This is a genomic window from Streptomyces acidiscabies, from assembly GCF_020010905.1.
Classification (GTDB): domain Bacteria; phylum Actinomycetota; class Actinomycetes; order Streptomycetales; family Streptomycetaceae; genus Streptomyces; species Streptomyces acidiscabies.
On record NZ_JAGJBY010000002.1, the window covers coordinates 1783865 to 1841535 of the forward strand.

The 57671-nt window shown below is 70.4% G+C and carries 47 protein-coding genes and 1 pseudogene (2 of these 48 running past the window's edge); 36 read left to right on the forward strand and 12 right to left on the reverse strand.

Features of this window, described 5'->3' with window-relative positions; genetic code table 11:
* Both J8M50_RS34975 and J8M50_RS34980 read left to right on the forward strand, forming a co-directional pair.
* A protein-coding gene (locus tag J8M50_RS34975; protein WP_010358650.1) for a GNAT family N-acetyltransferase crosses the window boundary here: on the forward strand, positions 1-471 show its 3' portion. Its footprint begins 72 nt before the window's first position; 471 of the gene's 543 nt are visible here — the last part of the coding sequence; the start codon falls outside the window, past its left edge; it ends in the stop codon at positions 469-471.
* An 81-nt stretch (positions 472-552) separates the two neighbouring features.
* Positions 553-1257, forward strand: a complete 705-nt coding sequence (locus J8M50_RS34980; RefSeq protein ID WP_010358652.1) for a hypothetical protein — start codon at positions 553-555, stop codon at positions 1255-1257.
* Here J8M50_RS34980 and J8M50_RS34985 read toward each other — a convergent pair.
* Complete coding sequence (locus tag J8M50_RS34985; protein ID WP_010358653.1) at positions 1225-4092, reverse strand: glycoside hydrolase family 3 C-terminal domain-containing protein; 2868 nt, start codon at positions 4090-4092, stop codon at positions 1225-1227. The two genes, J8M50_RS34980 and J8M50_RS34985, sit on opposite strands and share 33 nt — an antisense overlap.
* Positions 4093-4426: 334 nt before the next feature.
* Here J8M50_RS34985 and J8M50_RS34990 point away from each other — a divergent pair, with 334 nt between their 5' ends.
* The 7 genes from J8M50_RS34990 to J8M50_RS35020 all read left to right on the forward strand — a co-directional run bounded on the left by J8M50_RS34990 (position 4427) and on the right by J8M50_RS35020 (position 14340).
* Positions 4427-6121 carry an extracellular solute-binding protein gene (locus tag J8M50_RS34990; protein WP_010358655.1) on the forward strand — a complete coding sequence of 565 codons (1695 nt, stop codon included), beginning with the start codon at positions 4427-4429 and terminating at the stop codon, positions 6119-6121.
* A 24-nt stretch (positions 6122-6145) separates the two neighbouring features.
* On the forward strand, positions 6146-7201 hold the full coding sequence (locus J8M50_RS34995) for an ABC transporter permease (protein ID WP_010358656.1): 1056 nt from the start codon (positions 6146-6148) through the stop codon (positions 7199-7201).
* Entirely contained in the window at positions 7198-8133 is a 936-nt protein-coding gene (locus J8M50_RS35000) for a carbohydrate ABC transporter permease (protein WP_010358657.1), read from the forward strand. Before J8M50_RS34995 ends, J8M50_RS35000 begins: the two co-directional genes overlap by 4 nt.
* 376 nt (positions 8134-8509) lie before the next feature.
* Positions 8510-10693, forward strand: coding sequence for a WD40/YVTN/BNR-like repeat-containing protein (locus J8M50_RS35005; RefSeq protein ID WP_010358658.1), 2184 nt, complete (start codon positions 8510-8512; stop codon positions 10691-10693).
* Entirely contained in the window at positions 10690-12915 is a 2226-nt protein-coding gene (locus J8M50_RS35010) for a glycosyl hydrolase family 95 catalytic domain-containing protein (RefSeq protein WP_010358660.1), read from the forward strand. The genes J8M50_RS35005 and J8M50_RS35010 overlap by 4 nt, the downstream gene beginning before the upstream one ends.
* A gap of 47 nt (positions 12916-12962) precedes the next feature.
* Complete coding sequence (locus J8M50_RS35015) at positions 12963-13676, forward strand: glycoside hydrolase family 12 protein (RefSeq protein WP_010358662.1); 714 nt, start codon at positions 12963-12965, stop codon at positions 13674-13676.
* A 34-nt stretch (positions 13677-13710) separates the two neighbouring features.
* Positions 13711-14340, forward strand: a complete 630-nt coding sequence (locus J8M50_RS35020; RefSeq protein ID WP_010358664.1) for a chorismate mutase — start codon at positions 13711-13713, stop codon at positions 14338-14340.
* A gap of 65 nt (positions 14341-14405) precedes the next feature.
* Here J8M50_RS35020 and J8M50_RS35025 read toward each other — a convergent pair whose 3' ends face one another.
* Together J8M50_RS35025 and J8M50_RS35030 are read right to left on the reverse strand one after the other, a co-directional pair.
* The gene (locus tag J8M50_RS35025; RefSeq protein ID WP_010358666.1) at positions 14406-16466 is read right to left on the reverse strand and encodes a glycoside hydrolase family 31 protein; all 2061 of its coding nucleotides are present in this window, start codon (positions 16464-16466) and stop codon (positions 14406-14408) included.
* Between the two features lie 116 nt (positions 16467-16582).
* Complete coding sequence (locus J8M50_RS35030) at positions 16583-17590, reverse strand: LacI family DNA-binding transcriptional regulator (protein WP_010358667.1); 1008 nt, start codon at positions 17588-17590, stop codon at positions 16583-16585.
* Between the two features lie 252 nt (positions 17591-17842).
* Between J8M50_RS35030 and J8M50_RS35035 the strand changes: the two genes are divergently transcribed.
* Positions 17843-19813: an acyl-CoA dehydrogenase family protein gene (locus tag J8M50_RS35035; protein WP_010358668.1), complete on the forward strand. Its 1971-nt coding sequence runs from the start codon at positions 17843-17845 to the stop codon at positions 19811-19813.
* A 113-nt stretch (positions 19814-19926) separates the two neighbouring features.
* Here J8M50_RS35035 and J8M50_RS35040 read toward each other — a convergent pair whose 3' ends face one another.
* Entirely contained in the window at positions 19927-20379 is a 453-nt protein-coding gene (locus J8M50_RS35040) for a lamin tail domain-containing protein (RefSeq protein WP_010358670.1), read from the reverse strand.
* 162 nt (positions 20380-20541) lie between these two features.
* Between J8M50_RS35040 and dxr the strand changes: the two genes are divergently transcribed.
* From dxr to J8M50_RS35070, 6 genes are all read left to right on the forward strand, one after another.
* Positions 20542-21804, forward strand: coding sequence for a 1-deoxy-D-xylulose-5-phosphate reductoisomerase (gene dxr, locus J8M50_RS35045; protein ID WP_010358671.1), 1263 nt, complete (start codon positions 20542-20544; stop codon positions 21802-21804).
* Positions 21801-23105, forward strand: coding sequence for a M50 family metallopeptidase (locus tag J8M50_RS35050; protein ID WP_010358673.1), 1305 nt, complete (start codon positions 21801-21803; stop codon positions 23103-23105). Before dxr ends, J8M50_RS35050 begins: the two co-directional genes overlap by 4 nt.
* A gap of 170 nt (positions 23106-23275) precedes the next feature.
* A complete protein-coding gene (ispG, locus tag J8M50_RS35055; RefSeq protein WP_010358674.1) occupies positions 23276-24433 on the forward strand; it encodes a flavodoxin-dependent (E)-4-hydroxy-3-methylbut-2-enyl-diphosphate synthase in 1158 nt (385 codons plus the stop codon).
* Between the two features lie 487 nt (positions 24434-24920).
* Complete coding sequence (locus J8M50_RS35060) at positions 24921-25769, forward strand: GNAT family N-acetyltransferase (protein ID WP_010358675.1); 849 nt, start codon at positions 24921-24923, stop codon at positions 25767-25769.
* A gap of 88 nt (positions 25770-25857) precedes the next feature.
* Positions 25858-26421, forward strand: a complete 564-nt coding sequence (locus J8M50_RS35065) for a GNAT family N-acetyltransferase (RefSeq protein WP_010358676.1) — start codon at positions 25858-25860, stop codon at positions 26419-26421.
* 42 nt (positions 26422-26463) lie between these two features.
* Positions 26464-28164, forward strand: coding sequence for a proline--tRNA ligase (locus J8M50_RS35070; RefSeq protein WP_010358677.1), 1701 nt, complete (start codon positions 26464-26466; stop codon positions 28162-28164).
* Positions 28165-28233: 69 nt separating this feature from the next.
* Here J8M50_RS35070 and J8M50_RS35075 read toward each other — a convergent pair whose 3' ends face one another.
* Genes J8M50_RS35075 through J8M50_RS35085 form a run of 3 tightly spaced genes read right to left on the reverse strand, consistent with a single transcriptional unit; the run spans position 28234 to position 30104 of the window.
* Positions 28234-29130, reverse strand: a complete 897-nt coding sequence (locus J8M50_RS35075; protein WP_010358678.1) for an aminoglycoside phosphotransferase family protein — start codon at positions 29128-29130, stop codon at positions 28234-28236.
* Positions 29131-29184: 54 nt separating this feature from the next.
* Complete coding sequence (locus J8M50_RS35080; protein ID WP_010358679.1) at positions 29185-29682, reverse strand: ferritin-like domain-containing protein; 498 nt, start codon at positions 29680-29682, stop codon at positions 29185-29187.
* Positions 29679-30104 carry a hypothetical protein gene (locus J8M50_RS35085; protein WP_010358680.1) on the reverse strand — a complete coding sequence of 142 codons (426 nt, stop codon included), beginning with the start codon at positions 30102-30104 and terminating at the stop codon, positions 29679-29681. The genes J8M50_RS35080 and J8M50_RS35085 overlap by 4 nt, the downstream gene beginning before the upstream one ends.
* 217 nt (positions 30105-30321) lie before the next feature.
* Here J8M50_RS35085 and rimP point away from each other — a divergent pair, with 217 nt between their 5' ends.
* From rimP to J8M50_RS35130, 9 genes are all read left to right on the forward strand, one after another.
* Positions 30322-30846 carry a ribosome maturation factor RimP gene (gene rimP, locus J8M50_RS35090; RefSeq protein WP_010358681.1) on the forward strand — a complete coding sequence of 175 codons (525 nt, stop codon included), beginning with the start codon at positions 30322-30324 and terminating at the stop codon, positions 30844-30846.
* A gap of 2 nt (positions 30847-30848) precedes the next feature.
* Positions 30849-31847: a transcription termination factor NusA gene (gene nusA, locus J8M50_RS35095; protein WP_010358682.1), complete on the forward strand. Its 999-nt coding sequence runs from the start codon at positions 30849-30851 to the stop codon at positions 31845-31847.
* Positions 31848-31947: 100 nt separating this feature from the next.
* The gene (locus J8M50_RS35100; protein ID WP_075661089.1) at positions 31948-32244 is read left to right on the forward strand and encodes a YlxR family protein; all 297 of its coding nucleotides are present in this window, start codon (positions 31948-31950) and stop codon (positions 32242-32244) included.
* Between the two features lie 147 nt (positions 32245-32391).
* A complete protein-coding gene (infB, locus tag J8M50_RS49830) occupies positions 32392-35565 on the forward strand; it encodes a translation initiation factor IF-2 (protein ID WP_075825513.1) in 3174 nt (1057 codons plus the stop codon).
* A 131-nt stretch (positions 35566-35696) separates the two neighbouring features.
* Complete coding sequence (locus tag J8M50_RS35110) at positions 35697-35990, forward strand: DUF503 domain-containing protein (protein ID WP_010357496.1); 294 nt, start codon at positions 35697-35699, stop codon at positions 35988-35990.
* A 53-nt stretch (positions 35991-36043) separates the two neighbouring features.
* Complete coding sequence (gene rbfA, locus J8M50_RS35115; protein ID WP_010357497.1) at positions 36044-36490, forward strand: 30S ribosome-binding factor RbfA; 447 nt, start codon at positions 36044-36046, stop codon at positions 36488-36490.
* Positions 36487-37392 carry a tRNA pseudouridine(55) synthase TruB gene (truB, locus tag J8M50_RS35120; RefSeq protein WP_010357498.1) on the forward strand — a complete coding sequence of 302 codons (906 nt, stop codon included), beginning with the start codon at positions 36487-36489 and terminating at the stop codon, positions 37390-37392. The genes rbfA and truB overlap by 4 nt, the downstream gene beginning before the upstream one ends.
* Before the next feature lie 255 nt (positions 37393-37647).
* Complete coding sequence (locus J8M50_RS35125; protein ID WP_010357499.1) at positions 37648-41967, forward strand: hypothetical protein; 4320 nt, start codon at positions 37648-37650, stop codon at positions 41965-41967.
* A gap of 119 nt (positions 41968-42086) precedes the next feature.
* Positions 42087-43040, forward strand: a complete 954-nt coding sequence (locus J8M50_RS35130; protein ID WP_010357500.1) for a bifunctional riboflavin kinase/FAD synthetase — start codon at positions 42087-42089, stop codon at positions 43038-43040.
* A gap of 50 nt (positions 43041-43090) precedes the next feature.
* Here J8M50_RS35130 and J8M50_RS35135 read toward each other — a convergent pair whose 3' ends face one another.
* Entirely contained in the window at positions 43091-45640 is a 2550-nt protein-coding gene (locus tag J8M50_RS35135; RefSeq protein WP_223786375.1) for a MinD/ParA family ATP-binding protein, read from the reverse strand.
* Between the two features lie 120 nt (positions 45641-45760).
* On the opposite strand from J8M50_RS35135, the gene J8M50_RS50440 reads away from it, so the two are divergent.
* Complete coding sequence (locus tag J8M50_RS50440; protein ID WP_010358619.1) at positions 45761-46072, forward strand: hypothetical protein; 312 nt, start codon at positions 45761-45763, stop codon at positions 46070-46072.
* A 690-nt stretch (positions 46073-46762) separates the two neighbouring features.
* On the opposite strand, the pseudogene J8M50_RS50445 reads toward J8M50_RS50440, so the two are convergent.
* From J8M50_RS50445 to eccE, 3 genes and pseudogenes are all read right to left on the reverse strand, one after another.
* Positions 46763-47086, reverse strand: a pseudogene (locus J8M50_RS50445) (SCO5717 family growth-regulating ATPase); the annotation flags it as partial.
* Positions 47087-47322: 236 nt separating this feature from the next.
* A complete protein-coding gene (locus tag J8M50_RS35145; protein ID WP_010358616.1) occupies positions 47323-48057 on the reverse strand; it encodes a hypothetical protein in 735 nt (244 codons plus the stop codon).
* Positions 48054-49316: a type VII secretion protein EccE gene (gene eccE, locus J8M50_RS35150; RefSeq protein WP_010358615.1), complete on the reverse strand. Its 1263-nt coding sequence runs from the start codon at positions 49314-49316 to the stop codon at positions 48054-48056. The genes J8M50_RS35145 and eccE overlap by 4 nt, the downstream gene beginning before the upstream one ends.
* Before the next feature lie 215 nt (positions 49317-49531).
* On the opposite strand from eccE, the gene eccB reads away from it, so the two are divergent.
* The 10 genes from eccB (at position 49532) to J8M50_RS35200 (ending at position 56844) form a co-directional block, all read left to right on the forward strand.
* Positions 49532-51052 carry a type VII secretion protein EccB gene (gene eccB / locus J8M50_RS35155; protein WP_010358614.1) on the forward strand — a complete coding sequence of 507 codons (1521 nt, stop codon included), beginning with the start codon at positions 49532-49534 and terminating at the stop codon, positions 51050-51052.
* Between the two features lie 5 nt (positions 51053-51057).
* Positions 51058-52287, forward strand: coding sequence for a type VII secretion-associated serine protease mycosin (mycP, locus tag J8M50_RS35160; RefSeq protein WP_010358612.1), 1230 nt, complete (start codon positions 51058-51060; stop codon positions 52285-52287).
* 166 nt (positions 52288-52453) lie between these two features.
* Positions 52454-52873 (forward strand): SAV_915 family protein, encoded by a 420-nt coding sequence (locus tag J8M50_RS35165; protein ID WP_223786376.1) that lies wholly within the window; start codon positions 52454-52456, stop codon positions 52871-52873.
* Positions 52873-53169, forward strand: coding sequence for a DUF6317 family protein (locus tag J8M50_RS35170; RefSeq protein WP_010358610.1), 297 nt, complete (start codon positions 52873-52875; stop codon positions 53167-53169). Before J8M50_RS35165 ends, J8M50_RS35170 begins: the two co-directional genes overlap by 1 nt.
* Positions 53169-54464 (forward strand): WXG100 family type VII secretion target, encoded by a 1296-nt coding sequence (locus J8M50_RS35175; RefSeq protein WP_010358609.1) that lies wholly within the window; start codon positions 53169-53171, stop codon positions 54462-54464. The genes J8M50_RS35170 and J8M50_RS35175 overlap by 1 nt, the downstream gene beginning before the upstream one ends.
* Positions 54442-54972: a hypothetical protein gene (locus J8M50_RS35180; RefSeq protein ID WP_010358608.1), complete on the forward strand. Its 531-nt coding sequence runs from the start codon at positions 54442-54444 to the stop codon at positions 54970-54972. The genes J8M50_RS35175 and J8M50_RS35180 overlap by 23 nt, the downstream gene beginning before the upstream one ends.
* A gap of 9 nt (positions 54973-54981) precedes the next feature.
* Positions 54982-55500: a hypothetical protein gene (locus J8M50_RS35185; RefSeq protein ID WP_010358606.1), complete on the forward strand. Its 519-nt coding sequence runs from the start codon at positions 54982-54984 to the stop codon at positions 55498-55500.
* Positions 55501-55708: 208 nt separating this feature from the next.
* On the forward strand, positions 55709-56047 hold the full coding sequence (locus J8M50_RS35190; RefSeq protein WP_010358605.1) for a WXG100 family type VII secretion target: 339 nt from the start codon (positions 55709-55711) through the stop codon (positions 56045-56047).
* Between the two features lie 35 nt (positions 56048-56082).
* Positions 56083-56382, forward strand: a complete 300-nt coding sequence (locus tag J8M50_RS35195) for a WXG100 family type VII secretion target (protein WP_010358604.1) — start codon at positions 56083-56085, stop codon at positions 56380-56382.
* A 123-nt stretch (positions 56383-56505) separates the two neighbouring features.
* The gene (locus J8M50_RS35200; RefSeq protein ID WP_010358603.1) at positions 56506-56844 is read left to right on the forward strand and encodes a DUF4333 domain-containing protein; all 339 of its coding nucleotides are present in this window, start codon (positions 56506-56508) and stop codon (positions 56842-56844) included.
* Positions 56845-56871: 27 nt separating this feature from the next.
* On the opposite strand, the gene J8M50_RS35205 is transcribed toward J8M50_RS35200, so the two are convergent.
* A protein-coding gene (locus tag J8M50_RS35205) for a type VII secretion protein EccC (RefSeq protein WP_010358602.1) crosses the window boundary here: on the reverse strand, positions 56872-57671 show its 3' end. The gene runs 3172 nt beyond the window's last position; only the last 800 of its 3972 coding nucleotides appear in the window; its start codon lies beyond the right edge, outside the window; its stop codon occupies positions 56872-56874.

The following is a 57671-nucleotide window of genomic DNA, read 5'->3' on the forward strand; positions in this document are numbered from 1 at the left end:
ATCTACCGCGAACCCCCCTACCTCGAAGGCCCGGACGACGTAACGGAGTTCGCCGAGCACTACCACGTCCAGACCCGGCGCCCAGGCATGCGCCTGATCCTCGCCCGCGCCCAAGAGGAAGTCGTCGGTTTCACCTACGGCTACCACCTCTCCCCGGACACCCGATGGTGGACCAACCTCCAAGACGCCGGACTCTCCCCGGAGTTCACCAGGGAGGACGGTCAACGCACCTTCGTCATCATCGAGTTGGCCGTACGCACTCCATGGCGACGCCACGGCATCGCCACCGAGTTGCACAACCGCTTGCTGCAAGGACTGGACGCCGAGAGAGTCACCCTCACGGTCCGCCCGGAACCCGAGGCCGCTCCCGCGAGGTCCGCGTACGAGGCATGGGGGTATCGGAAGTTGGGGGTGTCCCGGCCGTTCGAGGGGGCTCCGCTGTACGACTGCATGCTTCGCGAAAGGACGTGAATTCGTCGGGCGCCGAAGCCGGTCCCGTTGATAGCCTGCAATCTTCGCCGGTCGCCCGGACGGAGTCACTCAGGGGTTGCCATGTCCCCCCAGCAGGAACTCAGGTCGGCGCTGGACGCGTTGGAGCGGGTGTTCGCGGGTGAAGAGGCGTTCAGGGTTGCGGGGTGTACGTACTGCTACGCCGAGCGGGATTTCGTGGAGCTCTCGGGGGCGGTGGAGCTGATACCGGAGGATCTCGTGTCGGCGGTCGCGTCGGAGGTGGCGGAGCACTGGGACGAGTTTCCCCGGCTTTATCGGCGGCTGACTCCGAGGATTCTCAGGCGAGTTGTCACCGGGCGGCTGCACATCGACGAGGAACTGATCGCGACCCGGCTGCTGGAGGCGTCGTGGACCGCGTGGGACCCGCCGCTGGTGGCGGCGTTGCGGGAGGTGTGGGCGGCCTGGTGGCGGGCCACCCTGGCGACCCACCCCAGTGTCGCCAAGCCCAGGAAAGTCCTCGCGCTCGTCACGGCCGTCACCGGCGAACTGCGGCCCTGGCTGGACGCCTGGACCGCCACCCGCACCCCGGCCGCCGACGCCCACCTCGCCGACTTCGTCGACGACGTCCTCTTCGAGTACGAGGTCACCGACCTGCACATGGGCTTCCACGACGAATACCACGCGACCCCGGAACTCCTCGACTGGCTCCTGAACGACGTCCGGGAGCGCGCCGGCGACACCCGGCTCGACGACCTCGCCTGGTACATCGAGTACTCAGCTAGAGAACCCCAGATGCGCCACCCGTAGCGGCCCGCGCAGCCTGACGTGGACGTCGTGGACGCCGGTCAGGGCGAGGGGGGCGTCCAACAGGGTGTAGATGTACGGGGATTCGGTGGGGGAGGAGAGGTGGAGGACGGTCTGGATGCCGCCCGCCTCCAGGATCAGCTCCCCCTCGCCCGCCACCTCCGCCGTGACCTGCGTCGTCCCCGAGCCGAAGTCGCAGGCCCGGTACACCAGTTGGGCCACCCCCGAGGCCCCCGGCGTCACCGCGTCCCCCGCCCGCTTCGTCCGGTCCACGATCTCCGCGCCGCTCTGCTCGTCGAAGTCGGCGGCGGACAGGCCGAGTCGGAGGACGGGGCGAGGAGTGGCGGGCTCGCCGGTGAGCATCAGGGTCGTACGGAGGCGGATGTCCTCGCTGGACGTGCCGACGAGGATGTCGTACTCGCCAGGGTCCAGGCGCCAGGAGCCCCGGGCGACGTCCCAGAACTCGAAGGCGGACAGGGGGACTTCGAACGACGCCTCGTGGCGGGCCCCCGGCGCCAGGGTGACGCGCGTGTGGGCCAGCAGCTCCCGCCGGGGGCGCGTGACCGACGGGTCCACGGCCCGGGTGTACAGCTGCGGGACCTCGTCGGCGGTGACATCGCTGGTGTTGGTGACCGAGAACGACACCTGGACGGCCGTGTCCGTCGCCGAGACCTTCAAGTCGCCGTAGGAGAAGGACGCGTAGGACAGACCGTGACCGAAGGGGTACAGCGGCCTGCCCTCGAAGTACAGGTACGTCTGGCGGCTGCCGATGACGTCGTAGTCGAGGAGGTCGGGGAGGTCCGCGTCGGACTCGTACCAGGTCTGGGGGAGCCGGCCGGCGGGGGAGACGTCGCCGGCGAGGACACGGGCGAGGGCCGTACCGGCCGCCTGGCCGCCGTGGGCCGTCCAGAGCACCGCGGGGAGCGGGCCGGGTTCGAGGGCGTAGGGGTAGGACGAGGTGAGGACCAGGACCGTACGCGGGTTGGCGGTGCGCGCGGCGGTGAGCAGGCCGGCCTGGTGCGGAGGGAGGTCCAGGGTCGAACGGTCCTCCGTCTCACGGCCGTTGATGTGCGGATCGTTGCCCGCGATCACCAGCGTGACGTCCGCGTCGGCGCAGACCCGGGCCACCGCGTCCTCGCCGCGCTCCACCGTCACCAGCTCGAAAATCTCCGGATCTTCGGCGGCAACCTTCACCCCGTCGGCGGCGACTTGGACTAGCAGACCTGTGCCGAGATGACGGAGGAGGTGGCCCTTCACATGGCCTTTCACGTGACCTTGCTCGTGGCCCTGCTCGTACGGTTCGAGGCAGAACGTCTCCTGTACGACCCACCCGCCGGGCTGATCGGCGGACGCCCGCAGATACCCGTCCTCGGCGACGGACACGTAACGCCCGTCGGGCGCACGCAAGGTGAGGACGCCGTTCCCCCAGTCGACGAGAGCGAGTTCGGTCCCGCCGTCCGAGGACACCGTCAACGGCGGGATATCCGTACGCCCCTTGAGCAGCGCCGGATCCAACGCCCCCTCCGCGCCGCGCACTTCGTCGTCCGACTCGGTCGCCGGGACGGCCAGGTACGACCCCGCCGACGTCTTCAGCAGAACCCGGTCCACGCCCTCCACGAACTGCACGCGGTCCGCCCCGAACCGCTCGTACAGCCCCTCCAGCGGAGTCGAGCGGTGGATCAACGTGCCGCTGTACCAGTCGAGTTTGCACTCGTCGGCGAGCAGCCCGACGACCGCGATCCGCGCGTCGGGGGCCAGCGGCAGCATGCCGTCGTTGCGCAGCAGGACGATCGCCTGCTCGGCGGCCTCCTGCGCGAGCGCGCGGTGCTCCGGGGTGTCGAAGGCCGCGCCGGACGCGTACGGGTCCAGGTCCGGGTCGAACTCGCCGAGCCGCAGCCGGACGGAGAGCTGGCGCCGTACCGCCGTGTCGAGGTCCTTCTCCGTCAACAGGCCCTGCTCCAGAGCCCCGTTGATGCGCTCGACGGTCTTCGTGCCGTCCGTGCCGTGGTCGGTGAAGCTGTCCACGCCCGCGAGGATCGCCGCCGCCGTCGACTCCTCGTACGTGTCGAAGTAGTGCTCCGGATCGACCAGGTTGGAGGGCGCGGCGGCGTCCGAGCAGACGAACAGGTCGGCGTCCGTCCAGGTCCGCAGGTGGTCTTCGAGGTACGGGGAGACGTGGTTGGGGCGGCCGTTGACCAGGTTGTACGCGGGCATCACCCCGGCCACCGCGCCCGCCTCGACCGTGGCGCGGAAGGCCGGCAGGTCGTACTCGTGGAGCACGCGCGGGCGGACCGAGGACGACGAAGTGTCGCGCCGCGTCTCGTTGTTGTGGGCCAGCCAGTGCTTGAGGACCGGCGCCGTACGCCAGTACACGGGGTGGCCGCCGCGCAGCCCGTGCGTGAACGCCGTCGCGATCGCCGACGTCAGCCGGGGGTCCTCCGAGTAGCCCTCCTCGTTGCGGCCCCACAGCGGGTGGCGCAGCAGATTCACCACCGGCGCCCACACGTTGAGGCCCACCCGCTCGTCGCGCGCGCTCATCGCCCGCACCTCCTCGGCGACCGCCTCGCCGACCCGGCGCACCAGCTCCGGGTTCCAGGTCGCGCCCAGGCCCACCGCCTGCGGGAAAACTGTCGCCGGGCCCATCCAGGCGACGCCGTGCAGCCCCTCCTGTCCGGTGCGGAACGCGGCGACGCCGAGCCGCTCGACGGCCGGGGCGTACTGGTGCAGGAACGCCGCCTTCTCCTGGCGCGTCAGACGGGACAGCAGATCGTCGATGCGCTTCGCGAACGACAGGCGCGGATCGCGGAAGGGCGGCGTGGAGGGCGTGGATGCGGTCACGTGAAGTTCCCTTTGCGGTGGACCGGAGCGGCTCTTTCGAAGCGCTTCGATGCTCAGCGGGCGGCGGTGCGGGTGTCAAGGGACCGCACGGTTATTTCAAGTGGCACATAAGGAAAGCTCCGATCTCCTGTCAAAGGAATATTGGAAGCGACCCTTGTGCGCCCTCAGGGCTTCACTTAACCTCACAGCAACATCGAAGCGCTTCGACTAAGAGTCCGTCAGGAGTCGCACGGCATTGGTCGGACCTCCGCTTCGGCTCAGCCAGTTCCACCGATGACACCGCAGCCGACGAGCCACCGCCGGGTGTCCTGGTGCGCCACGAAGGGTTGACGCAATGACGCCGAACGCCGCTTCCGCCTCCTCCGGTCCCAGCCGGAGAAGCTTCCTCGCCTCCACGGCGGTCGCCACCGCCGCGGTCGCGGGCGGGATGCCCCTGCTGAGCGCCTGCGGCAGCTCCGACAGCGGCTCGCGCGACGGCACCACCTCGGGCAAGAACGCGCAGAAGATCCTTCCGGCGTACGTCGCGAACAACGTCGTGACGCCCGACATCCCCGCCAAGAACGGCTCCGCCGTCGGCTTCGTCGGCAAGGTCGACACCGCCACCCTCAAGACCTCGGTGGCCAAGAAGCTCGGCAAGGGCGGCAAGCTCACCGTCATGTCGCCGTTCTGGGGCTCCCCGCCCAAGAGCGACAACGCCTACTACAAGGCCATGAACGGCCTGATCGGCGTCGACGTCACCTGGCAGAACCAGGACGGCAACACCTACGACCAGAAGCTTGGCGCGGTCCTCGCCTCAAGTGACGTACCGGACGTGGTAGTTGTCCCCGGCTGGAACATGGGCGGCAGGATCCCCAGCGCCATCATCGGCAAGTTCGCCGACCTCGGGCCCTACCTGTCCGGCGACGCCGTCAAGGAGTACCCGAACCTCGCGGCGATCCCCACCGACGCCTGGCGGCGCAGCATCTTCGGCGGCAAGCTGCGCGGTCTGCCGATGCCGGCGTCGTACGTCGGCAACATCGTGCCCTTCTACCGCAAGGACATCTTCGACAAGAAGGGGTACCAGGTCCCCACCTCCACCGACGAGTTCATGGCGCTGGCGAAGGAGATCACCGCCCCCAAGGCCAAGCGGTGGGCCTGCGGCGACATGAAGTGGACGGCGTTCGGCTCGTTCGGGGTGCTCTCCGGCGGCGAGAAGGGGCTCGGCTGGAACCTCGTCGACGGCAAGCTGATCTACCGGGTCGAGACCGAGGCGTACCTCGAAGCCCTGGAGTGGACGAGGAAGCTGTTCGCCGCCGGTGTCGTCCACCCCGACGCGTGGCTCGGCAAGAGCCAGGCCGTCGACCCCAGCACCAAGTTCGCGGCCGGCGAGTTCCTCATCTACAACAACGACATGTCCAGTTGGTGGGGCCAGCAGTCCATCCAGCAGACCCACAACCCCGAGTTCAGGATCTGGGGCATGGACATCTTCGGCCACGGCGGCGGCGCGCCCCAGCTGTGGGCCACCCAGCCCGCCGGCATCTTCGCCTTCATCAACAAGAGCGCCTCCGAGGCGGTGATCCGCGACGCCCTCGCCGTCGCCAACGTGACCGCCGCGCCGTACGGGACGAAGGAGTACATGCTCACCAACTACGGCGTCGAAGGCACCCACTACAACCTCAAGGACGGCGCCCCCGTCAAGACCGACCAGGGCAACCTCGACGTCGCCAACGCCTACGTCATGATCGCCAGCCCCGCCGCCACCATCGCCCGCCCCGACTTCCCCGACATCGGCCGCGCCGCCGTCGAATGGCAGCAGCGGATGGGAGCGCTCACCAAGAAGTCGACCTTCTACGGGATGCAGATCACCGAACCCGCCCGGTTCACCAACCTCTCCAACGACATGGAGCAGTTGGAGGACGACATCGTGCGCGGGCGCAAGAAGATCAGCGACATGCAGGCGTGGGTCAGCGACTGGAAGAAGAAGGGCGGCGACGGACTGCGCGACTGGTACCAGAAGCTGCTCGACGACAACGGCACGGCAGCGAGCTGACCCGGCGAGGCGAGGAGGACGGCCGTGTCCCACAGCACGGTGCCTCGGAGCGAGACCGAGGCCGACGAGACGGGGAAGCGGAGCACGGCGACGTCCGGTGACACCGCCAACTCCCCCAAGAAGAAACGCCCGAAGGGGAAAAGGGATCCAGGGAAACTGAGCGTACGGCTGCGCTTCCGGCGCGACCGCGTGCTCATCCTGATGACCCTGCCGGCCGTACTGCTGGTCCTGCTCTTCAACTACGTACCGATCCTCGGCAACGTGGTCGCCTTCCAGGACTACGACCCCTACGTCAGCTCCAACGGCGTCGTCTCCATCCTGCACAGCCCCTGGGTCGGGCTGGAGAACTTCCAACGCCTGTTCGAGGACTCGGCGTTCTGGGACGCGGTCACCAACACACTGGTCCTCTTCTTCCTCCAGCTCATCCTGTACTTCCCGATCCCGATCCTCCTCGCGCTGCTCATCAACAGCGTCGTACGGCCCCGGATCCGGGCCTTCTCGCAGGCGATCCTCTACCTGCCGCACTTCTTCTCGTGGGTGCTCGTCATCGCCGTCTTCCAGCAACTCCTCGGCGGCGCCGGGCTGTTGTCGCAGCTCCTGCGGGAACACGGGTACGACGGCATCGACATCATGTCCGACCCCGGCACGTTCAAGTTCCTCGTCACCGCCGAGAGCGTCTGGAAGGACGCCGGCTGGGGGATCATCGTCTTCCTCGCCGCGCTCGCCTCCGTCAACCACGATCTGTACGAGGCCGCCGCGATGGACGGCGCCGGACGGTGGCGGCGCATGTGGCACGTCACGCTGCCCGCTCTGCGGCCCGTCATCGCCCTGCTGCTGGTCCTGCGCGTCGGGGACGCGCTCACCGTCGGGTTCGAGCAGATCCTCTTGCAGCGTGATGCCGTCGGACCAGGTGCCTCCGAAGTCCTCGACACGTTCGTCTGGTGGAACGGCGTCCGCAACCAGGACTTCGGGTACGCGGCAGCCGCCGGGCTCATCAAGGGCGTCGTCAGTCTCGGTCTCGTCCTCGTCGCGAACAAGGTGGCCCATCTCATGGGCGAGCAGGGGGTGTACAAGAAATGAGCGCCGTACTCGACAAGTCCGTTGAAAAACCCGGGCGTTGGGCCGCTCCGCCGCGGCCCGTCTGGGAGGAGGAGCCCACGAAGGCGGGCATCGCGGGGAAGGGAGTCGTCCTCGCCCTCGCCTGCCTCTCCATCCTCTTCCCGCTGTGGATCGTCGTCGTGACCAGCCTCTCCTCGCGGGAGACCATCGACAGAGCCGGTGGGCTCGTCATGATTCCCAAGGGGGTCACGTTCGTCGCGTACCGCGAGCTGCTCAGCGGTGGGCAGGTGACGCGGGCCGCCGTCATCAGCGTCCTCATCACCGTCGTCGGTACGTTGTTCTCGATGGGCGTGTCCGTGCTGTGTGCGTACGGGCTCTCGCGTACGGGATCCCTCGGGCACCGGTGGATGCTGATGCTGTTGCTGGCGACCATGTTCTTCAGCGCCGGGCTCATTCCCACGTACCTCTTGGTGCAGTCCCTCGGGCTGACCGACACGTACCTCGCGCTGATCCTGCCCAGTGCGATCAGCGTCTTCAACATCCTTGTCCTGCGCGGGTTCTTCATGGGGATCTCGCAGGAGCTGATCGACAGCGCGCGCATCGATGGCGCCGGGGACTTCCGCATCCTGCGGCAGATCGTCATGCCGCTGTCCCGGGCGGTGCTCGCCGTCATCACCCTGTTCTACGCGGTGGGTTACTGGAGCGCCTGGTTCAACGCGTCCCTGTACCTCAACGACCAGAACATGATGCCGCTCCAGAACGTCATGATCCAACTCGTCCAGAAACAAGAGGCGCCGGTGGGTCTGAGCCAGGCCATCCGTACAGGGGAGTTGTCGGGGCTGGCGGTCCAAATGGCGGTCATGGTCATGGCGTTGCTCCCGGTGGCGGTGCTGTCGCCGTTCGTGCAGAAGCACTTCAAGAAGGGGATGTTGACGGGGGCGGTGAAGGGGTGAGAAGGGGGGATTGCCGGGTGCGGGTAGGTGGTGGGCTGGTCGCGCAGTTCCCCGCGCCCCTAGGTGAGTGGGGGTGACTGTGATTCGTCGAGTGCAGGTGAAGGGGAAGATAGGCACTCTGCGACGGCAGTCGTGCGCCCTCACACCAACTCCAGCGCTGTCCAAACGACGGAAACTGCACGCCCCTTAGGGGCGCGGGGAACTGCGCGACCAGCCACGACGAGACCCGCACTTGCCCACTACCCCACCCCGCTGCCCAGCTCGCGCAGCTGCACGCACGGGTGGGCGCAGCGGCACCCCGCAAGCGCGGGTGAGCGAAACGCCCCCCACCTCAGCCACCTCCCCACCCGCACTCGACCCCCCCCGAGGTACCCCCATGCACCCCACCCGCCGCACCCTCCTCGCCGGCACCGCAGCCGCCACCGCCCTCACCGCCCTCCCCCTCCCACAGGCCCAGGCCCAAGCAGCCCCCCACCCCACCCCCTACCGCTGGCGCAACGTCGTCATCGGCGGCACAGGCTTCGTCACCGGCGTCCTCTTCCACCCCGCCGTGCGGGGCCTCGCCTACGCCAGGACGGACATCGGCGGCGCCTACCGCTGGGACGACAGAGCGGCCCACTGGACCCCCCTGACGGACCACCTCGGCTGGGACGACTGGAACCTCCTCGGCGTGGAGGCGATAGCGATCGACCCGGCACACAGGAACAGGGTCTACCTGGCCCTGGGAACGTACTCCCAGCCCTGGGCCGGCAACGGCGCGATCCTCAGCTCGGAGGACCGAGGCAAAACCTGGACCCGCACCGACCTCACCGTAAAACTCGGCGCGAACGAGGACGGCAGAGGCGCCGGCGAACGCCTCCTCGTGGACCCGAGGAACAGCGACACCCTGTGGCTGGGCACCCGGCACGACGGCTTGCTCAAGTCGACTGACAGGGGCGGAAGTTGGACGAAGGCGACGTTCCCACGCACCCCCAGTGAGACAGGCCAGGGCATCACCTTCCTCGTGGCGGCGGGCCGCACCCTGTACGCGGGCTGGGGAGACGGCGACGGCACCACCCCCACCCTGTACCGCACGAGGAACGGCACCCAGTGGGACCCGGCCCCCGCCCAGCCGACCGGCCCCGCAGCGAAGGTCCCGATCCGAGCCGCGTACGACCCCCACACCCGAGCCCTGTACGTGACGTACGCGAACACCCCAGGACCGAACGGCCAGTCGGACGGCAGCGTCCACAAACTCTCGACGACGACGGACAGTTGGACGGAGATCACCCCGGCGAAGCCGAACGGCACGACGGACACGTTCGGCTACGGAGGCATCGCGGTGGACGCCCGCCGCCCGGGAACGGCGATCGTCTCGACGAACAACCGCTGGTCGGCGGTGGACACCCTGTACCGCACGACGGACGGCGGCACCACCTGGAAGTCCCTCAAGGACACGGCCGAGTTCGACGTGTCGGAGACCCCTTTCCTCAACTGGGGCGGACAGGAACCGAAGTTCGGCTGGTGGATCCAGGCCGTGGCGATCGACCCGTACGACTCCCGGCACGTGGTGTACGGCACGGGCGCCACCCTCTACGGCACGAGGGACCTGAAGCACTGGTCCCCGCAGATCAGGGGCCTGGAGGAGACGTCGGTGATCCAGCTGGTGTCACCCCCGGCAGGGGAGGCGCACCTGCTGAGCGCCTTGGGCGACATCGGCGTCATGTACCACGAACGGCTGACGGCGTCCCCGTCCCGCGGCATGGCCACGAACCCGGTGTTCGGATCGGCGACGGGGCTCGCACAGGCCGCGGCCAGACCGGCGTACGTCGTCCGCAGCGGCTGGGGCGACCACGGCAACGGCGCGTACTCGGTCGACGGCGGCCGGAGCTGGACGCCCTTCGCCGCTCAGCCCGCCCTCGCCAAGGACGCCCCGGGTCCGATCGCCACGAACGCCGACGGCTCCGTGCTGCTGTGGTCGTTCGTCCACTGGGACGGCACCACCTACCCCGCCCACCGCTCGACGGACAACGGCACCACCTGGTCCGAGATCCCCTCCTTCCCGAAGGGCGCCACACCGGTCGCCGACCCGGCCGATCCGACGCTGTTCTACGCGTTCGACTCCGTTACGGGAACAGTACGGGCCACCACTGACAGTGGCCTCTCCTTCACGGACCGCGCGACGGGCCTCCCGTCCGGCGACAGCCAGTTCGAGCTGGTCGCGGCCCCGGGCCGCACCGGCGACCTCTGGCTGAGCACGAAGACGAACGGCCTTTTCCGCTCCACCGACGGCGGCGCGACCTTCACGAAGGTCACGAGCTGCACGGCGTCGCACACGGTCGGCTTCGGCAAGGCCGCGCCCGGCGCGAGCTACCCGGCGATCTACCTGGTCGGCACCGTCGGCACCGGCACCGCCGTCCACCGCTCGGACGACGAGGGCAGGACCTGGGTACGGATCAACGACGACCGCCACCAGTGGGGCTGGACCGGCCGCAGGATCACCGGCGACCTGAGGGTGTACGGCCGCGTCTACCTGGCGACGAACGGCCGGGGCATCCAGTACGGGGAACCGATCCGATGACCGCACCACGCCCGCGCACCCACGCCGCGAGCCCTGCGCCCGCCCACGGAACCTGGGAACCCGCCCCCGCCGACCGCTGGGAGGACGCCTACCTCAGCGGCAACGGCCACCACGGCGCCCTCGTGTACGGCGACCCCCGCGACGACCGGGTGATCGTCACCCACCACACCCTCGTCCGCCCGAACGGCTCCGAAGACGCCCGAGCCCCCGACCTGGCATCCCAACTCGCCGGGATTCAGGACAGGTTGCTCGCCGGAGACCTCACCGCCGCCGAGGACTTCACCGACCACCGCCCCCTCCAGTGGGTCCAGCCCTTCCACCCCGCCTTCCAGACCCGGATACGACGGGACACGGCCACCCCGACCCACCGCTACCGCCGCACCCTCGACTTTACGACCGGCGAGACGACGGCGGCCGACGCGGACTGGACGAGCCGCGTCTTCGTCTCCCGCGCCGACGACGTGATCGTTCAGCAGGTGGCGGCTCCCGCACTCACGGCGGACATCTCCCTGGACCACCAACTCCCGGGCACCCCGGATGACTTGGCCGTCTCTCAAACCGTTTCCCTCACCCCCGACGGCGCCCTCCTCGCCCTGCGCGCCCGCTACCCCGACAGCGCCAAGGCGTACACCGGCCTCACCCGGATCGTCGTCACCGGCGGCACAACCTCCCTCACCACGACCGGAGTTCGGGTCGAGGACGCCGAGTCCGTCCTCCTCCTCACCCGGGTGCACCGGTACGACACCCGAGAGCAACGGCACCCCACCGACCCCGCGCTACCGCCCCCGGACGACTACGCCGCCCTCCGCGCCCGCCACCTCCCCCTCCACCGCGACGCCTACCACCGCGTCACCCTCGACCTCCACGCCGACCCCGCCGGGCGCGCCCTCCCCGGCTCGGAGTTGCTGAAGACCCCGGACAGCCCCGCTCTCCTGGAACGCCTCTTCGCCGCCGGCCGCTACCACCTCCTCTCCGCCAGCGGCCTCCTCCCACCCCGCCTCACCGGCCTGTGGACCGGCGACTGGGACACCGCCTGGTCCGGCGCCTTCACCCTCGACGCCAACCTCAACCTCCAGACGTCGTCGGCCACTTCGGCAGCCCTCCCCGAAGTCACCGAGGCCCTGCGCCAGTTGATCGAGGCCCAGCTCGACGACTGGCGCGCGAACGCCCGGTCCGTCTTCGGTGCCTGGGGCATCGTCACCCCCGCCCACACCGACGGCGAGTTTGGCCACGCCTTCCACTTCAGCCGCGAATACCCCCTCCACCTCTGGACGTCCGGCGCGGACTGGCTCCTCAAGCCCCTCGTCGACCACGACGAGACAGCGGGCACCCAGGACCCTCGTACGGCTGCGCTGCTCGCCGAACTCGCGGAGTTCTACGAGGACTTCCTGACGCGGACGGACGTGGACGGTCAACTTGTGGTCGTCCCTTCGTACTCACCCGAAAACCGTCCGGCGAACGCCAGTTGGGGAGCGCTCAACGCGGCGATGGACCTCTCGGCGGCCCGCCACGCCCTCCTCACCGCAGCCGCGTACCACCCCGAAGCCCCCGACCGAGCCGCCCGCTGGACCGCCCTCGCCCACCGCCTCCCACCCCACCGCGTCAACCCCGACGGCGCCCTCGCCGAATGGGCCTGGCCCGGCCTCGAAGACACCTACGATCACCGGCACTTGAGCCACCTCTACGCCGTCTGGCCCCTCGACGAGATCACCCCCTACGACACCCCCGCCCTCGCCGGAGCCGCCCACCGGGCCCTCCAACTCCGGGGCGCCGAGAACGACTCCGCGCACGGCCACCTCCACCACGCCCTGATCGCCGCGAGGTTGAGGGACGGCGCCCGCGTCGGACAGGCCCTGGCCGCAGTCCTGGACGGCGACTTCTTCCACGCGTCCCTGATGAGCGCCCACTACCCCCACCGCCACGTCTACAACGCGGACGCCGCGCACACCCTCCCCACCGTCCTGATCGAGGCGCTGATCCAGTCGACCCCCGACCGACTGGTCCTCCTCCCCACGAAGGTCCCGGCACTCGAAGAAGGCCAACTCCGGGGCGTCCGGACGAGGTTCGGCGCCGGGATCGACCTCGACTGGGACAAGAACGGCGCCAGGGCCGTCGTCCACCCCACTCGCACGCTCAGCGTCGAGCTGCGGACTTCCACCGGCGCGAGGCCGCTCGACCTCGTCGCCGGAGAAGACCACGTCCTCACCCTGGGGACGTGGTAACTCCCCTGCAAATCAAGGCATTTCCCCCCACCCATGGAAGGGACACCATGGCAACCCGCACGCTCTCCAGGGCCGTCAAGGTCCTGCTCGCCCCCGCACTGGCGCTCGGCGCCACCGTCGCACTCGCCTCCGCCCCCGCCTCGGCAGCCGTCTGGAACACCTGCGACCAGTGGGGCAACACGAACCTCAACGGCTACACGCTGTACAACAACATCTGGGGTTCGGGCGCCGGAAGCCAGTGCATCTGGGCCAACTCCGGCACCAACTGGGGTGTCAACGCCAACCACCCCAACACCGGCGGCATCAAGTCGTACCCGAACCAGAAGAAGGTGGTCAACAAGACCATCACCTCGCTCGGTTCGCTCAACAGCAGCTACAACGTCTCGGTCCCGTCGTCCGGCGCGTACAACACGTCGTACGACATCTGGCTCAAGAACAACGCGTACGAAGTGATGCTCTGGGTCAACAAGACCGGCCCCGTCGGACCGATCGGCACCTCGCAGGGCACCGCGACGCTCGGCGGCCACACCTGGACCGTCTACAAGGGCACCAACGGCTCGAACGAGGTCTTCTCGTTCATCCGCACCTCGAACTCGTCCTCCGGGTCCGTCCAGATCCTCCCGATCCTGAAGTGGATCAAGGACACCAAGGGCTGGTTCGGCAACGAGACCATCGGTGACGTGCAGTTCGGGTACGAGATCACCAGCTCGTCCGGCGGCCTGAACTTTACGACAAACAACCTGACCGTCAGCAGCAGTTGACCAAACCGTGGCCGGGGCGGGGTTTGATGGGGCTATGCACAACACCACCCCCACACGCCGCGCCCTGACCACGCTCGCCGTGGCCGCGGCCGTCGCCCTCGGGGCGACCGGAACCGCGGTCGCGGCCCCCCAGGCACCCGCCGCGCAGGCGGCCACCACCACGACGGCGACCGCCGCCGACACCTACACCCTGTACTCCATCGCCGACCTCGCCGCCCAGCGCCTCGCCACCGCGGACCTGGTCGCCGCCGCCAAGTTCGGCACCAGCAGCCCCATCGACGACCCGGCCCGCGAACAGCAGGTCCTCGACAGTGTCGCCGCGCAGGCCGTGCAGCTCGGCGCCGACCCGGACGCGGTCCGCAAGGTCTTCCGCGACCAGATCGAGGCGAACAAGCTGGTCCAGCGCGGCCTGTTCCAGCGCTGGACCGACCACCCCGACGAGGCCCCCACCACGCGCCCCGACCTCAGCGTCGTCCGCGTCGAGATCAACCGCATCAACACGGAACTGGTCAAGGCCCTCGCCGCGACCGCCGCCGACCGCTCCGGGGTCGTCTGCTACCCCGAGCTGTACCTCGGCGCCGCCCAGGTCCGCCACGAACGCCACCTGGACCGCCTGCACACCGAGGCACTCTTCCGCGCACTGCCGTCGGTCTGCGAGAGCTGACCCGATACGACCGTGAGGCCGGTCCCCGCCGTCCAGGGACCGGCCTCACAGCCGCAGCCGCTACCTCACGGCGCGATCGGCAACTCCGCCCCGTCCCGCAGGAACAGCGGAATCCGCTCCAGCGGCGCGTCGACGGTCACCGCCGCACCCCCCTCGTACGACACCCCCGTCCACGCGTCCGTCCACCGCGCCCCCGCCGGCAGATACGCCGTACGGACCGTCGCCCCCGCCGTCAGCACCGGCGCGACCAGCAGATCCCGCCCGAACAGGTACGCGTCGTCGACGCCCCAACTCGCCCGGTCCTCGGGGAACTCCAGGAACAGCGGACGCATCGGCGGGAGCCCCTCCTCGTGGGCCTCGCGCATGACCTCCAGGACGTACGGCCGCAGCCGCTCGCGCAGCCGCACGTACTCGGCCATGATCGTGCCCGCCGAATCCCCGTACGACCACACCTCGTTGGGCCCGCCGGTCATGTCGGGGCCCAGCGGCATCCCCGGGTCGCGGAACCCGTGCAGCCGCATCAGCGGCGAGAGGGCGCCGAACTGGAACCAGCGGACCATGACTTCGCGGTACGCCGGGTCGTCCGGGTCGCCGCCGTGGAAGCCGCCGATGTCCGTGTTCCACCAAGGGATGCCGGAGAGCGCGGTGTTGAGCCCGGCGGCGATCTGGCGGCGCAGGGTCGGGAAGTCGGTGCCGATGTCGCCGGACCACAGCGCGGCTCCGTACCGCTGACTCCCGGCCCACGCCGAGCGGTTGAGGGTGATGACCTCCTCGCCCTCCGCGCCGAGCCCCTCCGCGAACGCCCGCGCGTTCTCCAGCGGGTACAGGTTGCCGACCTCAAGCCCAGGGCCCGCCCAGTAGCGCAGGTTCTCCGGGAACCCCGGCTTCAGCTCCGGCTCGCAGGCGTCCAGCCAGAACGCCGTGATGCCGTACGGGGCAAGGTAGTTGTCGCGGATCCGGGACCACACGAAGTCCCGCGCCTCGGGGTTCGTCGCGTCGTAGAAGGCGACCTGTACGGTCGAGGCGACGCCCTTGTCCGGCCAGTCCGCGTGCGCCATCGGACCGTACTGCGTGCCGATGAAGTAGCCGCGCTGCTCCATGAGTTGGTGGTTCTCGGAGAGCGGCGACACCGACGGCCACACGCTCACCACCAACTTGGTTCCCATCTCGGCGAGTTCACGCACCATCCCGGCCGGGTCCGGCCACTCGGCGGGGTCGAACTTCCACTCGCCGAGGTGCGTCCAGTGGAAGAAGTCGCACACGATCGCCGCCAGTGGCAGCCCCCGGCGCTTGTACTCCCGTGCCACGGCCATGAGTTCGTCCTGCGTGCGGTACCGCAGCTTGCACTGCCAGAACCCCGCCGCCCACTCGGGCAGCATCGGCGTACGGCCGGTCACCGCGCTGTAGCGCCGCTGGCCGTCGGCCGGAGAGCCGGCGGTGATCCAGTAGTCGATCTGCCGCGCCGAGTCCGCGACCCACCGCGTCCCGTTGTGCGCCAGCTCCACGCGCCCGATCGCCGGGTTGTTCCACAGCAGCGTGTAGCCCCGACTCGACGTCAGCACCGGGATGTTGACCTCGGCGTTGCGCTGCACCAGGTCGAGGACCAGCCCCTTCTGGTCGAACTTCCCGTGCTGGTGCTGCCCGAGCCCGTACAGCTTCTCGTCCTCGTAGGCCGCGAACCGCTGCTCCAGCCGGTGGTAGCCGTTCCCCACGGCCGTGTAGAGGCGCGAGCCCGGCCACCAGAAGTGCGCGCGCTCCTCGGCGAGGATCTCCTCCCCGGAGTCCGTCGACAGGAAGCGGACCAGGCCCTCGGCGCTCACCTCGACCGTCAGCGCGCCGACCGTCAACAGGCCCACGCCCTCGGCGAGTTTGACGACCGACTCGGTTGCCGGGGGAGTGTCGAGCAGCGCGCCCGGCAGCTCGGGCAGGACCGGCCCGCCGAGCCGGGACCGCACCCGGACCGCGTCCGGCCCCCACGGCTCGATACGGACGGTCTCCTGGCGCCCGCTCCACTCCAGCGCGCCGCCCCGCTCACGGAACGTCCCGACGGTGGGGGAGGACTGGGCCAGACTGACCTTGGGCTGAGACAGTTCTTCGGCGGACAGATCTTCGGCGGACAGAGTCATGAGGCGTGCTCCTGAGGGGAAGCGTGCGGACCTGAAGGCACCCCGAAGGGCGCTGAAGACACCCCGAACAACGCCCTTCACCAACAGGGCGCCGTACGAAGAGAAGTGACCGTCTGTCAGATGTTGCTCGGGCCCGTGCTCGCCCGGACCGTCAACTCGGGGGAGATCAGCGCCACTTCGGCCCCGCCCCGCCCCTCCAGCTTCGCGACGAGCTGCTCCATCGCCCGCCGCCCCATCTCGGCCGCCGGGATCGCCACCGACGTCAGCCTGACCGGCGCCTGCGTCGCCACCTGGTCCGGGCAGATCGCGACCACCGACACGTCCTCCGGCACCGCCCGCCCCTGCTGGCGCAGCAGCGAGAGCAGCGGCTCCACCGCCGACTCGTTCTGCACGACGAACCCCGTGGTCGCCGGGCGTTCGTCGAAGACCCGGGCCAGCGTCGCGGCCAGCGCGTCGTACCCGCCCTCGCACGGCCGGTGCAGCGCGCGCACCCCCAACTCCCGTGCGCGCGACCGCAGTCCGTCCAGCGTACGGACCGCGAACCCGGTGTGCCGCTCGTACACCCCCGGCGCCTCGCCGATCACGGCGACGTCCCGGTGGCCCAGGTCCGCGAGGTGCTCGACGCACAGCGCGCCCGTCGCGCTCCAGTCGAGGTCTACGCAGGTCAGTCCCGAGGTGTCGGCGGGGAGGCCGATCAGCACCGAGGGGCGGTCGGTCGAGCGCAGCAACGGCAGCCGCTCGTCGTCGAGTTCGACGTCCATCAGGATCATGCCGTCGGCCAGCCCGCTGCCCGTCACCCTGCGTACCGCGTCCGGCCCCTCCTGGCCGGTCAGCAGCAGGATGTCGTAGCCGTAGCCGCGCGCGGCCGTCGCCACCGCGATGGAGATCTCCATCATCACCGGCATGTACATGTCGGTGCGGAGCGGAATCATCAGCGCGATGATGTTCGAGCGGCTGCTCGCGAGCGCGCGCGCACCCGCGTTCGGGTGGTACCCCAACTCCCGGATGCTCTGCTCGACGCGCTGCCGTGTGGTCGTGGAGATGGACCGCTTGCCACTGAGGACATAGCTCACCGTGCTCGCCGAGACTCCGGCGTGCTGGGCGACCTCGGCGAGGGTGACCATCCAGCTCTCCAAGCTTTGTGAAGCGCTTCGACAGTGCGCGTTGCGAACAGGGTGGGCGAGTGGGTGGTTCGACAGTAGCTTCAGTGAGGGACGGGTGTCCATAGGTTGTCGAAGCGCTTCGATAATCACTCCGGAACGGGGTGAACGGGTGCGCGAGGGCTGGTCCAAGCCGCCGTAATCGGGTAAACGATCCAGTAGAACCGATCGGTAACCAGACGTCCCGAACACCCGATCCGCGGCGAGGTGATCCTCATGTCCGCACCACACGCATCACCGGGCAAGCCGTCCGTCTCAGGCCCCTCCGTCTCAGGCCCCTCTGTCTCAGAACGTGAGGCCCGGCAGGTCGCCGAGGCGGCCCGCGAGCAGGACTGGCGCAAACCCAGTTTCGCCAAGGAGCTGTTCCTCGGCCGCTTCCGGCTCGACCTGATCCACCCGCACCCCGTCCCGCCCGACGCCGACGTCCGCCGCGGCGAGGAGTTCCTCGCGGCGCTGCGCGACTTCTGCGAGACCAAGGTCGACTCCGCCCGCATCGAGCGCGAGGCGCGCATCCCCGACGAGACGATCAACGGGCTCAAGGACCTCGGCGCGCTCGGCATGAAGATCGATACGCAGTACGGCGGCCTCGGACTCACCCAGGTCTACTACAACAAGGCCCTCGCCCTCGTCGGCTCCGCGAATCCGGCACTCGGCGCGCTGCTGTCCGCGCACCAGTCGATCGGGGTGCCGCAGCCGCTGAAGATCTTCGGTACGCAGGAGCAGAAGGACGCGTTCCTGCCGCGCTGCGCCACGACGGCCATCAGCGCGTTCCTGCTCACCGAGCCGGACGTCGGGTCCGATCCCGCGCGGCTCGCGACGACCGCCGTACCCGACGGGGACGAATACGTCGTCGACGGCGTCAAGCTGTGGACCACCAACGGGGTCGTCGCCGATCTGCTGGTCGTCATGGCCCGGGTTCCCGTGTCCGAGGGGCACCGGGGTGGGATCACCGCGTTCGTCGTCGAGGCCGATTCCGAGGGGGTCACCGTCGAGAACCGCAACGCGTTCATGGGGCTGCGCGGGATCGAGAACGGGGTCACCCGGTTCCACCAGGTCCGGGTGCCCGCCGCCAACCGCATCGGGCCCGAGGGGGCCGGGCTGAAGATCGCGCTCACCACCCTCAACACCGGGCGGTTGTCGCTGCCCGCGATGTGTGTCGGGGCCGGGAAGTGGGCGCTGAAGATCGCCCGCGAGTGGTCCGGGGTCCGTGAACAGTGGGGGAAACCCGTCGCGTTGCACGAAGCGGTCGGGGCGAAGATCAGCTTCATCGCCGCAACGACCTTTGCCCTGGAGGCCGTTGTCGATCTCTCCTCGCAGATGGCCGACGAGGACCGCAACGACATCCGCATCGAGGCGGCGCTCGCGAAGCTGTACGGCTCCGAGATGGGGTGCCTCATCGCCGACGAGCTGGTGCAGATACGGGGTGGGCGGGGGTTCGAGACCGCCGAGTCGCTCAAGGCGCGGGGTGAACGGGGCGTGCCTGCCGAGCAGTTGGTCCGTGACCTGCGTATCAACCGCATCTTCGAGGGGTCCACCGAGATCATGCACCTCCTCATCGCGCGGGAGGCGGTCGACGCGCATCTCTCTGTCGCCGGGGACCTCATCGATCCCGACAAGTCCCTTGAGGAGAAGGCGCGTGCGGGTGTGGAGGCCGGTTCCTTCTACGCTCGCTGGCTGCCGAAGCTCGTCGTCGGTGCCGGGCAACTTCCCACGTCCTACGACGACTTCAAGAACGGGATGGATCTTTCCGGGCATCTTCGGTACGTCGAGCGTCACTCCCGGAAGCTTGCGCGGTCCACGTTCTATGCGATGTCCCGGTGGCAGGGGCGGCTGGAGACGAAGCAAGGGTTTCTCGGCCGGGTCGTGGATATCGGGGCGGAGTTGTTCGCGATGAGTGCGGCGTGTGTTCGGGCGGAGTATCTCCGTGCCCGGGGGCAACACGGGCGTGAGGCTTATCAGTTGGCCGACGCGTTCTGCCGGCAGGCCCGCGTGAGGGTGGACGAGCTGTTCGGGCGGCTGTGGTCCAACACGGATGAGGTCGACCGGAAGGTGGTCAAGGGGGTGCTTGGGGGAGCGTACGAGTGGCTGGAGACCGGCATTGTTGATCCCTCGGGGGAGGGGCCTTGGATTGCCGATGCATCGCCGGGGGCGTCTACGAAGGAGAACGTGCACCGGCCGATTCGGTGAAAGACGGGTTGTGGGGCGGGTGCGGGTCCGTTGTGGCTGGTCGCGCAGTTCCCCGCGCCCCTAAAAAAGACTCGCACCCGCCGCCTTAAAACCTCAGCACCACTTCTGATACCTCAGCACCACTTGTGGTCCTTCGTCTTCTTCGTCCACGTGCACGTGTCCACCTTCGACCCCGTCGCGCGGGTCAAGGTTGCCGTGTCGCCGTCGTTGTTCCAGACGTATGCCTTGCGGTTCTGGAATTTGTCGGCCGTCGTGTCCTTGCCCGTGCCGGTGTGGATCTTTACCGTCTTGCCGGCTGCTATGGAGATGTTCTTGAAGACGTACTTGTGGTTCGAAGCGTCCTTCAGGATCCAGCCCTTGATGTTCACCGGCTTCTTGCTGGTGTTCTTGAGCTGGACCCATTCCGCGTTGAGGCTCGCGGTGGAGCGGGTGTCCTTGCCCGGGCTGTCGAACCAGATGTGGTACAGCTCGACGCCGCCGGTGGCGGAGTGGGCCGGGGTGGAGAGGGCCGTGCCGAAGAGCATGGCCGTGCCGCCGAGGGCAGCACAGAGTCGGGTGACGCGCATGTGAGAGATCCCCCCTGGATGTCGTATGCGGGATCAGTCCTATCACGGGATCTTCACCAGAAACTCATAAACGGTTATATGAACCACCTCTCGCGCCAACCCCGGCCCACCCCTTGGCGACACGCTGTCCACCCTCACAGCCCATGCGGCGACAATGGGGGAATGACCGACAGTCCAGCCCCTCTCGCCGACCCCCACCTGGTCTTCGCCCCCGTCGCGGGCGACGCCCCCAAGGAGGTGGTGATCCTCGGCTCCACCGGCTCGATCGGCACGCAGGCCATCGACCTCGTCCTGCGCAACCCCGACCGCTTCAGGGTCACCGCCCTGTCCGCGCACGGCGCCCGCGTCGCCCTGCTCGCCGAGCAGGCGCACCGGCTGCGGGTGAGGACAGTCGCGGTCGCCCGCGAGGACGCCGTACCGGCGCTGCGCGAGGCCCTCGCGGCCGAGTACGGCGCGGGCGAGCCGCTCCCGGAGATCCTCGCGGGGCCGGACGCGGCCACGCAGGTCGCCGCCTCCGACTGCCACACCGTCCTGAACGGCATCACCGGCGCGATCGGCCTCGCCCCGACGCTGGCCGCCCTGGAGGCGGGCCGCACTCTCGCGCTCGCCAACAAGGAGTCGCTGATCGTCGGCGGCCCCCTGGTGAAGGCGCTGGCGCAACCCGGTCAGATCATCCCCGTCGACTCCGAGCACGCGGCCCTCTTCCAGGCGCTCGCCTCCGGCACCCGCGCGGACGTCCGCAAGCTCGTCGTCACCGCGTCCGGCGGTCCCTTCCGGGGCCGTACGAAGGACCAGCTCGCGGACGTCACGGTCGAGGAGGCGCTCGCGCACCCCACCTGGGCGATGGGCCCGGTCATCACGATCAACTCGGCGACCCTGGTCAACAAAGGGCTGGAAGTCATCGAGGCGCACCTCCTCTACGACATTCCCTTCGACCGCATTGAGGTGGTCGTGCATCCCCAGTCGTATGTCCACTCGATGGTTGAGTTCACGGACGGATCGACGATGGCCCAGGCGACGCCCCCCGACATGCGCGGGCCGATCGCCATCGGGCTCGGCTGGCCGCACCGCGTCCCCGACGCGGCGCCCACTTTCGACTGGAGCAAGGCTTCCACCTGGGAGTTCTTCCCCCTGGACAACGAGGCGTTCCCCTCGGTGAACCTCGCCCGGCACGTCGGCGAGCTCGCGGGAACGGCTCCGGCGGTGTTCAATGCCGCCAACGAGGAGAGCGTGGAGGCGTTCCGCCGGGGCGCGCTGCCGTTCAACGGGATCATGGAGACCGTCACGCGTGTGGTCGAAGAACACGTGATGAAAGAACACAGCGTGTCGGGAACTTCGCTCAGCGTGTCGAACGTCCTCGAAGCAGATGCCTGGGCACGAGCCCGGGCCCGGGAACTGACGGCGACCGCGGAGGCGCGCGCATGACCGCTCTGATGATGATCCTCGGCATAGTCGTCTTCGTGCTCGGGCTGCTGTTCTCGATCGCGTGGCACGAGCTGGGGCACTTCACGTTCGCCAAGCTCTTCGGCATCCGGGTGCCGCAGTTCATGGTCGGCTTCGGGCCGACCGTCTTCTCCCGCAAGAAGGGCGAGACCGAGTACGGCGTCAAGGCCATCCCCATGGGCGGCTACATCCGCATGATCGGGATGTTCCCGCCGGGCGAGGACGGCCGGATCTCGACGCGGTCCACGTCCCCGTGGCGCACGATGATCGAGGACGCGCGCTCCGCCTCCATGGAGGAGATCCAGCCGGGCGACGAGACGCGGATGATGTACACGCGCAAGCCCTGGAAGCGCGTCATCATCATGGCCGCCGGGCCCGTGCAGAACCTGATCCTCGCGGTGATCCTCTTCCTCACGGTCCTCATGGGCTTCGGGATCTCCCAGCAGACCACCACGGTCAGCTCGGTCTCCCAGTGCGTCATCAACCAGAGCGAGAACCGCGACACCTGCAAGACCGGCGACGCCCCCTCACCGGCCGCCGCCGCCGGACTCAAGGCCGGCGACAAGATCGTCTCCTTCGACGGCGTACGGACCGAGAAGTGGGACTCCCTCTCCGACCTCATCCGCGCCAGCGCCGACAAGACCGTCCCGATCGTGGTCCAGCGCGACGGCAAGGAGGTCACCCTCCGGGCGAAGATCGCCGAGAACCAGGTCGCCAAGAAGGACTCCAGCGGCCAGATCGTCCAGGGGCAGTACGTCAAGGCCGGGTTCCTCGGCTTCAGCGCCGCCAGCGGCATCGTCCAGCAGGACTTCGGCGACTCCGTGACCTGGATGACCGACCGCGTCGGCGAGGCCGTCGACTCCATCGTCGCCCTGCCCGGCAAGATCCCCGCGCTGTGGGACGCCGCGTTCGACGGGGGCAAGCGCGAGGCCGACTCCCCGATGGGCGTCGTCGGTGCGGCCCGGGTCGGCGGGGAGATCTTCACCCTCGACATCCCGCCGTCCCAGCAGCTCGCCATGGCGCTCATGCTGGTCGCCGGGTTCAACCTCTCCCTGTTCCTCTTCAACATGCTCCCGCTGCTGCCGCTCGACGGCGGGCACATCGCGGGCGCGCTGTGGGAGTCGCTGCGGCGCAACCTCGCGCGCGTCCTGCGCAGGCCCGACCCCGGGCCCTTCGACGTGGCCAAGCTCATGCCGCTCGCCTACGTCGTCGCCGGGGTGTTCATCTGCTTCACGATCCTCGTCCTCATCGCGGACGTGGTGAACCCGGTGAAAATCTCGTAGCCACCCAGCGTTCACGACGGCCGGGCACCCTAGGTGTCCGGCCGTCGTCCGTCCAGCGGGTTTGACAAGGAAAATGTGCCCGGTGGGGGTCAGGTGTCGTAACCTCGGACCCCGGTAGCCCGCGCGCTCTCGGGACCGGTCTTGATCCACGACATGGGGTTGCACAGCAGATGACTGCGATTTCTCTCGGCATGCCGTCCGTTCCGACCAAGGTCGCCGAGCGGCGCAAGAGCAGGCAGATCCAGGTCGGGTCGGTCGCGGTGGGCGGGGACGCGCCGGTGTCCGTGCAGTCGATGACCACGACGCGTACGTCCGACATCGGGGCCACGCTTCAGCAGATCGCCGAGCTCACCGCGTCCGGGTGCCAGATCGTGCGGGTCGCCTGTCCTACGCAGGACGATGCGGACGCGCTCGCCACCATCGCGCGCAAGTCGCAGATTCCCGTCATCGCCGATATCCACTTCCAGCCCAAGTACGTCTTCTCCGCGATCGAGGCCGGGTGCGCCGCCGTGCGCGTCAATCCCGGCAACATCAAGCAGTTCGACGACAAGGTGCGGGAGATCGCCAAGGCCGCGAACGATCACGGGACGCCCATCCGGATCGGCGTCAACGCCGGGTCCCTCGACCGGCGGCTGCTCCAGAAGTACGGCAAGGCCACGCCCGAGGCGCTCGTCGAGTCCGCTCTGTGGGAGGCGTCGCTGTTCGAGGAGCACGACTTCCGGGACATCAAGATCTCCGTCAAGCACAACGATCCCGTGGTCATGATCGAGGCGTACCGGCAGCTTGCTGCGCAGTGCGAGTACCCGTTGCACCTCGGGGTCACCGAGGCGGGGCCGGCGTTCCAGGGCACGATCAAGTCTGCCGTCGCCTTCGGCGCGCTTCTCTCCGAGGGCATCGGGGACACCATCCGCGTCTCCCTCTCCGCGCCTCCCGTCGAGGAGGTCAAGGTCGGGAACCAGATCCTGGAGTCCCTCAACCTCAAGCAGCGTGGCCTGGAGATCGTGTCCTGTCCGTCCTGTGGGCGCGCGCAGGTGGACGTCTACAAGCTGGCCGAGGAAGTCACCGCGGGCCTCACGGGTATGGACGTCCCCCTCCGCGTAGCGGTCATGGGCTGCGTGGTGAACGGCCCCGGCGAAGCCCGAGAAGCGGACCTGGGCGTGGCGTCCGGCAACGGCAAGGGCCAGATCTTCGTCAAGGGCGAGGTCATCAAGACGGTCCCGGAGTCGAAGATCGTAGAAACGCTGATCGAAGAGGCAATGAAGCTGGCGGAGAAGATGCAGGAGGAAGGCATCACTTCCGGCGAACCGTCGGTCTCGGTAGCAGGCTAATTTCCTTCGCCCCCGCCGCCCCTACCCTTCCCATCCTCAAGGGGCTCCGCCCCTTGGACCCCGATGGGGTGGGTGGGCGGGTGCGGGTCCGATGTGGCTGGTCGCGCAGTTCCCCGCGCCCCTGAAAAGAGTGGGTGGCTGTGTGTTCCAGGGTGCGGGTTCGTTGTGGTTGGGCGTGCCCGTGTCGAGCACCCCTTCGTGGCTCACACCGGAGTACGTCCACACGTAATGCCGCCCCCTGCAACCCCCCAGGGGCGCGGGGAACTGCGCGCCCAGCCCCCCACGACCCGCACTCGCCAGCCGACCCACAGCGGCACCCCCCCAAGCCCGTCCGGCGTTTGAGGACAAAGCGGCGCGGCCGACCCCGGCGGCATTCACGAACCCGGCGACAACAGGGATCGGCCCAGCCCCCGGCAGGGAGAGGCGCGGGGCAGCTTCCGCAGGTACAGTGCGGGAAATCAAGAACCCCACCGTGAGGCCCCACCCCGTGCTGACCCACACCACCTCCCGGGTCCTCGAACCGAGCGACCTGAACGCGGCCCTCGCCATCCTCGGCAAGGAGCCGGTCGCGAACGCGTTCGTGACGTCGAGGGTGCAGGTCGCCGGGCTCGACCCCTGGCGGCTGGGCGGCGAGATGTGGGGCTGGTACGAGGCGGGCATGCTGACGTCCCTGTGCTACGCGGGCGCGAACCTCGTACCGATCTGCGCCACCCCAAGGGCCGTACGGGCCTTCGCGGACCGGGCGAGAAGAGGGGGCCGGCGCTGCTCGTCGATCGTCGGACCGGCGGAGCCCACCGCGGCCCTGTGGCGACTGCTGGAACCTCACTGGGGCCCGGCGAGGGACGTCAGACCCCAGCAGCCCCTGATGGTCACGGACCGCATGCCGACGGACATCACCCCCGACCCGTACGTCCGCCGCATCCGCAAGGACGAGATGGAAACGATCCTGCCGGCCTGCGTGGCGATGTTCACGGAGGAGGTCGGCGTCTCCCCGCTGGCGGGCGACGGCGGCCTCCTCTACCAGGCGAGGGTGGCCGAACTCGTCGGCGCGGGCCGCTCCTTCGCGAGGCTCGACGACAGGGGCCGGGTCATGTTCAAGGCGGAGATCGGCGCCGCGACGAGGGAGGCGTGCCAGATCCAGGGCGTCTGGGTGGCCCCCGAGTACCGGGGCCTCGGCATCGCCGCCCCCGGCATGGCCGCGGTCCTGCGCTACGCCCTCGCGGACGTGGCCCCGGTGGTGAGCCTGTACGTGAACGACTTCAACACGCCCGCGAGAAGGACGTACCGAAGGGTCGGCTTCCAGGAGGTCGGCGCGTTCATGAGCGTGCTGTTCTGAAACCCCGCGAGACAACCCCGTACGAAGAGATCCCGTACGGAGAACCCGCACCCCACCCCCACCAGGAACCCCCCTGTAGGCTCCCCGCATGGACCTGGTGATCGGCCCCCTGGACCTCTCCGCCCGCGTGGACGAGGCACTGTCGGTCCAGGCGATCGCATTCGGCCTGGCCCCCGACGAAGTGGCGGTCAGACGGCAGATCGTCCTGCGCCACATGACGAACCCCGGCGCCCGCGCCCTCGGCGTCACCACGTCCGAAGGCCGCCTCGCGGGATTCGTGTACGGCATGCCGAACGACCGCGCGCACTGGTGGTCCACCATCGTCGAGCCGTACCTGAGGGCGCTCGGCAACACGCACTGGCTGGACGACTCGTTCGTCATCACGGAACTGCACGTGCACCCGGCGTACCAGAACCGGGGCGCGGGCCGGGCCCTGATCACGGCGATCACCGACGACGTGCCGCACCCCCGCTCGATCCTCTCGGCGATCGACACGGACAGCCCCGCGAGGGCCCTGTACCGCTCGCTCGGCTACCAGGACCTGGCCCGCAGGGTCCTCTTCCCGAGCGCCCCGCGCCCGTACGCGGTGATGGGCGCCCCCCTGCCCCTTCTGCGGCGGACGGATTTCCGGCAGGCCAGGGCCGACGGCTAATCTCCTAGCCATCACCTTTATCCGGCAGGAGTACGAGACACCATGGCGAACGCACCGGTCCAGCGCATGTCCCAGCTGATGGCGAAAACACTGCGCGACGACCCGGCCGACGCCGAGGTCCTCAGCCACAAGCTCCTGGTCCGCGCGGGCTACGTACGGCGTACGGCCGCCGGCATCTGGTCCTGGCTGCCGCTCGGCAAGAAGGTCCTGTCGAACGTCGAGCGCATCGTCCGCGAGGAGATGGACGCGATCGGCGCGCAGGAAGTCCTGCTGCCGGCGCTGCTGCCCCGGGAACCCTACGAGGCGACGGGCCGTTGGAACGAGTACGGGGCGGAGCTGTTCCGCCTCCAGGACCGCAAGGGCGGCGACTACCTCCTCGGCCCGACCCACGAGGAGATCTTCACCCTGCTGGTGAAGGACCAGGCGTCGTCGTACAAGGACCTGCCCGTCATCCTCTACCAGATCCAGCACAAGTACCGTGACGAGGCCCGCCCCCGGGCCGGCATCCTGCGCGGGCGCGAGTTCCTGATGAAGGACTCGTACTCGTTCGATACGGAGGACGAGGGCCTGGCGCACTCGTACGCCCTGCACCGCGCCGCCTACCAGAAGGTGTTCGCGCGGCTCGGCCTCGACTACCGCATCTGCGCGGCCACCGCCGGCGCGATGGGCGGCTCGAAGTCGGAGGAGTTCCTCGCCCCCGCCGAGGCCGGCGAGGACACCTTCGCCGACTGCCCGAACTGCGACTTCGCGGCGAACACGGAGGCGGTGAACTTCGCCCTCGTCCCGCAGGAGGCCACCGCCCCCGCGCTGGAGGAGATCCCCACCCCCGACACCCCGACGATCGAGACCCTGGCCGCCGCCCTCGGCGTCCCCGCCTCCGCGACCCTGAAGAACCTGCTGGTCAAGGTGGACGGCGAGATCGTCGCCGTCGGCGTCCCCGGTGACCGCGAGGTCGACCTCGGCAAGGTCGAGGCCCACTTCGCGCCCGCCACCGTCGAGTTGGTCACCGCCGAGGACTTCACCGGCCGCCCCGACCTCGTGCGCGGGTACGTCGGTCCGCAGGGCCGCCAGGAGAAGCTCACGTACATCGCCGACCCGCGCGTCGCCCCCGGCACCGCCTGGATCACCGGCGCCAACAAGGACCAGACGCACGCGAAGAACGTCGTCGCGGGCCGTGACTTCGAGGTCGACGCGTACGTCGACGTCGTGGTCGTCCAGGAGGGCGACCCCTGCCCCGCCTGCGGCACCGGCCTCAAGCTGGACCGCGCCATCGAGATCGGCCACATCTTCCAGCTCGGCCGCAAGTACGCCGACGCCCTCAAGCTCGACGTCCTCGGCCAGCAGGGCAAGCCGGTCCGCGTCACCATGGGCTCGTACGGCATCGGCGTCTCCCGCGCCGTCGCCGCGCTCGCGGAGCAGACCGCCGACGACAAGGGCCTGTGCTGGCCCGCCGAGGTCGCCCCGGCCGACGTCCACGTGGTCGCCGCCGGCAAGGCCCTCCAGACCGAACTGGCCCTGGAAGTCTCCGAGAAGCTCCGCGACGCCGGTCTCCGCGTCCTCGTCGACGACCGCCCGGGCGTCTCGCCGGGCGTCAAGTTCACCGACTCGGAGCTGATGGGTGTCCCGAAGATCCTGGTCGCGGGCCGCCGCGCCGCCGAGGGCGTCCTGGAGCTGAAGGACCGCAGGACGGGTGAGCGCGAGGAGCTGACGGTGGACGAGGCGATCGCCCGCCTGGCCGGCTGAAGGAAGCTCAGGAAGTTCTCTTGGACCGCTCGCCTCCGTGGTGCGTGACAACACCACGGAGGCGGACGGTCAGAGCCACCCGGCGAATTCCAGCAGCAGCTCCGCATCTGCCGTCCGCCCCACCCGCATCGCCCGAACCCCCGACTCCACCGCCCGGAACAACACCCACCCCCGCAGCCTCTCCTGATCCACCTCCAGCGCCTCCGCCAGCTTCTTCACCCGCCGCCGGGCAACCGCGGCTCCCGAAGGCGACCCCACCAGATCCTCCACCCGGTCCCGCACCAACCGCGCCAGATCGAACGCGCACTCACCCACCACCGGATCGGGCCCCACCGCCAGCCAGGGCGACCGCTCACCCGCGAGGACCTTGCTCTGCCGGAACGTCCCGTGCAGCAACCGCACCTCGGACTCCGACCCCACCAGCTCCTCCCGCACGCCGAGCGCCGCATCCACCAGGGACCCCACGACCGCGTCCCCCCGCCCGGCGAACCGCATCGCCTCGGCCTGCCGCCCCGTCCGCTCGGCGACCGTCTCGAAGGCGAACCCCTCCGGCGGCTCGACCCACAACCGCCGAAGAGCCCCCGCCGCTTCGAGCGTCGCCTTCGCCTCCGGCAGGGTCCGCACGGAGACGTCGGTCCGCAGCCGCTCCAGCAGCAGCACCCCGTCCCCACCGCCCAGCACCTGTACGGCCCCGAGCCCACCCCAATGCTCCAGCGCCGCCAACTCCGCAGCGGGCCGGAACCGTTCGGGAGCGACCTTCAGCACAGCGGGACCGCCATCGGCGAGCCGCACGAGGACGACGATGCTGCTCCGCCCCCCGGGCACCTGCACCCGCTCGACACTCACCCCGCACGCGGAAACGGCCCGCTCGACGAGGGAGGGCAACCCCTCCAGCCAAGCGGCAGCGCCCGGCACGCTCTCGGAGAGCGCCCGGACCAACCGCTGAGGCGGCTCGATGTGCGGCATGCGTGAGGTGTTCCCTTCTGACTGCTGACATTCCCGACGGACCGAGACCCGGACTCACCCCGAGGGCGTCACCCCCGCAGAAGCACCGGAATCCGCCGAAGCACCAGGTTCCGCAGAAGCCCCCGCCCCCGCCCCACCCCGCTCCGCGAGCCCAGGGAAGGCTACGCTCCCACCGCCCCACCGCACCGCCCGCACCGACGCCTCCCGCAACGCCCCCGCCGCATCCCCCCGCCGCGCACCGGACGTGGCCCGCACGAGGTCGGAGTACACCCCGGCGATCCGCTCCTCCAACTGCGCGGCGAGCCGCACGGCGCTGGAGGTCCCGTCGACGGGGAACGGCAACGCGTACCCGGCGTTCGCGGCGACCGGCTCGGCGCCGAGGTCCCGTACGGCCCGCGCGAGCGCGTCACGCCGGGCCCGGTGCGCGTCCCACGCGACGCGAGCCTCACCCCGCCGAGCCTCTCCGATCTGGCCCCCGACCACCCCGTACCCGTACACAGCCGCGTGCTCGGCGGCCAACGCGGCCTGGAAGGCGTCCAGTTCGGCGCTCATCGGGCCCCCTCCGCCAGTACGTACGCGTGCACGGCCCCGGCGGCGGCCACGGACGCGAGCAGCCGCGCCAGCTCCCCGGGCACGGTCAGCAGCTCACCCGCCCGCCGATCGGCCAACGTTCGCTCGGCGGAGGCGAGTTGAGTGAGGGCGGACTTGTCGTCCAGGGGAGCGGCAGCAGAAGGAACAGGGGCGGGGGACACCGTCCCCCCGAACGCCCCCACATGCCGCACGACCTCCCCCCGCAACGGCGCAAGCAACCCCGTGAGCGCGGGCCGCGCCGCGAGCACCGCGTCGTACTGCTTCACGAGCCCCTGACTGTCCTGCACGGCCCGAGCCCGGACCCGCTGGGACACGGAGGGCGCCCCGGAGGCGGTCTCCTCGGCGGAGGGCCCGGAGGAGGAGCAGCCGGCGGCGCTGAACACGGCCGCGGTGGCAAGTAGGGTTCTTCGGCGCGACGGGGAGTACGACACGTCAGACGTCCTCGGCAGACTCGTACGGCAGGGAAAGGGAGAGAAGACAGCAGGTGATCACGGTACCCGCGCAGGCACGCGTGGACGGCAACACCCTCCGCGACCGGATACCCTTTGACCAGACACGCGACCATCCCACAACAGCACACGCGGCCGAGGAGTCACCCGGATGAGCACCACCCAGAGCGAGGGGCTGCGAGAGCTCCTGGAGCCGCTCGTCGCCGCGCAGGGGCTCGACCTCGAAGAGATCGCGGTGGAGACCGTGGGCCGCAAGAGAGTGCTGAGGGTGGTCGTGGACTCGGACTCCGGCGCCGATCTGGACGCCGTCGCCGACATCAGCCGCGCGATCTCGGCGAAGCTCGACGAGACGAACGCGATGGGCGACGCGGCGTACGACCTGGAGGTCGGCACCCCCGGCGCGGAGCGCCTGCTGAAGGAGCACCGGCACTACGTGCGCGCGCTGGAGCGCCTGGTCCGCTTCCAGCTCACCGAGGGCGGCGAGGTCACCGCCCGCATCCTCACCGTGGACGAGGAGGGCCTCGATCTGGAGGTGCCCGGCGTGAAGGGCCGCAAGGCCACCGCCCGCAGGCTCGCCTTCACCGAGATCGACAAGGCCCGCGTCCAGGTCGAGTTCAACCGTAAAGACAAAGCCGTAGACGACGTAGAAGACGACGTAGAGGAAGAGGAGGCGTAGCCGTGGACATCGACATGAGTGCCCTGCGGGGTCTGGTACGGGAGAAGGAGATCTCCTTCGACCTGCTGGTCGAGGCGATCGAGTCGGCCCTCCTCATCGCCTACCACCGCACCGAGGGAAGCCGCCGCCGCGCGCGCGTGAAGCTCGACCGGGAGACCGGGCATGTGACCGTGTGGGCGAAGGAGGACCCGGACGACCTGGAGGAGGGTCAGGAGCCGCGCGAGTTCGACGACACCCCGTCGGACTTCGGCCGGATCGCCGCCTCCACCGCGAAGCAGGTGATCCTCCAGCGCCTGCGGGACGCGGAGGACGACGCGACGCTCGGGGAGTACGCCGGCCGCGAGGGCGACATCGTCACCGGTGTCGTCCAGCAGGGCCGCGACCCGAAGAACGTGCTGGTGGACATCGGCAAGATGGAGGCCATGCTCCCGGTGCAGGAGCAGGTCCCCGGCGAGGTGTACTCGCACGGTCTGCGCCTGCGCTCGTACGTGGTCCGGGTCGCCAAGGGCGTACGCGGCCCCTCGGTCACCCTCTCCCGTACGCACCCCAACCTGGTGAAGAAGCTGTTCGCCCTGGAGGTCCCGGAGATCGCCGACGGCTCCGTCGAGATCGCCGCGATCGCCCGCGAGGCCGGCCACCGCACCAAGATCGCCGTACGCTCCACCCGCAGCGGCCTGAACGCCAAGGGCGCCTGCATCGGCCCGATGGGCGGCCGGGTGCGCAACGTCATGGGTGAGCTGAACGGCGAGAAGATCGACATCGTCGACTGGTCGGACGACCCGGCCGAGATGGTCGCCAACGCCCTGTCACCCGCACGGGTGTCCAAGGTGGAGGTCGTCGACCTCGGCGCCCGCTCCGCGCGGGTGACCGTGCCGGACTACCAGCTGTCGCTCGCGATCGGCAAGGAGGGCCAGAACGCCCGCCTCGCCGCCCGGCTGACCGGCTGGCGCATCGACATCCGGCCGGACACCGAGCAGCAGGAGCCCGAGGCCGGGGAATAGATCACGCCGGTCAACGGCTGGATCACGTCAGTTATATCGCGGCACGTGTTCGACCCCTGACCCAAAAGGGTGAGACCGCCGCGGGGAGGTAGACTTAACGGTGTCTGGCCGGACGCACGCCCGATCATGCCCTGAACGCACCTGTGTGGGGTGCCGGGAGCGATCGGCCAAGACACACCTGCTGCGCATCGTGGCGGACGGGGGCGAATGCGTCCCCGACCCTCGCGGTACGCTGCCCGGCCGGGGTGCGTATCTGCACCCCGTCCCCGTCTGTCTCGACCAGGCGGTACGCCGACGGGCGTTCACACGGGCCTTGCGAGCCCCGGGAGCGCTCGACACAAAGGCGTTGCGCCAGTACGTCGAGCAGGCGATCGTCGTCGATGAGGCGACACCGTAAGGAAGTGGCGCGCGGACCATCCGCGTGGCCAGGTACACCGCGAGTTGGAAGTAGGTCGAGATTGCGATGAGCACTCGATGAGCACGCGATGAGTACGCCCATGAAGTAGCGACGGTCCGGACTGAACCCGGACCTCAAAGGAGCGAAGTGGCTAAGGTCCGGGTATACGAACTCGCCAAGGAGTTCGGGGTGGAGAGCAAGGTCGTCATGGCCAAGCTCCAGGAACTCGGTGAATTCGTCCGTTCGGCGTCTTCGACCATCGAAGCGCCCGTTGTCCGCAAGCTGACGGACGCCCTGCAGGGTGGCGGCAAGCCCGCCCCGCGCAAGGCGGCCCCCAAGCCCGGCGCGCCCTCTCCGGCGGCGTCGGCACGCCCGGGTCCGCCGAAGCCGGCGGCCCCCAAGCCCGTCGTGGCGCAGGCACCCGAGGCACCGGCCGCGCCGGTGACCCCCGCGCCCGCCGCGCAGGCACCCGCCGCACAGGCACCCTCGGCGCCGGCCCCCGCGGCCCAGGCGCCCTCCGCCGGTCCGCGTCCGGGTCCCAAGCCCGCGCCGCGTCCGGCTCCCTCCGTACCGGAGTTCACGGCCCCGCCGTCGGCTCCGGCTCCCGCCGCGCAGCCGCCTGCCGCGCAGGCTCCCCGTTCCGCCGGCCCGCGTCCGGGTCCGGCTCCCAAGCCCGCTTCCCGTCCGACCCCGCAGGGTCAGGGCGAGCGTGGCGGCGACCGTGGTGACCGTGGCGAGCGCGGTCAGCGTCCCGCCGGTGACCGCGGTCCGCGCCCCGGTGGCGCTCCCGGTCAGCGTCCCGGTGGCCGTCCGGCCGGTCCCCGTCCGGGCAACAACCCGTTCACGTCCGGTGGCAACGCCGGTATGGGCGCCCCGCGTCCGCAGGGCCAGCGTCCGCAGGGCGCCGGTCCGCGTCCCGGTCCCGGTGGAGCTCCCGGCGCCGGTCCCCGTCCGCAGGGCCCCGGCGGCCAGCAGGGAGGCCCCCGTCCGCAGGGCGCCGGTCCCGGCGGTCCCCGTCCGTCGCCCGGCGGTATGCCGCGTCCGCAGGGTCCCGGTGCCGGTGGCCCGCGTCCCGGTGGTCCGCGTCCCAACCCCGGCATGATGCCGCAGCGTCCGGCTGCGGGCCCGCGTCCCGGCGGCGGCCCCGGTGGCCGTGGTCCCGGTGGCGGTCCCGGCCGTCCCGGCGGCGCCGGTGGTGCCGGTCGTCCCGGCGGCGGTGGCGGCTTCGCCCGTCCCGGCGGTGGCGGCGGCGGTGCCGGTCGTCCCGGTGGTGGCGGCGGCTTCGGCGCGCGTCCCGGTGGCGGCGGCTTCGGCGGTGGCCCCGGTGGTCCCGGTGGCGGCGGTGGCCGTCCCGGCTTCGGTGGCCGTCCCGGCGGTCCCGGTGGCCGTGGTGGCACGCAGGGCGCCTTCGGCCGTCCCGGCGGTCCCGCGCGTCGTGGCCGTAAGTCGAAGCGGCAGCGGCGCCAGGAGTACGAGGCCATGCAGGCCCCGAGCGTCGGCGGCGTGATGCTGCCGCGCGGCAACGGCGAGACGATCCGTCTCTCCCGCGGCGCGTCGCTCACCGACTTCGCGGAGAAGATCAACGCCAACCCGGCGTCCCTCGTCGCGGTCATGATGAACCTCGGCGAGATGGTCACCGCCACCCAGTCCGTCTCCGACGAGACGCTGGAGCTGCTGGCCGGCGAGATGAACTACCGCGTCCAGGTCGTCAGCCCGGAGGAGGAGGACCGCGAGCTTCTCGGTTCCTTCGACATCGAGTTCGGCGAGGACGAGGGCGACGAGGACGACCTGGTCGTCCGCCCGCCGGTCGTCACCGTCATGGGTCACGTCGACCACGGCAAGACGCGTCTTCTCGACGCGATCCGCAAGACGAACGTCATCGCGGGCGAGGCCGGCGGCATCACCCAGCACATCGGTGCCTACCAGGTCGCGACCGAGGTCAACGGCGAGGACCGCGCGATCACCTTCATCGACACCCCGGGTCACGAGGCGTTCACCGCCATGCGTGCCCGTGGTGCCCGGTCGACGGACATCGCGATCCTGGTCGTCGCGGCCAACGACGGCGTCATGCCGCAGACGGTCGAGGCGCTCAACCACGCCAAGGCGGCCGACGTCCCGATCGTCGTCGCGGTCAACAAGATCGACGTCGAGGGCGCCGACCCGACCAAGGTGCGCGGTCAGCTCACCGAATACGGTCTGGTGGCCGAGGAGTACGGCGGCGACACCATGTTCGTCGACATCTCCGCCAAGCAGGGTCTGCACATCGACTCCCTGCTGGAGGCCGTCGTCCTCACCGCCGACGCCTCGCTCGACCTGCGGGCCAACCCGAACCAGGACGCGCAGGGTATTTCCATCGAGTCCCGCCTCGACCGCGGTCGCGGTGCCGTCTCCACGGTCCTCGTCCAGCGAGGCACGCTGCGGGTCGGCGACACGATGGTCGTCGGCGACGCGTACGGCCGGGTCCGGGCGATGCTCGACGACAACGGCAACAACGTCACCGAAGCGGGTCCGTCGACGCCGGTCCAGGTCCTCGGCCTGACCAACGTCCCGGGCGCGGGCGACAACTTCCTCGTCGTCGACGAGGACCGCACCGCCCGTCAGATCGCCGAGAAGCGCGCGGCTCGTGAGCGCAACGCGGCGTTCGCCAAGCGTGTCCGCCGGGTCTCCCTCGAAGACCTGGACAAGGTGCTCAAGGCCGGCGAGATCCAGCAGCTCAACCTCATCATCAAGGGTGACGCTTCTGGTTCCGTCGAGGCCCTGGAGTCCTCCCTGCTCCAGCTCGACGTCGGCGAAGAGGTCGACATCCGGGTCCTGCACCGCGGCGTCGGTGCGGTCACGGAGTCCGACATCGACCTGGCCATGGGCTCGGACGCCATCGTCATCGGCTTCAACGTCCGTGCGGCAGGCCGCGCGGCGCAGATGGCCGAGCGCGAGGGTGTCGACGTCCGGTACTACTCGGTCATCTACCAGGCGATCGAGGAGATCGAGGCGGCCCTGAAGGGCATGCTGAAGCCGGAGTACGAAGAGGTCGAGCTCGGTACGGCGGAGATCCGCGAGGTCTTCCGCTCGTCCAAGCTGGGCAACCTCGCCGGTGTCCTCGTCCGCTCGGGCGAGGTCAAGCGCAACACGAAGGCCCGCCTTCTGCGCGACGGCAAGGTCATCGCGGAGAACCTCAACATCGAGGGTCTGCGGCGCTTCAAGGACGACGTCACCGAGATTCGCGAAGGGTTCGAGGGCGGTATCAACCTCGGCAACTTCAACGACATCAAGATCGACGACGTCATCGCGACGTACGAGATGCGCGAGAAGCCTCGCGCCTGATCTGCGAGCGATCGGGGCCGATCGACGGAAGAATTTCCGTCGATCGGCCCCGGCCGTTGCGTGTACGGTTCCCGTATCGGTGCCCGAGCGTGGCGCCCGTACCCCGTGCCGGCGGGACATCCGGAACACACATGTACGTGGGGACCCTGTCCTTCGACCTCCTCCTCGGCGATGTCCACTCGCTGAAGGAGAAGCGTTCCGTCGTTCGTCCGATCGTGGCCGAGCTCCAGCGCAAGTACGCGGTGAGCGTGGCCGAGACGGGCAATCAAGATCTTCACCGCAGGGCCGAGATCGGGCTCGCGGTGGTCTCGGGTGACACGGAACACCTGAGCGATGTACTCGACCGCTGCGAGCGCCTCGTCGCCGCGCGGCCGGAGGTGGAGCTGCTCTCGGTTCGACGCAGGCTCCACGGCGACGAAGACTGAAAAAGCAGCACAAGCAGCAAGCGGCAAGTGAGCAGGACGAAGGAGACGGACCAGTGGCCGACAACGCGCGCGCCAAGAGGCTGGCGGACCTCATCCGAGAAGTGGTGGCCAAGAAGCTCCAGCGGGGGGTCAAGGACCCCAGGCTCGGTACGCACGTCACCATCACGGACGCCCGGGTCACCGGCGACCTGCGGGAGGCGACCGTCTTCTACACGGTGTACGGCGGTGACGAGGAGCGGGCCGAGGCCGCGGCCGGCCTGGAGAGCGCCAAGGGCATCCTGCGCTCCGAGGTGGGCCGCGCGGCCGGCGTGAAGTTCACGCCGACCCTGACCTTCGTCGCGGACGCCCTCCCCGACAACGCCCGCACCATCGAGGACCTCCTCGACAAGGCGCGCCAGTCCGACGAGAAGGTCCGCGAGGCCTCGGCCGGCGCGGACTACGCGGGCGGCGCCGACCCGTACAAGAAGCCCGGCGACGAGACGGACGACAGCGCCGAATGACCAGCAAGCCCACCCCGCCCGACGGCCTCGTCATCGTCGACAAGCCGTCGGGCTTCACGTCCCACGACGTGGTCGCCAAGATGCGCGGCATCGCCCGCACCCGCCGCGTCGGCCACGCCGGCACGCTCGATCCGATGGCCACGGGTGTCCTCGTCCTCGGCGTCGAGCGCGCCACGAAGCTCCTCGGACACCTCGCGCTGACCGAGAAGGAGTACCTCGGCACGGTCCGGCTCGGCCAGACCACGGTCACGGACGACGCGGAGGGCGAGATCACCGCGTCCGCCGACGCGTCCGCGGTGACGCGCGAACAGGTCGACGCGGGTGTCGCCAAGCTCACCGGCGACATCATGCAGGTGCCCTCCAAGGTCAGCGCCATCAAGATCGACGGCGTCCGCTCGTACAAGCGGGCCCGCGACGGGGAGGACTTCGAGATCCCCGCGCGGCCGGTGAAGATCTCCTCCTTCCAGGTGTACGACGTCCGCGCGGCCGTCGCCGAGGACGGCACGCCCGTCCTCGACCTCGTCGTCTCCGTCGTCTGCTCCTCCGGTACGTACATCCGCGCCCTCGCCCGTGACCTCGGCACCGACCTCGGTGTCGGCGGCCACCTCACGGCGCTGCGCCGGACCCGGGTCGGCCCGTACAAGCTGGACTCCGCCCGCACCCTGGACCAGCTCCAGGAGGAGCTGACGGTCATGCCGGTCGCGGACGCGGCCGTCGCCGCGTTCCGCCGCTGGGACGTCGACGCGAAGCGTGCGCGGCTCCTGCTGAACGGGGTTCGGCTGGACATGCCCGACGAGTACGCGGGCGCCGGGGCGGTGGCGGTGTTCGACCCTGAGGGGCAGTTCCTCGCGCTGGTGGAGTCGGAGAAGGGGAAGGCGAAGAGCCTGGCGGTCTTCGGCTGACGGGGCTTCCTCGCTGTTTCCCGTGTTTCCCGTGGAGCGGCGCGCACGGGGTGTGCCTTCGCCGCTCCACGAGCCCCCTCGGTTCCCCCGTCTCCTAGGGTTGTCCATCCGGGCGTGTCCGTTCACCCGTCCGGGCGGGCGCTCGGAGTGAACCGGGGGAGTGTGAGGGGGCGCGTTCGCCTCGCGATCTGTCCCGCCGATCAACGCCGCCCTACCGTCGAGGAAGGGCAGGCGCGCGGCGGGGAGGTCAGGCGGATGGGGGTTCCCTCCGGGGACGGTACGGATCTCACCCTCCCGGACGTCGTCGTCCGCATCCGGGACCTCGCCGGACGCCCCCGAGGGGTCGGCTTCCTCGCGGACCACCAGGGCACGCTGATCACCGCGCACGAGGCCGTCGACGGGCTCCCCCGGATCGTCCTGTACGGCGCCGGCGACCGCACCTGCATCGTCACGTCCGACGCGGTGACCGCGCTCCCGGAGCTGGACCTGGCCCTGGTCCACACGGAGGGTCTGGCGACGGACCCGTTGCCGGTCACGGTCCGTCGGGAGGTGCCGACGGGTACGTACGTCCGCCTGGCGGCGGGCTGTTGGCGAGAAGCCCGCGTCCTCTCCGCCACCCCCGCGACGTACACGGCCACCGACCGCTTCCACCTCCTGCCCCACACCCTGGAACTGGCGATCGGCACCACAGGCCGCGACGCCCTCCGCCTCGGCGGCGGCGCTGCGGGAGGCCCGGTCCTGGACGCGGCCACGGGAACGGTCGTCGCGATCCTCGGCACGGCACTCCAATCCGACCACAGGGACGTGGGGTTCGCGATCCCCCTTCGGGGGGCGGCCACAAAGAGCGCTGCCCTGACGGAACTTCTGCTGCGGAACGCCGCGACTGTCCCGGCGTACGGGGTGGACCTCAACTTGGCGGGGGTGCTGGAGCTGACGGCGACGTCGGTGGGGTCGGATGGTCCGCCGGGGGCGTTGGCGGGGTATGTCGGGGGGTGGCCGGGGGAGGGTGGGGAACCTTTGCGGGGGGCGGGGGTTGGCGGGGGCGAGGCTGAAGGGGGCGTGTGGGGCGGGGGTGTTGGTAGGGGTGAGGGGGCTGAGTCCGTCTGGGCTGCGGGTGTTGGTGGGGGCGAGGAGGCTGGGGCCGCTTGGGCCGTGGGGGTTGAGGAGGGTGATTCGGCAAGGGGTACTGGGCGTGGGTGTGTTGGTGGGGGAGAGGCCGAAGAGTTCGTAAGCGGTTCGGGCGGGGGCGAGGCGGCTGGGGCCGCTTGGGCTACGGGGGTTGACGAGGACGAGGTGCCTGGGTCCGTCTGGGCTGCGGGTGTTGGCGAGAGCCAGGCGGCTGGGCCTGCCTGGGGCGTTGGTGAGGGTGATTCCGTAAAGGGTGCTCGGCGTGGGTGTGTTGGTGGGGGCGCGGCGGGGAGTTGGTTCGGGAATGAGGGGGGTGCTCGGGGTGTCGGGCGAGAGGGGGCGGGGAGTGGTGTCGTGCTGCCTGTCGAACGTGGGCTCACCGTGCGGGAGTTCGCCGCGTTCAGTGCCGGGTCCGCTTCCGTGCTCGCGTTGGTCGGGCCGCCCGGGAGTGGGCGTACGACGGAACTCGCGGCGTTGGCGGCGCGGCGGTACCGGGCGGCCGAACCTGCGCCGACCCTGTGGCTGCGGGGAGCGGACCTGAGGGACGAGGACGAGTCCCTCGCGGACGCGGCGGGGCGTGCGTTGCGCAGGGCCGCGCGGATCGTCACCACCTCGCAGGCCCCGACATCACCCCCCGACCCGGAGACGGTCACCCCGGCGGACCTCTCCCACACAGCCCTCACCGCCGGCCGCCCCCTCTTCCTCCTCCTGGACGGCCCCGAGGAAATGCCTCCCGTCCTGGCACACCGCCTAGCGGCCTGGACAGAGGGCACGGTGACCTGGCTCCGCGAAACCGGAGCCCGCCTGGTGGTGGCCTGCCGGGCGGAGTACTGGGAGGCAGCGGGCAGGGGCTTCCCGAAGGAAATGCTGCACGGCACGAGAAGAACCACGGAACCGACGGTGCACGAGGCCGACGCGGCGAACCTGGGAGACGGCTCGGAACCCGGGGACCTGACGGCAGCTTCCCCCCACTCGGGAACGAGCCCACACCCCGAGGGCCGATCCAACGAGGAACCGACCCCGGTCGAGCCGAAGCGACCGTACCCGGCATCCGAGACAGTCACCCCCACACCCCACCCGGCACCTGACGACCGCGCAGCCACCCCCACACAGCCCACCGCCCCGATCACCTCTGCTACTCCCGCACTCCTCGCCGCCCCACCCCCCAACCTTTCCCTCCCCACCCCCAACCCGCACCTCACCTCTCACCTCACCCCCCACCTACCAGCCCGTCCGGCGTTTGAGGACAAGGCCCCTTCAGGGCCGGAGCGGGGGGCTGGGGGCGCAGCCCCCAGGGATGGGAAGGGTAGGGGCGGCGGGGGCGAGGGAATCCTGCCGGACTGCATCGAGTTGGGGGAGTTCACGCCGAGGGAAGCCGAAGTCGCCCGCGCCCGTTACCGAGTGCCCGCCTTCGCCCTCGCCCCCAACGCCGTACACCACCCCCTCACCATCCACCTCCTCTCAGAGATCCGCACCGCCCTCCCGGACGTCCCACCCCCGACCAACGCGGAGAGGGAGGACATCTTCGCCGCACACCTGGACCTCATGTGCCTACGGATCGCCGTACGCCTGGCCGCAGCCAACAACCTCAGAGGCACCCCCGTGAAGCGGCTGGCCGCAAAGGTCTCCGGCCAAGTACACGAAGCCGCGAGAAGAAGCCTCGGCCCGGGCCAGGGCGAGCTGGACAGAAGCGCGTTCGAGGACGTGTTCCCCTGGGGACACGCACCGCAAAGGCTGGGCGGAGTGACCGGCTGGGCCTCGGCCGTCCTGGCGGAGGGCCTGATCGTCCCGGCCGGCACGGGCTACCGCTTCGCACACGAGGAACTCGCGGACTGGATCCAGGGAATGCACCTGGACCTGGAGGAGGCGCTGAGATCACTGGCCCACACCCCGCGCGACACACACATGGTCCCGGTCCCGCACCACCGTATCGGCCCGGTCGTACAGTCCCTCCTGCTAGTGGCAAGGCAACAGGGCCCGGCCGAACTGACAGCACACCTACGGAAGTTGACGCAGGCCCTGGACGAGACCCCGGACGCCTGGTGGCCCGCCCGCCTCCTCACGGAGACCCTCCGCAGAGTCCCGGACGCGACCCCGTACCTGGACGTCCTGCACGCGCTGGCGGACCACGTGGTCGCAAGGACGGCCGTACAGGACACCCCCAGGACGTTCCTCCCGGAGTTCTGGACGGCGTTGAACCTCCCCCCGGCCCCGCTGTTCACCCTCCTGCGCCACCTCCTGCGAGCGGACCCACCCCCGGGGGCGGCCTCAACTCCCCGCTACCTGGACGCGGTTGCGAGCCTGCTGGCGGCGGACGCGGGGACCGTACAACCCCACCTCACCCTGTGGTTCGAGGACGACCGCCCCCTCCCGGGCGCGCCGCAGGCGACCGTCGCGGCGGCGGCCCAGGCCCTGCTGTACGCGTACCGCCACAGAGCACTGGACGACCTCACCGAGGTCCTCGTCGGCTGCGGCCACCGCAGGGCGGACGAACTCCTCGGCGCACTCGCGGAGGACGAACCCTCGGCCGTGTGCAGGGCGGTGGACAGATGGGCGAGGGACACCCGCCCGTCCCGCAGGGTCGCGGCGGTCTCGTACGGCCTACGAGCGGCCCCGCACGTCACGACGGACGCGGACCGCGACCTCCTGAGGTACGCGGCGGAGGAACTCCTGACCGAAGTCCCGCTCCAGGGCGGCGCGTTGGGCCTCCTCGTCCAGGACCCGAGAATCCGTACGGCCCATCTCCCGCAAACCTTGGCCCACTTCACGGCGGCCGACCCCCAACTCCCGCCCACAGCCCTGCTCCCGGCGCTGAAGACGAACACGGAACCGGTCCTGAAAGCCTTCCGCACCCGCCTGGCCCGCCCCGACACGGACCCGACGACCACGTTGCGCGCGCTGGCCGAGGTCACCACGCAGCCCCTCGCCCGACGCATCGCGATCATGGTGCGGGAGACGGTGGAGCGCAGACCGGAGACGGCGCGTGCGGTCGCCGCGTACGTGGACGACCGCCTGAAACAGGGCCCGCCCGCCAGACCCGTACTCCACCCTTTGGTCACCGCGCTGCTGACGGCGTCCTCGCAGGAGGTGAGGTCCGCGCTCGCCGGCGTCCTCGCGACGCCGGACGACGCACCCCTGCGGACGGAACTGCGCGAGTTCCTCCTCACCCACGAGCAGGACCCGGCCGTCCTCACGTCGTTCCTGCACGCCGCCGCCCACCACCGCTCCCGCGACCTCGTCCACCGCGCGGGCCGCCTCCTCGTCCGCACCCCCGACGGCGCGACCCGTTTCGACCGCGGTCTGGTCGATCTCGGCCGGCACGTGCCCGGCTTCGCCGCGCGGGTCGCCGGGTGGATCGGCGAGGCCCCGCAGGAGTGGGCGACGGTCGTCGGACCCGGCGCGCGCCGCATGATCGAGAACCTCGCGGGGGCCGGTATCCCGGCGTGATCACGTGCGCCCGGTCACAGCGCCGATGCCGATGAGAGCGGGCGGCGCCGGACGTGGCACCCTTAGACCTGCGCAAGTCGTAAGAGTCGGTACGGACACGGGTTCGAGGAGCGGTCACAGTGCAGCGCTGGCGTGGCTTGGAGGACATCCCCCAGGACTGGGGGCGAAGCGTCGTCACCATCGGTTCCTACGACGGAGTCCACCGGGGCCACCAGCTGATCGTCCGGCACGCGGTGGAGCGGGCGCGGGAGCTGGGCGTGCCGGCCGTGGTCGTCACGTTCGATCCGCATCCCAGTGAGGTCGTGCGGCCGGGGAGCCATCCGCCGCTGCTCGCGCCCCATCACCGGCGCGCCGACCTGATGGCCTCGCTCGGGGTCGACGCGGTGCTGGTGCTGCCGTTCACCACGGAGTTCTCGAAGCTCTCGCCGGCCGAGTTCGTCGTCAAGGTCCTTGTCGACAAGCTGCACGCCCGCGCCGTCGTCGAGGGGCCCAACTTCCGGTTCGGGCACAAGGCCGCGGGGAACGTGGAGTTTCTCGTCGAGCAGGGTGCCGTGTACGACTTCGAGGTCGAGATCGTCGATCTGTACGTCGCCGGGGAGGCGGGGGGCGGCCAGCCGTTCTCGTCCACGCTGACGCGGCGGCTCGTCGCCGAGGGGGACATCGAGGGGGCCAACGAGATCCTGGGGCGGCCTCACCGGGTCGAGGGCATCGTGGTCCACGGGGCCCAGCGGGGGCGGGAGTTGGGGTTCCCGACGGCGAACGTGGAGACGCTGCCGCACACGGCCGTCCCGGCGGACGGGGTGTACGCGGGGTGGCTGCACGTCGAGGGTGAGGCCATGCCGGCGGCGATCTCCGTGGGGACCAACCCGCAGTTCGACGGGACGACGCGGACGGTCGAGGCGTACGCGATCGACCGGGTGGGGCTGGATCTGTACGGGTTGCATGTCGCCGTCGACTTCCTCGCGTACGTGCGGGGGCAGGCGAAGTTCGACTCGCTGGAGGCGTTGTTGGAGCAGATGGCGCTGGATGTGAAGAGGTGCCGCGAGCTGATCGCCGCGGCGGAGGAGAAGTAGTCGTACGAAGGTGAGGGCGGCCGGTGTTTTCGACACCGGCCGCCCTTCTTCTATTGCTGGGGCGGGTAGGGGTAACCCTGCTGCGGGGGATAAGGCTGGCCGGGGTACGGCTGGCCCGGCATCTGCTGGCCCGGCATCGGGGGTGCCACCACCGGTGGGGGGTTGCCGTCGCTCGTCCACAGGCCGTGCGACTGCTGGTGGCGTACGAAGTCCTCCGCGACCAGGGACGCCAGGTGGAAGTACGCCTCGCGGACCTTCGGGCGCATCATGTCGAGGTCGACCTCCGCGCCGGCCGAGAGGTGCTCGTCGAACGGGACCACCACGACGCCCCGGCACCGCGTCTCGAAGTGGCTGACGATGTCCTCCACCTTGATCATCTTGCCGGTCTCGCGGACGCCGGAGATGACCGTGAGGGAGCGGGAGACGAGGTCGGCGTACCCGTGCGCGGAGAGCCAGTCCAGCGTGGTGCTCGCGCTGGACGCGCCGTCCACCGACGGCGTCGAGATGATGATCAGCTGATCGGCGAGGTCCAGGACGCCGCGCATCGCGCTGTACAGCAGGCCCGTGCCGGAGTCCGTGAGGATGATCGGGTACTGGTTGCCCAGCACGTCGATGGCCCGGCGGTAGTCCTCGTCGTTGAACGTCGTCGAGACGGCCGGGTCGACGTCGTTCGCGATGATCTCCAGGCCGGAGGGGGCCTGGGAGGTGAACCGGCGGATGTCCATGTACGAGTTGAGGTACGGGATCGCCTGCACGAGGTCCCGGATCGTCGCCCCGGTCTCCCGCCGGACCCTGCGGCCCAGGGTGCCGGCGTCCGGGTTCGCGTCGATCGCGAGGATCTTGTCCTGCCGCTCGGTGGCGAGGGTCGCGCCCAGCGCGGTCGTCGTGGTCGTCTTGCCGACGCCGCCCTTGAGGCTGATCACGGCGATCCGGTAACACGACAGCACGGGCGTACGGATCAGCTCCAGCTTCCGCTGCCGCTCGGCCTCTTCCTTCTTCCCGCCCAGCTTGAACCGCGACCCACCCGCACCGGGCCTGCTGCTCTTGGCCTTCTGCTTCTTGTTGTTGAGCAGCCGGTCGGAGGACAGCTCGACGGCGGCGGTGTACCCGAGCGGCGCGGCACCGGGATTCATCGGCGGCCGGTGATCGTGCTGCACGGGTTGGGGCCAGGCCATGCCGGTACGGGGGTCGATGGGGGGCATCTGAGGGTTCGCGGGGTCCATCGGGGGGTGGCCGATGGGGTCCGTCTGCGGGAAGCCGTAGCCGGGGGGTGGGGTGGGGCTGTTCGGCTGGGCCGGGGGGAGGGGCTGTGGGGGAGTGCCGGGGTGGGGGAACCCGTAGCCGGCGGGCGGGGGTGTCGGGGCTGCGCTCTCGGGGGTGCCGGGGTGCGGGAAGCCGTAGCCCGCAGGCGGGGCGGGAGGCGCGGGGGGTGTGCCCTGCTGGGCGGGGTTGGGGTGCGGGAAGCCGGGACCGGTAGGCGTCGGGGCTGCGTTCGCGGGGGTGTTCGGCTGGGGGAACCCGTAGCCGGCGGGCGGGGGTGTCGGGGTTGCGCTTCCGGGGGTGCCGGGGTGCGGGAAGCCGTAACCGGCGGGCGGGGGCGCGCTCGTGGGGGCGTCCGGTTGTGGGACGCCGTGACCGGTAGGCGGGGTGGGAGGTGTTGGGGCCGTGCTCGCGGGGGTGTTCGGCTGGGGGAACCCGTAGCCGGCGGGCGGGGGTGTCGGGGTTGCGCTTCCGGGGGTGCCGGGGTGCGGGAAGCCGTAGCCCGCAGGCGGGGCGGGGGGTGTGTCCTGGTGGGTGGGGTTGGGGTGCGGGAAGCCATAGCCGGCGGGCGGGGCCGGGGGCGTCGGGGCCGCGCTCGTGGGGGCGCCCGGTTGCGGGACGCCGTAGCCCGCAGGCGGGGCCGGAGGCGTGCCGTGCTGGGCGGGGGGCGTCGGCTGCTGCGGGTTCGCAGAGGCTGCCGGAGCGGCAGGGGGTTGCGGGAAGCCGTAGCCGGGCTGGGTGTTCGGGGGCTGGGGGACGCCGTGGCCCGCCGGAGGGGTGGCCTGGTTCGCGGGGGGCTGCGGGAAGCCGTAGCCCGGCTGGGACGGAGGCCAGCCCGGGGGTGTGCCCTGGGGAGCCTGCGGCGGCTGTACGGCTGCGGCCTGCGCGTCGGCGGGAGGCTGCGGCTGGGCGGGCCACTGGGCGGCCGGGGCCGGGGCGGCGGGCTCGTACGACGGCGGGAGCGGGGGGAGGGGCGGTACGGGCGGCTGCTGGGGAGCCGGAAGCGGCCAGGAACCGTCCTGGGGTTCCGGAGCGGCCTCGTGAGCCGGGGTGCCGGAACCGGTGGGCTCCGGGGCGGTCTCGGGTACGTCCGTGTCGACGGCACCGGGGTCTTCCGAGCCGGTGCTTGCAGCGGCGTCACCGGGGTTGGCGGCGTCGGCGCGGGGGTCGGTGGAGTCGGCACCCTGCGAGGGGGTCTCCGGGTCGGGAGCGGAACCGGGGTCCTGAGACTGAGGTTCGTTGCCGGAAGACTGAGTATTCGGGGCGCTGGCTTGGGCGCCGGTCTGATCAGCGGGGGAGTCGGCGCCAGGTACGGCACTCGGGTCACCGGCGCTCGACACCGCACCGGGGACACTGGCGTCGGGGGCGGCGCTTGGCGCACCGTCGCCGGGTGTGGCACCGGGGATGTCGGAGCCGGGCGCGGCACTTGGCGCACCGATGCCGGGTGCAGCACTGGAGAGATGGGTACCGACTTCGGCACCGGAGGCATAGGCACTGGCTTCGGCCCCGGCGGCACCACCTTCGGCACCAGGCACGACGCCTCCGGCGGCACTACCTTCGGCCCCGGGCGCAACGCCCCCGGTACCCAAGACGCCAGCCCCGGTCCCGGATACAGCACCGGAGACCCCAGCTTCGGCCCTGACGGCACCGCCTTCGCCACCAGGCACAACGTCCCCGGCCCCGGGCACAACGCCCTCGGCACCCAAGACGCCAGCCCCAGTCCCGGCTTCGGCACCGGAAACCCCCGCATCGGCACCGCCCTCGGCACCTGAAACACCGGCCCCGGTCACAACACCCGGAGCCCCAGCCTCAGCACCGCCGAACCCAGAGTCCCCGCCCCCGGCAACACCCTCCCCGGCCCCACCCTCAACACCGGTCCCGGCACCTCGCCCCGCACCATCTGCCGCGACCTCGGAACCAACACCCCCAGCCTCGGTATCAAGCCCCCCACTGTGGCCCTGAATGCTCTGCCCCCCAACGCCGGAAGCCCCTTCACCAGCGGAGGACTCGAAACCGCCCCCTCCGACACCGGCCCCCTGACCACCACCGCCCACCGGCACACCAACCTCGTTCACCCCAGCGGCGTACCCAGCCTGCGCAACACCCTCACCCTCGACCACCTCACCCCGCTCAGCAATCTCCCTCTTCACCGCAGCCGAAGAGATCCGCATGGTCGCAGGACTGTCCAAGTCCCCACTCCCACCCCCCACCGGAGGCTGAAGCTCGAACCCACCACCACCAGGCACCCCAGGAGCAACAGGCCCGGGATTCACACCGACACCCCCCTGAACACCAGGCACCCCCGAACCCGCAAACCCAGGCCCACCAGGAACCCCGTACGCACCCTCACCCGGCACACCAGGAACCCTCGGCCCCGGAACCTCAGGCACACCCGACACCGCAGCCCCCATCGGAGGAGCCGGCGGCACGCCAGGAACCCCCGCCCCAGCCCCCGCGTTCTGCGTGTACCAAGCCGGCGGCGCATAGTCGATCGTGAACTCACCCGTCACATCGACCCCGGAATCCGCGTCGGGCTGGTCATCGCCGGGCGTGGCCCAGCCCCCGCGCGTCCCGTCCCGATCGCTGCTCACAGTTCCTCCTGAGATGGCCGAACGCCCTGATACCGCACCAGGGGCGACCGTTTCGTGTTGTCTCTGGTCGTCCGAAGTAGCCGAAAGCCGACCGGGTTCGACGGGACGCCGGGATCCGATCGGAATCAGCAAAGGGTCGCCCGAGGACGAGGACAGTGCCCCGCCCCTGTCCGCCGGTTGTTCCCCCTGGGTCACCGCCCCCGGTCCACAGTCCCGGCGCCGCGCCCGGTACCAGCCTAATCACCACAAGCCCCACCCCGGCAGGCCCGCCCACCCCTCAGCATCTACCGGACACGTCACACACCACGCGAAACCGGCACGCAGGCACACTCCCACCCCGAACAAAACGCCCTATACCGGGAGATGCTCGCCAGTGGCCCCCGGCGTGAAGGTCGTGCGAAACCGAGACCACCCCCGAACCGCACGCCCCCTCAGTCCATCCGCCGAGGCATCCCCAACAACCCGATCTCCGCCTCCGTAGGCTGCGTCATCACGTACTGCCGATCCCGGTCCCCACACCACAACGTCACCCCATCAGGCAACGTAGGCAGAGCCTCCCGATCCACCTCAGGCAACGGCATCGCCCGACTCAACTCCCCCGCCTCGTCAGGCGAGATCCGCTGCACCCCCACCAACCGAGCCTGCCGGATCAGCCGAGGCGCGACAGGACTGAGATACGGCAGCAGCGTCAGCACGGACTGCCAGGGCCCGGACGCGACCCGCCCCCGAGGCGGCTGCATCCCGCAGTCCCGCACGACAAGCACCGGCGTCCCCGGGGACGTCCCCTGCGGCGGCACCCGCCCCACATCATGAACGGCGAGCCCGTTCTGCCCACCCCCCATCGCGTGCACCATCTGCATCCACGCCTGAGGCCGCCCCGTCTCGACAGCGACCCGAGCCCCGGTAGCGGCGGCCCGCAGGGCGATGACCTGCGCGGTCCACAACCCCCCGATGAGCGTCACGTCGTACGGCGTGGGCCGATTCAGCCCAAGAACGGACGGCCGCCCCTCGGGATCGACCCCGATGACGACCCCGTCGTCCCCGATCGGCAGCGACAACGCGTCGAGCTGCTCGACGGAGACGGAGTGCCGAGCGTGCCGGGGCCCGATCAGCCCCAGCCCCGTACGCAGCAACTCCCGGGCGGCGGAAACAGCGGTCGCGCTCAACGAACCCCTCCGAGCGGCATAGTGGCAAGCATCCCCGGCACCTGCTCCCGGTCGAGCCGGACGAGCCCCATCCCGGTGTGCCGCGCGGCCCCCTGCAACGCCCGCCGCGCGGCGACGAGTTCCGCGTCGCTGCGCCCGGTGACCCGCAGGTACCCGGCGAGCGACACACTCTGCCGCTCCCCGCGCGTGAGCCCGATGCTGAAGGTCGTCGCGAGCGCCGGAACGGCCGTCACGAGGGCGATGAGCTGCGGCAGCGACGGCGCCCGGCTCCCGCCGAGCACGGGCCAGCGCCGTACCCAGTACGTCGTATGGCGCCGGTTGTCACAGCGCCAGCCCCGCCCGGACTCCTCGGTGCGCCGCTCGCGCGTCTCCGTACGGCCCGCCTCCGCCGTCACCAGCGGATTCGCGTGCGCGGACGTGGCGATCGCGGAGGTCAGCTCCTCCTCGTCGAGGAGGGACGCACGGAACCCGGCGCCGGTGAGGCGGCTCGCGAGCTGGTCGGCGGCCCGGACCACGCACTTCTGCGCACCGGTCAGCCCGCCCCCGCGCGCGGCGACCGCCTCGGGGCACAGCTCGGGGTCCAGCTTGAGCGCGATCCAGGTGATCCGGACGGCCGGGGCGCCGGTCTGCTCCTGGAGCGGCGCGTAGTTGGCGATGGCCACCGACTGCTGGGGCAGGTGCAGCGCGGGCGCGGGCTGCGTGTGCAGGACCACCTGCGCGGACTCCAGCCGGATGCCGTCGACCTCCAAGGCGTCGTACACCAGGCGCAGCGGCAGGGGATGGCGGTCGCGCTCCACGCGCAGGGCCGTGGAGTCGGCCTCGACCTGGAGGACGGCGGTGACGAACGTGCCGTCGCCGACGATGCCGACGGGGCGGCGGTCGCGGCCCGCGTACGTGTACGTCCGCAGCGTCGGGTCGCACTCGACGGCCGGGGCGAGACCTGGTTCCGTACCCGCCGGAATCGGTGTGCTCGCGGCCCGGCGCTGGCGCGTACGCAGGGCCCAGGCGGTGGCCACCCACTCGGGCAGCGTGCGCCCCCGGCGCCGTACGAACGCGACCAGGACCAGGCAGACGGCGAGGACGCCCGCGGCGGCCAGCGCCACCGGGCCGATCGCCCAGCCGACCACCAGCGCGGCGGCGGCCAGCTCCACCAGGACCAGTCGTTGCAACCGGAATGCCCCGGCGTGTCCCGAACGCGACTTGAGGCGCAGCGCGCTCGCCTCCGCGGGCGCCCGGCCCCGCGTCCTGGAAGCCCTCACTCCATCCCCCCGTTCTCCTCACAACTCGCCGGTTCTCCCGCACCGCACGGGCTCTACAGAGGCCCCGCGCTGCCCGAACAACCTACCCGCGCCCCACGTCCCCGCGGATACCAGGCATAGTAGGGGGCCGCTCTGACATCGCGGTCCGGCCGTCCGTCCGACGGCCGCCGAACCCGGCGGAGCGTTCCGTGCGATCTAGGGGGAGACAGGCACCGATGGCATCCCGGCGTGACGAGCTCAATGCCTACACCTTTGCGAAGCGCCGCATGCTCGCGGCCTTCGTGCAGTCGTCGCCCGGCTCGGAGGAGGGCGCTCCGAAACCGCTGCGCGGGGTGCTTCCCGGGGTGATCGTCGGGGTCGTCGTCATGGCCGTGTTCGGCGCGTGGGGCATGTTCAAACCGACCGCGCCGAAGGGGTGGGACACACCCGGCGCGAAGGTGATCGTGGCCGACAAGTCGACCACCCGGTACGTCGTCCTCACGACCGACGGCCAGAAGCAGCTGCACCCGGTGCTCAACATGGCCTCGGCGAAGCTGCTTCTCGACGCCGGGCAGAAGGACTTCGTCACCGTCTCCGAGTCCGTCCTCGACAGCGGCAAGATCAAGCACGGCGTCACCATCGGCATCCCGTACGCCCCCGACCGCCTCCCCACCGAGGACGAGGCGAAGAAGGCCAAGCGCTGGGTGGTCTGCGAACGGCCCAGCGCGGGCGGCGAGTCCATCCAGCGGGCCGCGCTCGTCCTCGCGTCCCGCGACGTGCAGAAGGCCACCGAGGGCGCGGGCAGGCTCACCGGCGGGCAGCTCCTGTACGTTCAGGACCCCGAGGGACAGCGGTACGTCGTCGACGCGAGCGGGCGCGCGTACGGGATCGACAAGTCCGACGAACTCCTGCTGCGCGCGGTCGTCGGCTCCGGACGGCAGGCCCAGAAGGTGTCCAAGGAATGGATGGCGACGCTCCACACAGGCACCGCGATCACCTTCCCGACGATCAGCGGAGCCGGTGAGCCGGCGGGCGCCCCTGGCGGTCTCGACGAGGCGACGAACAAGGTCGGGATGGTCCTCAAGGCGGCCGACCTCGACAAGGACCAGTACTACGTCGTCCTGCCCGGCAGGGTCGCGCCGATCTCGCCTTTCGTCGCCCAACTCCTGTTGTTCAGCGATGAGTTGACCACCCTCGGCCAGACGGGCAAGGCCAAGGAGATGAGCCCCGGAGCCATCGTCCCCGGCAAGCCCTTCGGCACCGAGAACACCTGGCCCACCGAGCAGCCCCAGCCCGTCAACGACCCCTCCGGCGACGCCGGTTCGCGCAGCACCGTGTGCAACGTCCTGCGGTCCGTGGACGCCGGCACCGGCGCGACCACCCTCAGCACCTGGGCCGGCACCGGCTTCCCCGAGAGCCTCGCCACCGGCTCCTCCAGCGCGTACGTCACGCCGGGTTCCGGCCAGCTCTACCGCCAGTTCCAGGGCACCGAGACCAAGGCGGGCCCCGTCTTCCTCGTCACCGACACCGGCCTGCGCTACGTCCTCCAGTCCAACTCCGACAGCGCCACCGACGACGCCGGGATCGGCACGACACCGGAGAAGCTGAAGCAGCAGGCACAGGAGGCCAAGCAGGCACAGACCCTGCTGGGGTACGCCAACGTCGACCCGACGCCGATTCCGGCCACGTGGTCGGAGTTCCTGCCGACGGGACCCCGCCTGTCGACGGCCGCGGCACGCCAGCCGCAGGGGTCGTGAGGCCGATGCGTACGCCGCTGCCGGCCGCGCTCCTCGCGGGCCTCACGCTCATGTCCCTGACCCCCACCGCCTCCGCCGCCGAACTCCCCTACTCCGAGCAGTGCTCCTTCCCCAACGGCAAGTACCCCGGCCGCCCCTGGTCCCTCCAGCGCGTCATGCTTGACGAGCTGTGGTCCCAGTCCAAGGGCAAGGGCGTCAAGGTCGCCGTCATCGACACCGGCGTGGACACGAAGAACCCGCAGCTCAAGGGGGCCGTGGACGCGAAGGACGGCCGTACGTTCAAGCCCGCCGTGAAGGGCGACGACGGCAAACCCCTCGACTGGGGCGCCGCCAACGGCACCACCGACACCGTCGGCCACGGCACGAAGGTCGCCGGCATCATCGCGGCGCGGCCCGTCGAGGGCACCGGGTTCGTCGGCCTCGCCCCCGAGGCGACGATCATCCCGATCAAGCAGAACGACGCGGAGGGACACGGGACGCCGGACACGCTGGCCGACGCGATCGACTACGCCGTTCGTGCCGGGGCCGGTGTCATCAACATCTCCCAGGACACGACCGGCGCGAAGAAGCCGTCGGACCGTCTCCAGCGCGCGGTCGAGGACGCTCTGGCCGCGCGCGTCGTGGTCGTAGCCTCCGCAGGCAACGACGGCACCGGCGGCAACGTCAAGAAGACGTACCCCGCCTCCTACGACGGCGTCCTCGCCGTAGCCGCCTCCGACCGCAACAACGAACGCGCCGCCTTCTCCCAGTCCGGAGACTTCGTGGGCGTCGCCGCCCCCGGCGTCGACATGATCTCCACGGTCCCGGCGGGCGGCCACTGCTCCGACAACGGCACCAGCTTCTCGGCGCCGTACGTCGCGGGCGTCGCCGCGCTCGTCAAGGCCAAGCACCCCAAGTGGACGGCCCGCCAGGTCGTCGCCCAGATCGAGCAGACGGCCGAGCGCACCATCGCCGGCCACGACCGCCTCGTCGGCTGGGGCGTCGTCGACCCGGTCCGCGCGCTCACCGAGGACGACCGCCCCATCGAGTCCCCCAACCCCGACCAGGGGCTCGCGCAGGCCGAGGCGCCGACCCCGGCGAAGTTCCACCTCGGCGAGACCCCGCCCGAGCGCAACGCCCGCCTCGCGACGTACGTCGCCGTGGGGGCGGCGGTGCTCGTCGCCGGGATCAGCGGGGGAGCGGTGGCGCTGCGGGACGCGCGCCGACGGCGGGAGCGGGTGCGGGGGACGGCGTGAGGGGCCCGGTCATGGAGTGGTCAAGCGCCGCCCAGAGCGTCCCCAAACCGCCGTATGAGCAAGGTATGTGTTCGCCTCCGCGAACCTGACATGTCCGTATTCGCCCCCTTCAGTGCTGGCTACTGTGAGTGCGCCGTAACAGCCGCACACACAGAAGGAGACGGTGGTGGGGACAGCGAACACGTCACGTCTTCTGGACTACCTGGACGCCCCGGAAGCTTTTAGACCCGAGCCCTCGGCGCCTCGCCGCTCGTGCTTCCAGGACTACGACCTCCCCCTCCCGCCGTACCACACCACCGTATTTGTCCCCGCGCATCCTCGGTACGTCGATGAGGTGCCCTACATCGTCTACGAACTGTTCGGCCGCCCGGACGGCGACGGTGCGACGGCCCTGGCGTTCACGACCCCGCGGAAACTGGCCGCCGCGCTCGGCGAGGCCCAGCCCTGGGTCGCCACGTCCCTCGGGGTCCTCGCCACCGGGATGCGGGAACACGGCGTGACGGTCCGGCTGGACCCGACGGTCGCGCCCGGCGTCGGCAACTGGACCCCGGCCGACCTCGCGGCGTACGCGCGGGCGGTGCGCTGATGGACTTCAACGTCGTCCTCGGCGACCTCACCTCCATGGCCTCCACCCTCCACACCGAGGCCACCAACTACCGCGCCCTGCACGGCCAGGTCACCCCCGCCGTCGTCAGCGGCGGCGACCCTGCCCTCGACCACGCCGTCTCCGAGGCCGCCCACCTCATCTCCGGGCTCCACACCCTCTTCGCCGACCGCATGGACGACCACGGCGACAAGGTCGCGTACGCCCGCGACTCCTTCCACCGCCACGACATCGACGTACACGGCCTCTTCGAGGACCTCATGAAGGGCGAGGGCTGATGTCCGACAGCTGGATCGGCGGCGACATCGGCGGCCTGCGGGCGATGGGCACGTCGTACAAATCGGCGAAGCCGTCCCTGGAAGCGGCGATCACACCGGTGACGGACCAGGTGGAAGCCCTGGTCAAGGACACGGGCTGGAAGGGCGAGGCGGCGGAGAAATTCCGCGCGAGCTGGAGCGAGGACGCCCTCACAGCAGGTGCCTTGGGCGGCCTCGTCGAAGCGGTCGGAGGCATCCTGGAAACCCTCGCCGACCAGCTCTCGTCCTGCGAAACGGCCCTCCAGAACGCGCAGCACACGGCAACGAAACAGGGCGTGGCAACAGACCCCAAGGGCGTCCCCGTGCAGATGGCGACGTCCAACCCGCCATCCGCCGCCGACCAGAAAACCCTCTCGGCGCTGTCGGAGTACAACACGGCGCGAGCGGAGATCGAACACACGGCGCAGCACGCCCGCCTGGTGGCGACGGACCAGCTCACGGCGCTCTGCGCCGAGGTCATGAAACCGGTGAGCGCCGCCGACAAGCTCACCATCGCCGATTCCCTGCGCGGCCTGTACGCCTACGACGCGGAGGACGCCCGAGCCAAGGGCCGCGACGCCGCCAAGGAGATCGACCAGGCCAAGGCGGACGCCCAGGCGGCGAAGAAAGACCTCCGCGCGGAACGCAAGGCGTTCCAGAAGGCGGGCCGCGCCCTCCCGGCGGACTTCCCCGCGAAGTCCGCCTACAGCGACGCGGTCATGAAGGTCGACTCCTTGGAAGAAGCCCTGGTCCGAGCCGACCACGGCAGCACAGCCCTCCCCTACGACCGAGTCCTCAACCTCAAACTCGGCGACGCGGCCGACGCCCTCCGTATCGGCCGGGGGGTTGCCGAACTCCCCGAGTTCCTGCGGGAGGTACCGGTCCTGGACGTCGCGGCGGCAGCGGCGGTGGGGGCGCTGGAGGCGAAGGACGACCATGACGAGGGGTGGTCGTGGGAGCACTCGGCTGTCGTGGACGGGGGTGTGGCGCTCGGGGGACTGGCCGCCGGGGTGGCGGCAGTGGCTGCGGCACCGGCGGAGGGCGCGATCGCGGTGGCGGCGATCGGAGTCGGTGCCACGGTCATCGTGACCAACACCCTGGACCACGCCTTTCACGAGCACTGGAGCGAAGACATCCACGACCACGGCGTCGTCGGCGGCGCTCTGGTCGGAACAGGGCATGTCCTGGAAAAGACGGGTGATGACGTCCTGAGGTACGGGGACGACGCCCTGAGCGCGGGAAAGAGCGTGTGGCATGGCATCACGAGCATCTTTTAAGGTCCGCTCGGGCATCCCGGCTCTGCCGAAACTGGGCACCTCCTGGTACGAGCGCGGCACGCGGTACTGGCTGTCCCGCACGCGTACGACCCTCGGCCAGCTTCTCACCGCAGCGATGCTCGTCTTCTTCTGCTTCGGCACCTACTGGGGATTCGTGAGGGGACTGCCGTCGACCGCACGCCTGGTACTCGACATCGTCCAGGTGCTCGCCTCCCTCGCCACCCTGGTCTGGGGCTGGATCACCCAACGCCGAGCCCACCGCGAGGCACTCCTCGACCCACCCACCCCGGAAGAGACCTGGACCGCCAAACGCGCCCACAACCGCCGCGCCCCTCGCATCGCCCTGTCGAGCCGCGGCCTCGTGCTCCTGGCCGTACCCCTCCTGCCGGCCGTCGCCGCGTACTACGTCGGCTGGATCACCGCCTGGCTCACGGTCCGCGAGTACCCCAGCGAGGTCGGCGCAAGGCGCTGGGTGGAGGAACAGCGAGCGGCCGAACTCAAGGTCTGAGAAACCCCCATGACACCACCCTCCATCCCCGGCCTAGGTACCACTTGGTACGACCGGGGCCCCTCCTACTGGCTCCGCCGCCTCGGCACAGCCGTCCTCTTCCTCACCGTCCTGGCCCTCCTCTGCCTCGCCGCCCTCAGCCTCTACCGAGGCTTCCGTACCCTCCTCCCTCCACCCGCCCGCGAACCGTGGGACTGGGCGCAGCTGCCGCTCGCCGTCCTGGCGGCCGTGCAGGGCTGGCGCGTACAACGCCGCGCCATCGCCAGGGACCTAGCGAACCCACCGACCCCGGCGGAGTCCCGCGCCCGGAAACGCGCGGAGACGACCCGCGCCACGGGCCTCGCCCTCCTGGGCCGCGTCGTCGCCGTCCTCGCGGCCCCCGTCATGCCGGCCCTCGCGGCGCTGGCCGTCGGCTGGACCACCGCGATGCTCACCGTCCGCGAATACCCCAGCGAGATCGGCGCCCGCCGCTGGATGGAAGAGCACCGGCCTCCCGAAGCCGTCCGCCACATCTCGACAACTTCGTAACTGAGGCAACACGAAGTTCGGTTGGCCGGGAAAACCGCAAAGACTACAGTGGGCGTCGAGTGTGCCGCACAGGCCACACGCCGTTCGGCGCCCGGTGCGACCGCGAACGGGGAACGGGGAGGGAAGGCCACCATGCCTGCCGAGAGGTCGCCGTGCGCCCCCGTCATACACCAGGCCCTCAGGGCAGTTCACGAAGGGAAATCCGCCAATGGTGGCTGGGCAGAAGCTCAATGACCAGCAAGTCATCGCGCTCGAGAAGGAAATGGTCGACCGGTACGAGTCGATCCGCGGCCAGCTGAGCCGTCTCCAGGGCACCCTGGACACCATGGAGGCCAACTGGCGCGGCATCGGCGCCAACGCCTTCAACAAGAAGCAGATCGAGATCAACGAGGGCGTCAAGAACATCGGCGGCCTGCTCACCTGGTTCCTGGAGAACATCAACGAGACGCGCAAGCTCTCCACCAAGACCGACGACGCGGTGCACGCCTCCGTGCAGAGCATCGACGTCCAGTACGGCGCGTCGAAGTCCGCCCTCAGCAGCTACTGAGCAGACCCCCTCCGAAAGAGAGATGAGGAACCGGCATGGTTAACGTCCACGACGGCGAGATGGCGGTCAAGTACGGCGGCCTCGACGCGATCACCACCGAGCTGGGCGCCCAGGCGGCCAAGCTGGAGGAGGACCTCACCGCCCTCAAGTCGGCCGTCATGCGCGCAGCCGCCGGCTGGGAGGGCGAGGCCGCGAACGCCTTCGGCCAGAAGATGAAGGAGTGGGACACCAACGCGGCGAACATCCACGCCGCCCTGGTGAGCATCGGCCACAAGGTCTCGGACGCGAGCGGCGACTACCGCGGCAGCGACCTGAAGGCAGCGAGCTACTTCTAAGCAGCGCCCCGGTCAGCACCGGCACACAAGGGTGGGCACACACGGGAGGTGCCCACCCTTGGTGCGTCCGGCGCCCGAACGAGCCCCCCGCCCGCCCACCGCCCCCTCACCCCGGAGCCCGCCATGCCCGCACCCCGCCCGTCCGCAGCAGCCCTGGCGGCCACCGCCCTCCTGCTCACCGCCTGCTCCGCCTCGGTCGAAGTCGGGAACAAGTCGAAGATGTCCTCGGGAAAACTCGCCGACGTGGTCGCGAAGCGCCTCGCCGAGACGACGGGCCAACCGAAGCCGCACATCACCTGCCCCGAGGACCTCAAGGCAAAGGTCGGCACCACCACCCGCTGCACGCTCACCGCCTCCGACGGCAGCACCCTGGGCGTATCGGTGAAGGTCACCTCGGTGGACGGCGACCGGATCAACTTCGACATCAAGGCCGACGACAAAGCGACCCCGGCGCCGAACTGAGTCCGACACCGGGGCCGCCCTCCAGCCTCAGTAAGCCCCCTCCGGCAACCACCCCACCTGCGCCAACGGCTTCCCCCGCCGCCGCGACACGAACACGCCCCGCCCCGCCGGCATCGGCCGAGGCCGCACCCCCGCGAGCAGGTCACCCTCCGTGGGATCGCCCGCCAGCACCATCCCCTGCGCCCCGAGTTCCTTCATCCGCTGCATGAACGGCTCATAGGCGGCGCGCCCGGCGCCTGCCGTGGACCGCGCGATGATGAACCGCACCCCCACGTCCCGGGCGAACGGCAGCAGCTCCGTCAACCCGGCGAGCGGATTGCCGCTGGACGTCGACACGAGGTCGTAGTCGTCGATGACGACGTACACCGTCGGCCCCCGCCACCAACTGCGGTCCCGCAGCTGCTGAGCCGTCACGTCCGCGGTCGGCGTCCGCCGGGTCATCAGGTCGGCGAGCGCGGCCATGTGATGGTCCATGTTGTTGGACATCGGGATGTACTCGGCGAGGTGCGAGGCGGGCGTGACGTCCAGCAGGGAGCGCCGGTTGTCGACGACGAACAGCTTGCACTCGTCCCCGGCGTACCGCTGGGTGATCTGCTTGATGAGCAGCCGCAGCAGATTGGACTTCCCGGACTCGCTCTCCCCGAAGACGAGGAAGAAGGGGTCCTGCTCGAAGTCGACGAACACCGGCTCCAGATTGTCCTCGTCGAGCGCGAAGGCGACCCCGCGCTGCGGGAACCGGTCCCCGCCGGGCAGCTCCTTCGCGGGGAACTCACGCGGCAGCAGCCGTACTTCGGGCGCCGGCGAGGCCGCCCAGTGCCGGGTGACCT

Bases quoted from the DNA above. Each gene is read 5' to 3' on its own strand.
- J8M50_RS35040 (WP_010358670.1), bottom strand. From the start codon at position 20,379: ATGCGCGTCACCCGACTCTGTGCTGCCCTCGGCGGCACGGCCATGCTC.
- J8M50_RS35180 (WP_010358608.1), top strand. From the start codon at position 54,442: ATGGCATCACGAGCATCTTTTAAGGTCCGCTCGGGCATCCCGGCTCTG.
- J8M50_RS35025 (WP_010358666.1), bottom strand. From the start codon at position 16,466: ATGACTCTGTCCGCCGAAGATCTGTCCGCCGAAGAACTGTCTCAGCCC.
- J8M50_RS34980 (WP_010358652.1), top strand. From the start codon at position 553: ATGTCCCCCCAGCAGGAACTCAGGTCGGCGCTGGACGCGTTGGAGCGG.
- mycP (WP_010358612.1), top strand. From the start codon at position 51,058: ATGCGTACGCCGCTGCCGGCCGCGCTCCTCGCGGGCCTCACGCTCATG.
- J8M50_RS35050 (WP_010358673.1), top strand. From the start codon at position 21,801: ATGACCGCTCTGATGATGATCCTCGGCATAGTCGTCTTCGTGCTCGGG.
- dxr (WP_010358671.1), top strand. From the start codon at position 20,542: ATGACCGACAGTCCAGCCCCTCTCGCCGACCCCCACCTGGTCTTCGCC.
- rimP (WP_010358681.1), top strand. From the start codon at position 30,322: ATGAGCACCACCCAGAGCGAGGGGCTGCGAGAGCTCCTGGAGCCGCTC.
- J8M50_RS35005 (WP_010358658.1), top strand. From the start codon at position 8,510: ATGCACCCCACCCGCCGCACCCTCCTCGCCGGCACCGCAGCCGCCACC.
- J8M50_RS35035 (WP_010358668.1), top strand. From the start codon at position 17,843: ATGTCCGCACCACACGCATCACCGGGCAAGCCGTCCGTCTCAGGCCCC.
- J8M50_RS35195 (WP_010358604.1), top strand. From the start codon at position 56,083: ATGGTTAACGTCCACGACGGCGAGATGGCGGTCAAGTACGGCGGCCTC.
- J8M50_RS35080 (WP_010358679.1), bottom strand. From the start codon at position 29,682: ATGAGCGCCGAACTGGACGCCTTCCAGGCCGCGTTGGCCGCCGAGCAC.
- J8M50_RS35125 (WP_010357499.1), top strand. From the start codon at position 37,648: ATGGGGGTTCCCTCCGGGGACGGTACGGATCTCACCCTCCCGGACGTC.
- J8M50_RS35110 (WP_010357496.1), top strand. From the start codon at position 35,697: ATGTACGTGGGGACCCTGTCCTTCGACCTCCTCCTCGGCGATGTCCAC.
- J8M50_RS35015 (WP_010358662.1), top strand. From the start codon at position 12,963: ATGGCAACCCGCACGCTCTCCAGGGCCGTCAAGGTCCTGCTCGCCCCC.
- J8M50_RS35030 (WP_010358667.1), bottom strand. From the start codon at position 17,590: ATGGTCACCCTCGCCGAGGTCGCCCAGCACGCCGGAGTCTCGGCGAGC.
- J8M50_RS34990 (WP_010358655.1), top strand. From the start codon at position 4,427: ATGACGCCGAACGCCGCTTCCGCCTCCTCCGGTCCCAGCCGGAGAAGC.
- J8M50_RS35175 (WP_010358609.1), top strand. From the start codon at position 53,169: ATGTCCGACAGCTGGATCGGCGGCGACATCGGCGGCCTGCGGGCGATG.
- J8M50_RS35070 (WP_010358677.1), top strand. From the start codon at position 26,464: ATGGCGAACGCACCGGTCCAGCGCATGTCCCAGCTGATGGCGAAAACA.
- J8M50_RS50440 (WP_010358619.1), top strand. From the start codon at position 45,761: ATGGGTACCGACTTCGGCACCGGAGGCATAGGCACTGGCTTCGGCCCC.
- J8M50_RS35075 (WP_010358678.1), bottom strand. From the start codon at position 29,130: ATGCCGCACATCGAGCCGCCTCAGCGGTTGGTCCGGGCGCTCTCCGAG.
- J8M50_RS35065 (WP_010358676.1), top strand. From the start codon at position 25,858: ATGGACCTGGTGATCGGCCCCCTGGACCTCTCCGCCCGCGTGGACGAG.
- truB (WP_010357498.1), top strand. From the start codon at position 36,487: ATGACCAGCAAGCCCACCCCGCCCGACGGCCTCGTCATCGTCGACAAG.
- eccB (WP_010358614.1), top strand. From the start codon at position 49,532: ATGGCATCCCGGCGTGACGAGCTCAATGCCTACACCTTTGCGAAGCGC.
- J8M50_RS35190 (WP_010358605.1), top strand. From the start codon at position 55,709: ATGGTGGCTGGGCAGAAGCTCAATGACCAGCAAGTCATCGCGCTCGAG.
- J8M50_RS35000 (WP_010358657.1), top strand. From the start codon at position 7,198: ATGAGCGCCGTACTCGACAAGTCCGTTGAAAAACCCGGGCGTTGGGCC.
- J8M50_RS35010 (WP_010358660.1), top strand. From the start codon at position 10,690: ATGACCGCACCACGCCCGCGCACCCACGCCGCGAGCCCTGCGCCCGCC.
- J8M50_RS35185 (WP_010358606.1), top strand. From the start codon at position 54,982: ATGACACCACCCTCCATCCCCGGCCTAGGTACCACTTGGTACGACCGG.
- J8M50_RS35020 (WP_010358664.1), top strand. From the start codon at position 13,711: ATGCACAACACCACCCCCACACGCCGCGCCCTGACCACGCTCGCCGTG.
- J8M50_RS35170 (WP_010358610.1), top strand. From the start codon at position 52,873: ATGGACTTCAACGTCGTCCTCGGCGACCTCACCTCCATGGCCTCCACC.
- ispG (WP_010358674.1), top strand. From the start codon at position 23,276: ATGACTGCGATTTCTCTCGGCATGCCGTCCGTTCCGACCAAGGTCGCC.
- J8M50_RS35200 (WP_010358603.1), top strand. From the start codon at position 56,506: ATGCCCGCACCCCGCCCGTCCGCAGCAGCCCTGGCGGCCACCGCCCTC.